This window comes from Propioniciclava sp. LT432 (genome assembly GCF_059515965.1).
This window is the reverse complement of record NZ_JCAKNE010000016.1, coordinates 56,401-113,301: the sequence shown is the minus strand read 5'-3', so window position 1 is coordinate 113,301 and position 56,901 is coordinate 56,401. Positions and strand designations below refer to the sequence as shown.

Annotated in this window: 52 protein-coding genes, 1 tRNA gene and 1 pseudogene (2 of these 54 cut by a window edge); 19 read left to right on the top strand and 35 right to left on the bottom strand. The window is 69.6% G+C overall.

Features of this window, described 5'->3' with window-relative positions:
- Positions 1–3,151, top strand: partial view of a DEAD/DEAH box helicase gene (locus AC5YDV_RS10655; protein ID WP_496192484.1) — the 3' portion only. 296 nt of this gene lie to the left of the window's left edge; the window shows 3,151 of its 3,447 coding nt (coding positions 297–3,447); its start codon lies beyond the left edge, outside the window; it ends in the stop codon at positions 3,149–3,151.
- Positions 3,152–3,293: 142 nt separating this feature from the next.
- Here the strand turns inward: AC5YDV_RS10655 and AC5YDV_RS10650 are convergent, their stop codons facing one another.
- The 6 genes from AC5YDV_RS10650 to dnaG all read right to left on the bottom strand — a co-directional run bounded on the left by AC5YDV_RS10650 (position 3,294) and on the right by dnaG (position 8,446).
- The gene (locus tag AC5YDV_RS10650) at positions 3,294–4,115 is read right to left on the bottom strand and encodes a TIGR02391 family protein (RefSeq protein WP_496192483.1); all 822 of its coding nucleotides are present in this window, start codon (positions 4,113–4,115) and stop codon (positions 3,294–3,296) included.
- A 209-nt stretch (positions 4,116–4,324) separates the two neighbouring features.
- Positions 4,325–4,768 (bottom strand): hypothetical protein, encoded by a 444-nt coding sequence (locus AC5YDV_RS10645; protein ID WP_496183029.1) that lies wholly within the window; start codon positions 4,766–4,768, stop codon positions 4,325–4,327.
- A gap of 248 nt (positions 4,769–5,016) precedes the next feature.
- Positions 5,017–5,092, bottom strand: a tRNA-Asn gene (locus AC5YDV_RS10640).
- 37 nt (positions 5,093–5,129) lie between these two features.
- Entirely contained in the window at positions 5,130–5,636 is a 507-nt protein-coding gene (locus AC5YDV_RS10635; protein WP_496183030.1) for a hypothetical protein, read from the bottom strand.
- Positions 5,637–5,655: 19 nt separating this feature from the next.
- Entirely contained in the window at positions 5,656–6,489 is an 834-nt protein-coding gene (locus tag AC5YDV_RS10630; RefSeq protein WP_496183031.1) for a sigma-70 family RNA polymerase sigma factor, read from the bottom strand.
- Between the two features lie 97 nt (positions 6,490–6,586).
- Entirely contained in the window at positions 6,587–8,446 is a 1,860-nt protein-coding gene (gene dnaG, locus AC5YDV_RS10625) for a DNA primase (protein WP_496183032.1), read from the bottom strand.
- A 91-nt stretch (positions 8,447–8,537) separates the two neighbouring features.
- Between dnaG and AC5YDV_RS10620 the strand changes: the two genes are divergently transcribed.
- Genes AC5YDV_RS10620 through AC5YDV_RS10610 form a run of 3 tightly spaced genes read left to right on the top strand, consistent with a single transcriptional unit; the run spans position 8,538 to position 10,831 of the window.
- Positions 8,538–9,260, top strand: a complete 723-nt coding sequence (locus AC5YDV_RS10620) for an ABC transporter permease (RefSeq protein ID WP_496183128.1) — start codon at positions 8,538–8,540, stop codon at positions 9,258–9,260.
- Positions 9,261–9,303: 43 nt separating this feature from the next.
- Positions 9,304–10,053: a hypothetical protein gene (locus AC5YDV_RS10615; RefSeq protein WP_496183033.1), complete on the top strand. Its 750-nt coding sequence runs from the start codon at positions 9,304–9,306 to the stop codon at positions 10,051–10,053.
- A 16-nt stretch (positions 10,054–10,069) separates the two neighbouring features.
- Positions 10,070–10,831 (top strand): hypothetical protein, encoded by a 762-nt coding sequence (locus AC5YDV_RS10610; protein WP_496183034.1) that lies wholly within the window; start codon positions 10,070–10,072, stop codon positions 10,829–10,831.
- A 2-nt stretch (positions 10,832–10,833) separates the two neighbouring features.
- Here AC5YDV_RS10610 and AC5YDV_RS10605 read toward each other — a convergent pair whose 3' ends face one another.
- Positions 10,834–11,910: an HD domain-containing protein gene (locus AC5YDV_RS10605; protein ID WP_496183129.1), complete on the bottom strand. Its 1,077-nt coding sequence runs from the start codon at positions 11,908–11,910 to the stop codon at positions 10,834–10,836.
- Between the two features lie 101 nt (positions 11,911–12,011).
- Between AC5YDV_RS10605 and AC5YDV_RS10600 the strand changes: the two genes are divergently transcribed.
- Positions 12,012–12,776 (top strand): small multi-drug export protein, encoded by a 765-nt coding sequence (locus AC5YDV_RS10600; protein ID WP_496183035.1) that lies wholly within the window; start codon positions 12,012–12,014, stop codon positions 12,774–12,776.
- A gap of 1 nt (position 12,777) precedes the next feature.
- Here the strand turns inward: AC5YDV_RS10600 and dusB are convergent, their stop codons facing one another.
- Both dusB and AC5YDV_RS10590 read right to left on the bottom strand, forming a co-directional pair.
- Positions 12,778–13,935 (bottom strand): tRNA dihydrouridine synthase DusB, encoded by a 1,158-nt coding sequence (gene dusB, locus AC5YDV_RS10595; RefSeq protein ID WP_496183036.1) that lies wholly within the window; start codon positions 13,933–13,935, stop codon positions 12,778–12,780.
- A gap of 86 nt (positions 13,936–14,021) precedes the next feature.
- On the bottom strand, positions 14,022–14,615 hold the full coding sequence (locus AC5YDV_RS10590; RefSeq protein WP_496183037.1) for a TetR/AcrR family transcriptional regulator: 594 nt from the start codon (positions 14,613–14,615) through the stop codon (positions 14,022–14,024).
- Positions 14,616–14,685: 70 nt separating this feature from the next.
- Between AC5YDV_RS10590 and AC5YDV_RS10585 the strand changes: the two genes are divergently transcribed.
- Positions 14,686–15,888: an alpha-amylase family protein gene (locus AC5YDV_RS10585; RefSeq protein ID WP_496183038.1), complete on the top strand. Its 1,203-nt coding sequence runs from the start codon at positions 14,686–14,688 to the stop codon at positions 15,886–15,888.
- A gap of 72 nt (positions 15,889–15,960) precedes the next feature.
- Here the strand turns inward: AC5YDV_RS10585 and AC5YDV_RS10580 are convergent, their stop codons facing one another.
- Positions 15,961–17,340 (bottom strand): glycine--tRNA ligase, encoded by a 1,380-nt coding sequence (locus AC5YDV_RS10580; RefSeq protein WP_496183039.1) that lies wholly within the window; start codon positions 17,338–17,340, stop codon positions 15,961–15,963.
- A 198-nt stretch (positions 17,341–17,538) separates the two neighbouring features.
- Between AC5YDV_RS10580 and AC5YDV_RS10575 the strand changes: the two genes are divergently transcribed.
- From AC5YDV_RS10575 to AC5YDV_RS10560, 4 genes are all read left to right on the top strand, one after another.
- The gene (locus tag AC5YDV_RS10575; protein WP_496183040.1) at positions 17,539–18,774 is read left to right on the top strand and encodes an ROK family transcriptional regulator; all 1,236 of its coding nucleotides are present in this window, start codon (positions 17,539–17,541) and stop codon (positions 18,772–18,774) included.
- Positions 18,775–18,861: 87 nt separating this feature from the next.
- Positions 18,862–20,424, top strand: a complete 1,563-nt coding sequence (mmsA, locus tag AC5YDV_RS10570) for a multiple monosaccharide ABC transporter ATP-binding protein (RefSeq protein ID WP_496183041.1) — start codon at positions 18,862–18,864, stop codon at positions 20,422–20,424.
- Positions 20,425–20,436: 12 nt separating this feature from the next.
- Entirely contained in the window at positions 20,437–21,729 is a 1,293-nt protein-coding gene (mmsB, locus tag AC5YDV_RS10565; protein WP_496183042.1) for a multiple monosaccharide ABC transporter permease, read from the top strand.
- A 99-nt stretch (positions 21,730–21,828) separates the two neighbouring features.
- Positions 21,829–22,962, top strand: coding sequence for a substrate-binding domain-containing protein (locus AC5YDV_RS10560; protein ID WP_496183043.1), 1,134 nt, complete (start codon positions 21,829–21,831; stop codon positions 22,960–22,962).
- A gap of 55 nt (positions 22,963–23,017) precedes the next feature.
- Here the strand turns inward: AC5YDV_RS10560 and AC5YDV_RS10555 are convergent, their stop codons facing one another.
- The 3 genes from AC5YDV_RS10555 to AC5YDV_RS10545 are packed head-to-tail and all read right to left on the bottom strand — an operon-like array spanning position 23,018 to position 24,824.
- Positions 23,018–24,004, bottom strand: coding sequence for a cation efflux transmembrane domain-containing protein (locus tag AC5YDV_RS10555; protein WP_496183044.1), 987 nt, complete (start codon positions 24,002–24,004; stop codon positions 23,018–23,020).
- Complete coding sequence (locus tag AC5YDV_RS10550) at positions 24,001–24,459, bottom strand: transporter substrate-binding domain-containing protein (protein WP_496183045.1); 459 nt, start codon at positions 24,457–24,459, stop codon at positions 24,001–24,003. Before AC5YDV_RS10550 ends, AC5YDV_RS10555 begins: the two co-directional genes overlap by 4 nt.
- Before the next feature lie 56 nt (positions 24,460–24,515).
- Positions 24,516–24,824, bottom strand: coding sequence for an antibiotic biosynthesis monooxygenase family protein (locus tag AC5YDV_RS10545; protein ID WP_496183046.1), 309 nt, complete (start codon positions 24,822–24,824; stop codon positions 24,516–24,518).
- Positions 24,825–24,881: 57 nt separating this feature from the next.
- Between AC5YDV_RS10545 and AC5YDV_RS10540 the strand changes: the two genes are divergently transcribed.
- Both AC5YDV_RS10540 and recO read left to right on the top strand, forming a co-directional pair.
- Positions 24,882–25,292 (top strand): Fur family transcriptional regulator, encoded by a 411-nt coding sequence (locus AC5YDV_RS10540; RefSeq protein WP_496183047.1) that lies wholly within the window; start codon positions 24,882–24,884, stop codon positions 25,290–25,292.
- A 7-nt stretch (positions 25,293–25,299) separates the two neighbouring features.
- A complete protein-coding gene (recO, locus tag AC5YDV_RS10535) occupies positions 25,300–26,040 on the top strand; it encodes a DNA repair protein RecO (RefSeq protein ID WP_496183048.1) in 741 nt (246 codons plus the stop codon).
- Between the two features lie 2 nt (positions 26,041–26,042).
- On the opposite strand, the gene AC5YDV_RS10530 is transcribed toward recO, so the two are convergent.
- The 4 genes from AC5YDV_RS10530 to larC are packed head-to-tail and all read right to left on the bottom strand — an operon-like array spanning position 26,043 to position 29,811.
- A complete protein-coding gene (locus AC5YDV_RS10530) occupies positions 26,043–26,897 on the bottom strand; it encodes a GerMN domain-containing protein (protein ID WP_496183049.1) in 855 nt (284 codons plus the stop codon).
- 19 nt (positions 26,898–26,916) lie between these two features.
- A complete protein-coding gene (gene larB, locus AC5YDV_RS10525; RefSeq protein ID WP_496183050.1) occupies positions 26,917–27,582 on the bottom strand; it encodes a nickel pincer cofactor biosynthesis protein LarB in 666 nt (221 codons plus the stop codon).
- Complete coding sequence (gene larE / locus AC5YDV_RS10520; RefSeq protein ID WP_496183051.1) at positions 27,575–28,423, bottom strand: ATP-dependent sacrificial sulfur transferase LarE; 849 nt, start codon at positions 28,421–28,423, stop codon at positions 27,575–27,577. The genes larB and larE overlap by 8 nt, the downstream gene beginning before the upstream one ends.
- Before the next feature lie 11 nt (positions 28,424–28,434).
- On the bottom strand, positions 28,435–29,811 hold the full coding sequence (gene larC / locus AC5YDV_RS10515; RefSeq protein WP_496183052.1) for a nickel pincer cofactor biosynthesis protein LarC: 1,377 nt from the start codon (positions 29,809–29,811) through the stop codon (positions 28,435–28,437).
- Between the two features lie 41 nt (positions 29,812–29,852).
- Between larC and AC5YDV_RS10510 the strand changes: the two genes are divergently transcribed.
- On the top strand, positions 29,853–30,641 hold the full coding sequence (locus AC5YDV_RS10510; RefSeq protein WP_496183053.1) for an isoprenyl transferase: 789 nt from the start codon (positions 29,853–29,855) through the stop codon (positions 30,639–30,641).
- A 206-nt stretch (positions 30,642–30,847) separates the two neighbouring features.
- On the opposite strand, the gene AC5YDV_RS10505 is transcribed toward AC5YDV_RS10510, so the two are convergent.
- The 4 genes from AC5YDV_RS10505 to argG all read right to left on the bottom strand — a co-directional run bounded on the left by AC5YDV_RS10505 (position 30,848) and on the right by argG (position 35,383).
- Positions 30,848–31,756 (bottom strand): universal stress protein, encoded by a 909-nt coding sequence (locus AC5YDV_RS10505; RefSeq protein ID WP_496183054.1) that lies wholly within the window; start codon positions 31,754–31,756, stop codon positions 30,848–30,850.
- Positions 31,757–31,841: 85 nt separating this feature from the next.
- On the bottom strand, positions 31,842–33,158 hold the full coding sequence (locus AC5YDV_RS10500; RefSeq protein WP_496183055.1) for an MATE family efflux transporter: 1,317 nt from the start codon (positions 33,156–33,158) through the stop codon (positions 31,842–31,844).
- The gene (locus tag AC5YDV_RS10495) at positions 33,145–33,960 is read right to left on the bottom strand and encodes a hypothetical protein (RefSeq protein ID WP_496183056.1); all 816 of its coding nucleotides are present in this window, start codon (positions 33,958–33,960) and stop codon (positions 33,145–33,147) included. Before AC5YDV_RS10495 ends, AC5YDV_RS10500 begins: the two co-directional genes overlap by 14 nt.
- Before the next feature lies 1 nt (position 33,961).
- Positions 33,962–35,383, bottom strand: coding sequence for an argininosuccinate synthase (gene argG / locus AC5YDV_RS10490; RefSeq protein ID WP_496183057.1), 1,422 nt, complete (start codon positions 35,381–35,383; stop codon positions 33,962–33,964).
- A 110-nt stretch (positions 35,384–35,493) separates the two neighbouring features.
- Between argG and AC5YDV_RS10485 the strand changes: the two genes are divergently transcribed.
- Positions 35,494–38,064: a PEP/pyruvate-binding domain-containing protein gene (locus AC5YDV_RS10485; protein ID WP_496183058.1), complete on the top strand. Its 2,571-nt coding sequence runs from the start codon at positions 35,494–35,496 to the stop codon at positions 38,062–38,064.
- Here AC5YDV_RS10485 and AC5YDV_RS10480 read toward each other — a convergent pair.
- From AC5YDV_RS10480 to AC5YDV_RS10455, 6 genes and pseudogenes are all read right to left on the bottom strand, one after another.
- Positions 38,036–39,511: an SDR family NAD(P)-dependent oxidoreductase gene (locus tag AC5YDV_RS10480; RefSeq protein WP_496183059.1), complete on the bottom strand. Its 1,476-nt coding sequence runs from the start codon at positions 39,509–39,511 to the stop codon at positions 38,036–38,038. The two genes, AC5YDV_RS10485 and AC5YDV_RS10480, sit on opposite strands and share 29 nt — an antisense overlap.
- Before the next feature lie 94 nt (positions 39,512–39,605).
- On the bottom strand, positions 39,606–40,949 hold the full coding sequence (gene gdhA / locus AC5YDV_RS10475) for an NADP-specific glutamate dehydrogenase (RefSeq protein ID WP_496183060.1): 1,344 nt from the start codon (positions 40,947–40,949) through the stop codon (positions 39,606–39,608).
- A 114-nt stretch (positions 40,950–41,063) separates the two neighbouring features.
- Positions 41,064–42,818, bottom strand: a complete 1,755-nt coding sequence (gene leuA / locus AC5YDV_RS10470) for a 2-isopropylmalate synthase (RefSeq protein WP_496183061.1) — start codon at positions 42,816–42,818, stop codon at positions 41,064–41,066.
- Between the two features lie 214 nt (positions 42,819–43,032).
- On the bottom strand, positions 43,033–44,220 hold the full coding sequence (locus AC5YDV_RS10465) for an FUSC family protein (protein ID WP_496183062.1): 1,188 nt from the start codon (positions 44,218–44,220) through the stop codon (positions 43,033–43,035).
- 40 nt (positions 44,221–44,260) lie between these two features.
- On the bottom strand, positions 44,261–45,304 hold the full coding sequence (era, locus tag AC5YDV_RS10460) for a GTPase Era (RefSeq protein WP_496183063.1): 1,044 nt from the start codon (positions 45,302–45,304) through the stop codon (positions 44,261–44,263).
- Between the two features lie 104 nt (positions 45,305–45,408).
- Positions 45,409–46,689, bottom strand: a pseudogene (locus tag AC5YDV_RS10455) (hemolysin family protein); the annotation flags it as partial.
- Between the two features lie 293 nt (positions 46,690–46,982).
- On the opposite strand from AC5YDV_RS10455, the gene AC5YDV_RS10450 reads away from it, so the two are divergent.
- Together AC5YDV_RS10450 and AC5YDV_RS10445 are read left to right on the top strand one after the other, a co-directional pair.
- Positions 46,983–47,498 (top strand): hypothetical protein, encoded by a 516-nt coding sequence (locus tag AC5YDV_RS10450; protein ID WP_496183064.1) that lies wholly within the window; start codon positions 46,983–46,985, stop codon positions 47,496–47,498.
- 326 nt (positions 47,499–47,824) lie between these two features.
- Positions 47,825–48,592 carry a hypothetical protein gene (locus AC5YDV_RS10445; protein ID WP_496183065.1) on the top strand — a complete coding sequence of 256 codons (768 nt, stop codon included), beginning with the start codon at positions 47,825–47,827 and terminating at the stop codon, positions 48,590–48,592.
- Here AC5YDV_RS10445 and ybeY read toward each other — a convergent pair.
- The 3 genes from ybeY to AC5YDV_RS10430 all read right to left on the bottom strand — a co-directional run bounded on the left by ybeY (position 48,561) and on the right by AC5YDV_RS10430 (position 50,553).
- Positions 48,561–49,013 carry an rRNA maturation RNase YbeY gene (gene ybeY, locus AC5YDV_RS10440; RefSeq protein ID WP_496183066.1) on the bottom strand — a complete coding sequence of 151 codons (453 nt, stop codon included), beginning with the start codon at positions 49,011–49,013 and terminating at the stop codon, positions 48,561–48,563. The two genes, AC5YDV_RS10445 and ybeY, sit on opposite strands and share 32 nt — an antisense overlap.
- Entirely contained in the window at positions 49,010–50,014 is a 1,005-nt protein-coding gene (locus AC5YDV_RS10435) for a PhoH family protein (protein ID WP_496183067.1), read from the bottom strand. The genes ybeY and AC5YDV_RS10435 overlap by 4 nt, the downstream gene beginning before the upstream one ends.
- Positions 50,015–50,109: 95 nt before the next feature.
- Positions 50,110–50,553, bottom strand: a complete 444-nt coding sequence (locus AC5YDV_RS10430) for a DUF5709 domain-containing protein (RefSeq protein ID WP_496183068.1) — start codon at positions 50,551–50,553, stop codon at positions 50,110–50,112.
- 71 nt (positions 50,554–50,624) lie between these two features.
- Between AC5YDV_RS10430 and AC5YDV_RS10425 the strand changes: the two genes are divergently transcribed.
- A complete protein-coding gene (locus AC5YDV_RS10425) occupies positions 50,625–51,356 on the top strand; it encodes a queuosine precursor transporter (protein ID WP_496183069.1) in 732 nt (243 codons plus the stop codon).
- On the opposite strand, the gene AC5YDV_RS10420 is transcribed toward AC5YDV_RS10425, so the two are convergent.
- From AC5YDV_RS10420 to hrcA, 5 genes are all read right to left on the bottom strand, one after another.
- Positions 51,347–52,108: a PP2C family protein-serine/threonine phosphatase gene (locus AC5YDV_RS10420; RefSeq protein ID WP_496183070.1), complete on the bottom strand. Its 762-nt coding sequence runs from the start codon at positions 52,106–52,108 to the stop codon at positions 51,347–51,349. The two genes, AC5YDV_RS10425 and AC5YDV_RS10420, sit on opposite strands and share 10 nt — an antisense overlap.
- A gap of 62 nt (positions 52,109–52,170) precedes the next feature.
- Positions 52,171–53,391, bottom strand: a complete 1,221-nt coding sequence (gene tgt / locus AC5YDV_RS10415; protein WP_496183071.1) for a tRNA guanosine(34) transglycosylase Tgt — start codon at positions 53,389–53,391, stop codon at positions 52,171–52,173.
- On the bottom strand, positions 53,388–54,134 hold the full coding sequence (locus AC5YDV_RS10410; RefSeq protein WP_496183072.1) for a 16S rRNA (uracil(1498)-N(3))-methyltransferase: 747 nt from the start codon (positions 54,132–54,134) through the stop codon (positions 53,388–53,390). The genes tgt and AC5YDV_RS10410 overlap by 4 nt, the downstream gene beginning before the upstream one ends.
- Positions 54,135–54,168: 34 nt before the next feature.
- Complete coding sequence (dnaJ, locus tag AC5YDV_RS10405; protein WP_496183073.1) at positions 54,169–55,350, bottom strand: molecular chaperone DnaJ; 1,182 nt, start codon at positions 55,348–55,350, stop codon at positions 54,169–54,171.
- Between the two features lie 20 nt (positions 55,351–55,370).
- Positions 55,371–56,393 (bottom strand): heat-inducible transcriptional repressor HrcA, encoded by a 1,023-nt coding sequence (gene hrcA / locus AC5YDV_RS10400; protein ID WP_496183130.1) that lies wholly within the window; start codon positions 56,391–56,393, stop codon positions 55,371–55,373.
- A gap of 90 nt (positions 56,394–56,483) precedes the next feature.
- On the opposite strand from hrcA, the gene AC5YDV_RS10395 reads away from it, so the two are divergent.
- Both AC5YDV_RS10395 and AC5YDV_RS10390 read left to right on the top strand, forming a co-directional pair.
- Positions 56,484–56,687, top strand: a complete 204-nt coding sequence (locus tag AC5YDV_RS10395) for a hypothetical protein (protein ID WP_496183074.1) — start codon at positions 56,484–56,486, stop codon at positions 56,685–56,687.
- 9 nt (positions 56,688–56,696) lie between these two features.
- Positions 56,697–56,901 carry the 5' portion of an MBL fold metallo-hydrolase gene (locus tag AC5YDV_RS10390; RefSeq protein WP_496192482.1) on the top strand. The gene runs 644 nt beyond the window's last position, so the window shows 205 of its 849 coding nt (coding positions 1–205); the start codon lies at positions 56,697–56,699; its stop codon lies beyond the right edge, outside the window.

Below are 56,901 nucleotides of genomic sequence, written 5' to 3'. Positions count from 1 at the left end.
TCAGCTCGCCAAGCCGGTCTCGAACGCCACTGTCCAAGGGCCGGATACCTTGTGTCTGACCATCGACCAGGGGGAGAGCGTCGAACCCGTCATTGTCGAAGCGAAGGCGAGGACGTCCAGCAGCCCGTCCCAAGTTCTGGATCCGGTTGCAGATAGCTTCGGCGGCGTCTCCGAGGAGTATTGCATCGAGGGCTGGGCCGCTGGTGTTCAGATGATGCGAGCTCATCCGGACTACCGACGTGAATTCGCTTTCACCGCCGCTCAACACCTGGGCCGGTTGACCGACCCCGACGCGGCGTTGCCGCCCCATTTGCGGCACGCTGTCGTGGTCGTGCCACAAGATCGCCTGACCCTCATGAAGATAAAGGAGCGTTGGTCCGACAGCCCACCTGTTTGTCAGCTTCATGTCGTCGTTGTCCCGGACCTCCTAGACACCATCAACGCTCTGTTCGAAGCAGCCTCACGTTTGACCTATGCGGACCTGACAAGAGGCGCGTCCATCCTGCTTGACCCTGCGAAGCCAGGAGTCGCCGGGCTTCTCAGCCCTGATGTGGCGGCCGCGTACGCTGGTGATACCCCGTTCAAGAGCGTCATCGAAGCCAGCCTCTGGTACCTCGCTGATGAAGACGGCATTGCGCTGGCTCGCGCGCGAGCGGCAGCCGGGTCATCGGTCCCGGACGTTCGAGGGCTTGCGGAACTGTTGACGGGGGCACTCAAGAAGGCACAGAGCTCCCTGAGCGGCCGGCCACTCGTGGAGTTTGCCGAGCATGCCGCATGCGTCCTGGATCTGCGAGAACCCGCCGACACGCTGCTTACCGCGATCTCAGCCGCCCCGCTGGATAACGCCACCGCCGATGCAGCTCGCCACGTGGCCGCCGCCCTGATACACAGGCTCGACCGTCATCCGCTGACCATGGTGACGGCACAGGGATCGTCGGGTGACGCCGTCCTGCACGTCGTTGCCCAGATGCGCCGTTTCGGCCGACACGCGTTCTGGCCCTCGCAAGCAGCGGCGGTCAGGGGCGGTCTGCTGGATCGGGCGCAGCGGTCGCTGGCCATCAAGATGCCCACCAGCGCCGGCAAGACTACCTTGATGCAACTCGTGGCGGCCGATGCCTTCGACCACCACCCCGACTGCGTTGTCGCTGTCTTAGCCCCGACGCGCGCCCTCGTCCGACAGTTGGCCCAAGACATGCGTAACGGATTGCCCGAGGCGATCGACGTCAGGTCGTCCCAAGGCGGGCTGGACTACGACTTGGAAACACCATCGCAAGGAGGCGTTTTCGAAGGCCCGGGGGTCGCCGTCACTACACCGGAACGACTTGATCTTGATTGGCGTCGCGCCGTCACCGGGGATGAACCCGGCATCCTCGATGACATCAAACTGCTGATCGTTGATGAGGCTCAGCACATCGATAACGGCGGCCGCGGAGCCACGTTGGAGCGTTTGATCGCGAAGGCGCTGCGACGAGAGATTCGGGTCGTCCTCCTCGCGAGCCAGTTCTCGAACGTCCATGCGATCGCCAACTGGATCAACGGCGACGCCTTGGAATCGGATTGGCGTCCGGCGTGGCTCGAGCGACACGTCTACACCCGCGGTCCAGAGGGTGCCAAGCCGACGGGCACTACTCAGGCCTACCTGTGGTCCGAAGGCGCCGACGCGTTGCCCCTGTTCCCACTCAAGTCGAGCGCGAAGACGAAGACCGACGGTTGTGTCCGAGACAGACCGTTCGAGGCGGCCGCACTCGTCAAGGCATACGCCCCGGACGGCCTCGTGGTCGCTTTCACGGAGATCAAGAGATATGCACCCAACCTGCTGGAAGCGATAACCAGCGAACTGCCAGACGACCCGACACCGCCGCCCGCTCTGCTCTCAATCGCGTCGCAGCTGCAACAAGCCCATCCCGCAGAGGCAGCAGCCCTGCGCCAAGGCGTAGGCCTGCATCACGGTGAGGTTCACCCCGAGGTTCGTCGTGCCATCGAAACCGCGGCCCGGAAGGATGGGGGCCTTCTGCGTTGCATCGTCTGCACGCCAACGCTGCTTGAAGGCGTCGATTTCCCTGCACGCACAGTCATCGCCGCTTATCCCCCTCACAACAGCCAGCGTGCTCCCGACATCGCACGACTCCGCAATCTCGAAGGCCGCGCCGGACGAGCAGGGAAGTTCACGAGCGGACGCCTCGTCGTGATGACCAGCGACTTCGCTCAGGCACGCAAGTGGCGTCGAGCTATGCGGCAAGCCCTTCCCCCGACCCACACTGCTCTGACACGGGCACTGCGCGAGCTTCAACGCCGCACCCCCGAACAGATGGAAGCCCAAGACCGCGACGTGATCGACGCACTGACGATCGAAGCGCTGGCCGAGTCAGCCGCCGTGGACGGGGACCTTCGGCGTTCGCTCGAACAAGCGCTCGAACGAACCTTCTGGTGGGCGACAACCGCGCCAGCTCCCAACGTGAGCCCCGCCTTGTCCAACGGGGCGGCCTACGCGGCCAGTCTCAGCGCTGTCGTGCCCGACGGCACGATGCGGGCGGCCATTTACCGGTCGGGACTCAAACTACGCGGATGCCTACAACTCCGAGACGCTCTCGCGGCCTACGTCGACGAGGTTACCAACGTCCTCCGCGCGACACCCCCAGATTCCGAACTGAACGACGCACTCCTTCTCCGCATGATCCGGTCCTGCATCGCGTGCCTTGAGGAGCTGAAGGATCTACGTGACTTGGACGAGGAATCGCTGAGCAACGCCCTTACGGCATGGATTGCAGGCGACGACGAAAAAGACATCACCGATCGGTATCCCGAGGTGTGGGAGAGCCTGCGTCCTGGACATCTCGACACGATGCTCCCGTGGGCTTGCACGGGAGCGCTCGAGATTGTCGCCGCACTCGCGAATGATCCCGCCCTGCGTGACGCAGGCCACGATCGGCTCGCCCCCAGCCGCATCCGGTACGGCACGTTCGATGCATCCTTGTGCTACCTCGTACGCGATGGTGCTGATCGTGTCCAGGTATCCGCCCTCGGGCGGAAGTACCTCGCCGAAGCGGCCGGAGCCGACCGATTGTTCATGCCGATGGATACGGTGGTCGCCATCGAACTCATGGAGCTAGACGCCGAGCTTAACTCGGTGAACGCCGGCAACGACGACTGACCTTGAGTTCGAGTCTTCTTACTCTCGGGCCACGTTCCTAGGGCACTGCCCGCACCTCCCCGCGACTCCCCACCGCCGCTGGAACGACCGGGTTGTGGGGAGGAATTCGTACGAACCCCCTGGGCTGTGGGATGACCCACAGTCAGGTCCTCTCGGTCCGCCGAACCTCATCGAGCCGGCGGTGGACCATTGAGACGAGGTTGAGCACTTCCAGCAGTTCGTCGTCGGTGATTGAGCGCTTCAGCCGGGGATCATGGGCCGTCGGGTTCCTGTACAGCCCGACCATGCCCTTCACCAGGTTGGCCAACCCGGACTGTTCGTCTTTCTCGGTCTGCGTGGTCAATGAGTTGATCGCGAGCCTGGGGATCCCGGTCTTTCCGAGAGCGAGTGCCTCGTCCACGAGGGCTGAGCCGTCGCCGGCCTGGCCGGTCAGGTGACGCAACCGGTCGAGGATGCTCTTAGTTGCCTCCAAACAGGCGTGGAAGTGCGCCTTCTTCAGCACCTCGATCGAGCAGTACCGGAGCACCTCGGGATGTGATTTGCGACGACGCAGCTCGTCGCGGATGGAGGTGGCGATGCGGGTGGCTTCGTCCAAGGTGCGCGACTGCGCACCTCGGGCGACCCGCCCGTCATCGAGTACCCGCAAGCCCACGAACGCCAGTCGCTCATTGAGCCGGTCCTGCCGCAGGGTTAACAGTTCGGGTCGATCGCGGTACTTGATCGGCTCCATGGCTCGCACGATGAAGGTGATGATGCGTTTGGGGTCGCCCTTGTCTGTGTTGTGCCGGTCGACGAACGCTGCGGTCAGCCGATCTCGCTTGGAAGCTGTGGGCTGGGGGTCGTTGATGCCCAGGTTCGTCAGCAAAACCCCGATCTCCTTGCCGGTGAGTCCAGTGTCTGTGTCGCCCAGTACCTCGGCGATCGATTCGTAGGTGGCCAAGCTCCACGGGCTCAACGTCGCCACTTTTCACATCCCTTCTGTTCTTCCTTCGCAGTTTGACCATAGCCAGCGCACCCGACAATCGTGATCACCAACAGTCGCACATGGGCAGTTGAGTGATGTCACGACCATCGGCAGATCCGGTATGCGTCAGTTGGCCGACGGCGAGGCGCTTTGATCCGTGCCACCCGCGGCATGGGGCCTCGTGCCAACGACCTCGGCTGTTCAGCGTGCTACGGGAGACGCTGCTCGGCGCGAGGGCGAAGATGGCTCACCCACCCAGCCATCGCCGGGCCGAGAAGGATGGCCGCCAAGTACACATAGACACCGACGAGGCCGAAAACGGGGACGACGCCCTCGCCCAAGCCCAGCAGGTACTGAGTCAGTGCCACGACCGCAACCCAGATCAGCCCACGCTGGGCGCCCTCCCCTGCCCCGCGGACCTTGACGAGCCATCCCACCAGGAACGTGAGCACCAGCATGCCCACCGCAGCCAGCGCGAACATGAGGCTGATCTGGGTCAACAGTTCCGGCGGAACGCTACCGTCCCCGGGCGCGATCTCGTAGGGGAATGGGAGCCCCAGAGCACGGCCAGCCTCGCCGGCTGCCAGCTGGACGAACTGCCCGACGAGCGCCAGGGCCACCCCGATCAGAACGTCAACCAGCACTCGCTTCATGATGGCGCCTCCCGCGGTTGGTTCCGCCTCGCATGCTACTCCGGCCACCCGCCGGCCGCGCCGCCATCGACCTCGTCGAGGGCTTCCACCCTCGGCGACGGGACTGGACCGCCGACTTTGGGCGGGGGCGGGGTCGGCCTGTCATGGTCTCGTTGTGGAGGGCGCCGAGCTCAAGCTCTTGGGGCACACGGCAAAGAAAAAGCCGCCCCGACTCGGTGCTTCACCTTGTCAGAACGGCTGTTTCTCGATGGCTCCCCCGACTGGACTCGAACCAGTAACCCTCTGATTAACAGTCAGATGCTCTGCCAATTGAGCTACAGGGGATCGCTGCGCGCGAGAAGAGACTCTAGCAAATACTTGCTCAGAACGCATATTCGGCACGGAGGCGCCCGAGCTCGGCCTCGGTGAAGGCCAGCGTCTCGGCGTCCATCACCGTGCCGCGGGCGGGGTGCGCGGTCCAGAGCACGGGAGCGGCGGCGTCCATGAGGTTGCGCCGAGCGCTGATCGTGACGATCTTGCCGGGAGCCGGGTAGAGGGACGTCTGGAACAGGAACGTCGCTTCGACCCGCTCCTTGAAAACCTCGGGGAACTGCCGAGGTTCGGGGAGCGGCACGGTCGCCTGCTGGCCCGTGGACATGACCGTCCACCGCATGGTCTTGTGCTCGTCGTCCCAGCCCCCACGCAGGATGTCGTGCCACCCCACCTCGCTGACCTGCCCGGACGCGATGCGCACGAGCCGGTCGTGCAGGGCGACGAGGTAGCCGTCATCCGTCCGGCCCCACGCCAGCAGGTGGGGACGGCGTCCGACGGCCTCGTCCAGCAGTGCTTGGGCGTCGGCGGGCAGGGCGTTGCGGGAGAAGATGCTCACACCGCCCATTGTGCCAAGCTCACGCGGCCAGCCGCGTGGCGTCTCCCGCCCGCATGAGGGCCAGGGCCTTGCGCTCGCGCCGGCGGACCGTGGACTCGCTGCGCCCGATCGCCTCGGCCAACTCGGCATGGCTGCGCGCCGGGCCGTCCAAGCCGTACAACTGGACGACGACCGCCCGGTCCAGGGGGTCGAGGCGTCCCAGCAGCTCACGAACCTCGTCGCCGTCGACGTCACTCTCGGCCGGCGGCGCGGCGTGCAGTTGGAGCCAGCGCGGGTCGTCCCGGTCGAGCGGGACCACCGGCGTGAACGACAACAACGACCGGACGACGCGCGGGGTCTCCCCCGTCGCCGCCGCGACCTCCTCGATGAGCGGCGTCCGGGCCAATGATCCGGTGAGCGCGCTCACGGCGGAGCGCGTCCGCCGCCACTGCCGCGCCCGGCGGGCCGGCAGACCGAGGGCACCCTGGTTGGTCGTGGCGGCATCGCCGACGCGCATCCGGATCACCGGGAGCGCGCAGGTGGCGAAGCCGCCGAGCTCGGGGACGAAGCGATCCACGGCCTCCATCAGCCCGATCCAGCCCTCCTGGAACAGGTCGTCCCGGGACTGCCCGGTCCGCTCAGCGATCGGCCGGACGACGTACCAGACGAGCCCGATGTTGGCCTCCACGAGGTCGGCTCTCGCACCCCGCCCGTCCTCGGCGACGCGGCGAAGTGCGTCGGCCGTGGCCCCGTCGGGTGCGGCGAGCACCCCCGAGAGGACGGCGTTCGCGGTGGTGCCTGCGTCGATGCGACGCAGGAGGGAGATCTCGTCGGTGCGGGAGAGGCGGGGCCTGGGGGTGGGTTGGATGTCCATGGATTGAGCCTCGCCCGGGACTCACCCGTCGAGAACCGGTGAGCCGGTTGCCCACAGGCAACATTCGGACAACACCGATCGCCGCCGGCGCCTTGCGTCAGCTGCCGATGGCGTGCTGCTCCAGCGTTCGGCGGTGGGTCTCCAGCTCCAGCAACTGGGCGAACATCCGGTTGTACATCGCCTGCTCGTCGACCGGATTGGTGCGCTGCAGCCTCGACTTGAGGTCGTTGATGTCGCGGACGACCCGTGCCAGGCGGAGCCGTGCCGCGTACTCCCGGGCGTACGCCCCGTTCGGCTCGGCCAGGAGCGGCTCGACGGAGAGTGCGACGACCAACTGCTTGCCGACCGGGTCGTCCACCCCGTCGACCACGGCCTGGGCGAACCCGCCCGCGTGCCGGTCGGTGGCCGACAGCACCTCGAAGACACGACGGTAGCTCGGGTGCAGGAAGTCCTCGGGTGTGACGCCGCCCCAATCCAGCGGGAACAGGTGCGGGTGCTGCACCATCACCTTCAGGACGCCTCGCTCGGTGGCGATGCGGCGATCGGCGGGGTCCGGCAGCACCATCATCGCGGTCTGGCCGGTGTCACGCGCCAGGGTGGTCGGCATCGCAGCTGGTGCGGCGGCCTCCTGCGGCACCTGCCGCTGGTTCGCCCGCTGCACCTCCGCCCGAACGGTGTCGGTGTCCATCCCGACCATGCCGGCGAGTTCGCGCAGGTACTCCGAGATGAGCGACCGGTCACGGACCGAGGCCACCAGAGGGGCCGCCGCGCGGACCGCCGCGATGCGCCCGTCCGCCCGGTCGAGGTCGAACTTCTCGAGCGTGTTCCGCATCACGTACCGGTACAGCGGGACGCGGCGGGCGACCAGCTCGCGAACCGCGGCGTCGCCGCCCTGGATGCGCAGGTCGCAAGGGTCCAGGCCCGTGGGTTCGATGGCGACGTAGGTCTGGGAGGTGAAGGCGGCGTCCGAGTTGAACACCTTCAGGGCGGCCGCCTGCCCGGCCGCGTCACCGTCGAAGGTGAAGACGACCTCGCCGGCCAGCGCGTCCGACGTCATGAGGCGGGCCAGCATGCGTGAGTGGTCGGCGCCGAAGGCGGTGCCACAGGACGCCACCGCGGTGTCGACCCCGGCGATGTGGCAGGCCATGACGTCGGTGTACCCCTCGACGACGACCGCCTGGTTCTTCTTGCCGATGTGGGTGCGGGCCAGGTCGAGCCCGTAGAGGACGTGGGACTTCTTGTAGACGAGCGTCTCGGGCGTGTTGAGGTACTTCGCCGGCATGCGGTCGTCGTCGAACAAGCGGCGCGCGCCGAAGCCGAGGGTGGAACGGCCCGCGTCCCGGATCGGCCAGACCAGGCGCCCCTGGAAGAAGTCCCACCCGGCTTCGCGGACGAGCCCGGCCTTCACGAGGTCGTCCTTGCTGAACTTCTTGCCCAGCAGGAAGTTCAGGAGGTCCCGTCCGCCGCGCGGGGCGAAACCGATGCCGAAATGTTCGGCGTGCTCGCGGGAGAACCCACGCCCGTCGAGGAAGACCCGTCCGGCCAGCGCGTCCGGGCTGGAGAGCTGCTGGGCGAAGAACTCGGCCGCCAGTTGGTTGGCCTCCAGGATGCGCATCCGCAGGCCCGGTTCGTGGCGTGGACCGCCGTCACCGTCGGTGTACCGCAGCTGGACGCCGACGCGGTCGGCCAGGAACTCCACGGCCTCGCTGAAGCCCATGTTGTTGATCTTCTGGACGAAGGAGATGACGTCGCCACCCTCGCCACACCCGAAGCAGTAGTAGAAGCCCTTGCTGGGCGTGACGCGGAAGCTCGGCGTCTTCTCGTCGTGGAAGGGGCACAGGCCGACGAGCGCTCCCCCACCGGCCGGCTTCAACTGCACGTGTGCGGTGACGACGTCGTCGATCCGGGACCGCTCGCGGACCGTCTCCAGGTCCTCGGAGTGGATCAAGCCGGCCATGGGCGCAGTGTAGTCGGCGGACGCCGGCGTCCCGGCCCCACGCTAGGGTTGGGCCGTGACCGTGAATGTGGGCTGGGAACTCGTCGTGGGGCTGGTGTTGCTCGTGGCGCTGGCGGTGGTGGCCTCGATCATCGGTCGGACGGGTCTGGCCCGCGAGCAGGTCGTGGCCGCCGTGCGCGCGGTCCTGCAGCTGGCGGCGGTGTCTCTGGTGATCGCGGCCGCGGTGCAGACCCTGTGGGGGGCGTTGGCCTTCTTGGGCCTGATGTTCGCCGTGGCCCTGTGGACGACGACCGGGCGCTCGGGCGTCCGGGCCTGCTGGCCGTGGAGCGCCCTCACCCTGCTCGCCGGCCTGGTCCCGGTGATGCTCATCGTGTTCCTCAGCGGCGCGTCCCCGTTCAACGGCATCACGCTCATCGCGCTCGGCGGCATCGTGACCGGCAACATGATGAGTGCCCACACGCTGTCCGGACGCCGCATCTTCGGCGAGCTGTCGCAGACGCAGGGCCAGTACGAGGCGGCCCTCGCCATCGGGCTGCCACGCCGCGCGGCGATCGGGCTGTTGATCGACCGGGTCGTCCCGGAGGCCCTGATCCCCAACCTCGACCAGACCCGCACCGTCGGCCTGGTCACCCTGCCGGGCGCGTTCATCGGCGTCCTGCTGGGGGGCGGCTCGCCGGTCCAGGCGGGTGCTGCCCAGGTGCTGGTGCTCGTTTCCATCATGGCCGGGCAGGCCTGCACCGTGGCCGCCATGGCCGAGCTCATCCGCCGCGGACGGATCGTGCCGGCCGACCTGCGGGACCAGCTGCATCCCTGACGGACCTAGCGTCGAGGACGGCACCTGACATAGGGTCCCGCCCATGGGCCCCCGTGGCATCGGACGCCTGGCCGCGCTGGCGCTGCTGCTGCCGCTGGCGGGCTGCTCGTTGCGCGGTGACGTGTGGTTCGAACCGGACGCCAGCGCCCGGGTGGACCTGGTGGTGGCCTACGAGTTGCGATCGACATTGGCCACCATGGGACCCTGCGACCCGCCCGTGACGCAGTCGACCCTGACCAGCGAGCCCCTCCAGGCAGCGCCCGGGTTCCGCGCGTGCCGCCTCACCGGGCGGACGCCCATCAACCTGTTCCCCCTGGACCAGTGGGGCGTCGTGGTCGTGACCGACGACCATCTCTTCCTCCGCGGCAACCGCGCGTGGTTCATCACCGAGGAGGAGCGCGTGACCGATTTCGACGTGACCCTCCACTTCCCCGGCGAGGTCGTCGCCGCCTCCCGCGGGGCCGAGGTCGTGGGCTCGACGGTGCATCTCAACGACCCCGATGCGGCCCGGAGTGACGACCTCGCCGTGACGTCGTGGACGCGACCGGGCCTGCCGGGCTGGCTCATCCCGTTCGTCGCCGGGCTGGCCTGGGGCATCGCGTGCGCCCTCGGCCTGTTGTGGTGGTACGGGTGGTTGGGGGGCGACGACGGCGTGGTGACTTCGTCTCCGGCCGACGCGCCCCTCGCGCCCGTCGCGCTCGACGCGCCCGTCTCGCCACAGGAGGCGCCCCCGCTCGCCGTGGCGGACGCACCCCCCACGCAGGACTCGAGTGTCTGGGCCCCCGGTGGGTGAGCGTCGGGGTGTTCGCATGGCGTTCGGCGCCGGCATCGCCGCGGCGACGCTGGGCCTCACCGGCTGTTCCCTGACCGGCGAGATCGTCTTCGGCCCGGACGAGACCCAGCTGGACCTCCGGGTCAGCCACCGCCCGTCCCCCGGCGAGCGCTCCCCCTGCGAGGCCGGGGGATTGCCACCCTCGATCTCCATCAGCGAGCACTCAGGAGCTGACGGACACAGCTCCTGTCGCCTCACGGGGTCCCTGCCGCGGGAGGACGGGATGGACCTGGGGGTCATCGCCCGGTCGAACGACCACCTGTTCCTCGCGGTCCCCGCCGAATTCCTGCGCGGGGACGAACTCGACTCCGTGACGCTGGACGTCACCACGGTTTTCCCCGGGGGCATGGTGCTCGCCAGTTCGACCGGCGAGGTCGGCGCAGACCGGGTGCGCTGGCACGACATGGGCACGCTGCAGGACAAGGGCATCGCGGTCACGGCGCGCATGGGAGCGGACTTCTCCTGGGTCGGGCCCGCAGCGCTGGGACTCACGGTGGGGGCGGCCTTCGTCGGTCTGGTTCGTGGACTCGCGCTGGGCCTGGTCGGGCGTGACGACCCGACCGGCCCGCCGCGCGTCCGTCGTCGCCCCCGCTGGGCGGACTTCATCGCGGCGCCGCTCCTGCCCGCCGACGACTCGCCCCCCGCACCAGGCGCGTCGACCCCCGCCGCAGCACCCCCCGCGCCTCCCCTGGCGGACACGCCCGTGGACCCGGCGGTGTGGGCTCCGGACGGACGCTGAGGTCAGGCGCCCCGTCCGATGCCCTGCGGCAGTCGGTCCGGGTCCCACCCGAGGAACTCCTCAGCCATGTCGAACGCGAACCGGTCGGTCATGCCTCCCACATAGGTGACCGCGGTCGTCACGGGGTCGACCTCCGCTGCTCCGTGGTAGTCGGACGGCATCGCCCACGGCTGTTCGCAGTAGTACTCCACCAGTCCGCGCAGCACCTCGATCACCGCATTCGACTGGGCGATGGAGTCTGGGCGCGTGTAGATCCGCTCGTAGTTGAACGCGCGCAGGGACGCCAGCGCTCCGGCCACCTCGGCGTCCATCCCCACGACGCCGGTCTCGGCCACGGTCGCGATGATCGACCGGATGAACACCGCCAACTGTTCCCGACGCGTCCGACCGGCAACCGCCGCGACCTCCTCGGGCACGTCGTCCAGCGAGACGATGCCGGCGTGCACCGCGTCCTCCAGGTCGTGCGCGCAGTAGGCGATCCGGTCGGCCCAGCTGACGAGTTCGCCCTCGATCGTCAGGGGGGCCGGACGTGACCACGAGTGGTTCCGGATGCCGTCCAGGGTCTCGACGCACAGGTTCAGGGGCAGCAGCACGACGTCCGCACCCCAGGGTCCGTGGTCGTAGCCCCCGGGGATGAAGGGGTCGAAGGCGTCCTCCGAGGCGTGCCCGCCGGGGCCGTGGCCGCAGTCGTGGCCGAGGGCCATGGCGTCCGCCAGCGCCACATTGACCCCGAGGCCACGAGCCAACGACGTCGCGACCTGGGCGACCTCGAGGGCATGGGTGAGGCGCGTGCGCTGGTGGTCCGTCGGGTAGACGACCACCTGGGTCTTGCCCGCCAACCGCCGGAAGGCGGTCGAGTGCACGATGCGGTCACGGTCCCGCTCGAAGCAGGTGCGCTCGACGTCGGGCTCCTCCTCACGCAGTCGGTTGCCGGCACCGGAACTGAACGTGGCCCCCGGGCGCAGCAGGAGGCGCTCGCGCTCCTCGCGGGCCTCGCGCCCCAAGGCGCTCGGCAAGGACAGCCGGGCACGCGAATCGGCATGGGCGCCAACGACGTCCCCCTGCGCGTGACCCGCCATGGTGCGGGCCCAGGCGAGCGTGCGGGGGTTCAGCGCGTCCGTCATGCCCCCATCTTCGCTCTCTTCCTAGAATGGAACCAACCGAGACCATGAGGATGGCCATGAGCGACCAGACACCCCAGCCCGACACTCCGCGCGCCGCCAACGGTCCGCGCGATGCCGAGGACAATCAGGCTCCGCGCCACGAAACCGAGGCCAATCCCCAGGACGGCTATGCCCCTCAGAACGGCCAGCCCCAGCACGGGGAGTCCCAGTACGGACAGCCCCAGTATGGGCAGGGGTACGGCAACCAGGCCTACGGGCAGCCCCCATCCGGGCAACAGGCCTACGGACAGCCGACGTACGGACAACAGCCTTACGGACAACAGCCCTACGGACAGCAGCCCTACGGCCAGCAGCCCGCCCCGTACGGTGGCCAGTACCAGCAATACGCTCCCTACCCCCAGGGCGGCCACCAGGAGGCGTGGCCCCAGGAACAGCCCCGGAGCAACACCCTCGGCATGGTCGGCCTCGGCATCGTCGCGGTCTGCACCGTGGTGCTCGCGATCGTCTCCTACCTCTTCGGCCAGCAGTCGGGACAGTTCGTGGTCGACTACGGCATCGACCCGGCGTCCCCCCAGACCATGGATCCCAACGACCCGGTCGTGATCGCCTTTGCCCAGAGCGTGCAGGGGTTGATGACGATCGGTACGTTCGCCACCTTGGCCGGCATCGTCGGCTGGGTCATCAGCATCGTCGCGACCGCCCGCAGGCAGGGCCGCACCTACGGCATGTGGGGCATCATCCTGGGTGTGGCCGCCCCCGTCATCGGCATGATCGCCATCGTGCTGGGCATGTGGCCGGCGATGCAGGCCATCGCCGGCTGACTCACCCTCCCGAGACGTCGGACTCGGCGGCGGAGAGGTCTTCGTCGCCGAGCGTCCGGTTGTCGAGCCACCCGTACGGCACGGTGACGCGCTCTCGGGGCGTCCCCTGCCGACCACGTGGGGTGCCCCGTTCGTGCTCGGGGTAGGTCGCGTCGGGGTCGAGTTGGGCGATCAGGTCGTCCAGTTCGGCCAAGCTCGACACCATGGCGAACGACCGGCGCAGGTCACCCCCGAGCGGGAACCCCTTGAAGTACCACGCCATGTGCTTGCGTAGGTCGGTCAGGCCCCAGCGCTCACCATGGATTCCGGCGAGCAGCACGGCGTGGCGCCGCAGCATCGCGGTGACCTCCCCGAGCTTCGGGTAGGGCTGCACCGGACGGCCGGCGAAGGCGTCCGCCAGGTCGCGGAACAGCCACGGACGCCCCAGGCAGCCGCGCCCCACGACCACGCCGGCGGCGCCCGTCTCGTCGACCATGCGCAGGGCGTCCTCACCCTCCCAGATGTCGCCGTTGCCGAGCACCGGGATGTCGACCGCGTCCACGAGCGTGGAGATGGCGTCCCACCGCGCGTTCCCGGAGTAGGACTGGGCCACCGTCCGTGCGTGCAGCGCGATGGCCGCGACCCCGGCGTCCTGCGCGATGCGCCCAGCGTCGAGGTAGGTGAGGTGGTCCTCATCGATGCCCATACGGGTCTTCACCGTCACCGGGACGCCGTGGGCGTCAGCCGCGCGCACCGTCTTGGTGAGGATCTCGGCGAGCCGGTCGGTCTTCCACGGGAGGGCGCCGCCCCCGCCCCGTCGGGTGACCTTCGGCACCGGGCAGCCCATGTTGATGTCGATGTGGTGGACGCCCAGGTCCTCACACAGGATGTGGGCGGCCCGCGCCATGACGTCGGCGTCCACGCCGTAGAGCTGGACCGAACGGATGGTCTCCCCCGGGGCGAACTTCAGCATGTCGAACGTCTTGGGGTTCTTCTCGACGATGCCGCGGCTGGTGATCATCTCGCACACGTAGAGGCCCGCACCCTGCTCGAGGCACAACTGGCGGTACGCCGGGTTCGTGATGCCCGCCATGGGTGCCAGGACGACCGGGGTCGCGACCTCGACCGTCCCCCCGGAGGGAGCGGTCAACGTCAAGGGCGCGTAGGTGGTCGTCGGCACGAGGGGCGATTCTACCGTGCTGCATTTTGTGTCGGCAGATTGCTGTGATGATGCCAGCTTCGCCGACACAAAATGCAGAACGGGGATCACCGACGCCAGTCGCCGAATGCCCCCTCCAGCGCCCCGAGCGCAGCCTCGACCAACGGGTGGCGATCGTCGTCCGGGGAACCGGCCGACGCCCACGCCTGGCCGGTCGCCTCGAGGAAGCCCAGGAACCCGGACAGGGCGAAGCGGTCCCGGGCAGCCTCCGTCGGTTGGAGCACCGACGCGAGGAACGCGCGGTCGTTCTCGCGCGCCCGCTCGCGCACCTCCGCGGCCGCGGCCGGTTCCTCGCTGGGGAGGGTGGCAGTCGGGCCGGCCGCGAGGTGGTCGAGGCGGGCGAACGCCCACGTCCGCACACGGTCACGCGCGGAGGTGTTGGGGGGCAACGAGGCGTCCGCCTCGGCCTGCCGGGACGCCAGCGCCGTGAGGTCGTCCTCCAGGACGGCGGCGTACAGGCCCTCCTTCGAGCCGAAGTAGTGGAACACGAGGGCCGCCGAACCGCCGGACGCCCGTGCCACCTCCGGCACGGCCACCTCTGCGTAGGATGCCGACGCGAACGCCTCACGGGCCGTAGCGAGGATGGCGGCCCGACGCTCCTCCGGGCCAAGGCGTCGTCTGCGAATTCGGTCGGTTGCCATGGCATTGCATCCTAGCCTTCATTGAGTTACCGTCAGCAACGTTATTGATCCTCAATCAACAAGGAGCGACATGAGCCTCGTCGACCACGCGATCTGGTACCACCTCTACCCGCTGGGAGCGCTCGGCGCACCGGTGCACGAGCGGAACGACGGGCTCACCCATCGACTCCCCGCCCTCGAGCCCTGGCTGGACCACGCCGTGACGCTCGGCTGCTCCGGACTGCTGCTGGGGCCGATCTTCTCGTCCGTCTCCCACGGCTACGACACCCTCGACCACTTCGCCATCGACCCCCGCCTGGGTGACGACGCCGACTTCGACCGACTCGTCGCCGCCTGCCGCGAGCGGGGGCTGTCGCTGATGTTGGACGGCGTGTTCAACCACGTCAGCACCCAGCACGGCCTCGTGGGTGAGGACTCCCCCATGCTGCGGCGTTCGAACGGCCACCTGTACACCTGGGAGGGCCACGACAACCTGGTCGAGCTCGACCACACCCGCGAGGACGTCGCCGACTGGATCACCGGCATCATGCTCCACTGGCTCCGTCGCGGCATCAACGGCTGGCGCCTCGACGTCGCCTATGCGGTCCCCCCGGAATTCTGGCGCAAGGTGATCGGACGTGTACGCCTCGAGTTCCCGGACGCCCTGTTCCTCGGCGAGGTCATCCACGGCGACTACGCCGCCATCGCGGACGCCGGCGCGTTCGACTCCGTCACGGCCTACGAGCTGTGGAAGGCCACCTGGAGCTCCATCAAGGACGCCAACTTCTGGGAATTGGCCCACGCACTTGAGCGCCACGACGCCTTCTCGGCCAATCACGTGCTCAACACCTTCATCGGCAACCACGACGTCGACCGGATCGCATCGCTGGTCGGCCCCACCGGAGCCGCGCTGGCGGCGTCCGTGCTGTTCACCACGCCCGGGATGCCCAGCGTGTACTACGGCGACGAGCAGGGCTTCACGGGTGTCCGCGGCACCGGGAGCCACGCGGACGACGCGGTCCGCCCTCCCCTGCCGGCCTCCCCGGCGGACCTGCTCCCGGCCGGCGCCTGGCTGCAGCAGGTGTACACGGACCTGATCGGGTTCCGGCGACGCCACGCGTGGTTGGCCCGTGCGCGGGTCACGGTCACGGCCAGGGCGAACGAGTGGATCGAGTACAGCTGCTCCAGCGGCAGCGATCGCGTCGAGGTCCGCCTCGAACTGGCGCCGGCGGCACGGGTGTCCGTGCGCGCATCGGACGGCGAGAGCTGGGAGTGGTCGGGGGGAACCCACTGACGGAGGACCCTTGGCGGCGCAACACGAAGAACGCCCCCGAGTCGGACTCGGGGGCGTTCTCGCGTCGTTCGGTCAGCAGCCGACCAGGCGTGCCGCGAGGTAGCTGACGACCTGGTCGAGCGGGATGCGCTCCTGGGACATCGAGTCGCGCTCGCGAATGGTGACCGCGTTGTCCTCGAGGGTGTCGAAGTCGATGGTCACGCAGTACGGGGTGCCGATCTCGTCCTGACGACGGTAGCGGCGTCCGATCGCCTGGGCGTCGTCGAACTCGACGTTCCAGTATTGGCGCAGTTCGCTGGCCAGTTCCTTCGCCTTCGGCGAGAGGCTCTCGTTGCGCGACAGCGGCAGGACGGCGACCTTGACGGGCGACAGGCGCGGGTCGAGCCTGAGCACGGTGCGGGTGTCGGTGCCGCCCTTGGCGTTGGGCACCTCCTCCTCGGTGTAGGCCTCGACGAGGAACGCCATGAGGGAGCGGGTCAGGCCGGCCGCTGGCTCGATGACGTAGGGCAGGTACCGCTCGTTCTTGGCCTGGTCGAAGTAGGACAGGTCCTGCCCCGAGTGCTCGGTGTGGGTGCCGAGGTCGAAGTTGGTCCGATTCGCGATGCCCTCGAGCTCGCCCCAGCCGTCACCTCCGGTGAATCCGAAGTCGTACTCGATGTCGGTTGTGCCCTTGGAGTAGTGGGACAGCTTCTCCTGGGGGTGCTCGTAGAGGCGCAGGTGCTCCGGGTCGATGCCCAGACCCACGTACCAGTCGAAGCGCTCCTTGATCCAGTGCTGGTGCCACTCCTCGTCCGTGCCCGGCTCGACGAAGAACTCCATCTCCATCTGCTCGAACTCGCGGGTGCGGAAGATGAAGTTGCCGGGGGTGATCTCGTTGCGGAAGCTCTTGCCGACCTGGCCGATGCCGAAGGGCACCTTCATGCGCGAGGTCTGCTGCACGTTGCTGAAGTTGATGAAGATGCCCTGCGCCGTCTCGGGGCGCAGATAGTGCAGCCCGGAGTCGTCCTTGATGACGCCGAGGTGGGTCTCCAGCATCATGTTGAAGTCGCGGGGCTCGGTGAACTGTCCGAGGTTGCCGCACTCAGGGCAGTTGATCTCCTCCAGGCCGGACGGCTTGCGGCCCTTCTTGAACTCGAACGCCTCTTCGAGCTGGTCGGCTCGGAACCTCTTGTGGCAGCTGAGGCACTCGGTGAGCGGGTCGGAGAACACGCCCACGTGCCCCGAGGCGATCCAGACCTGCTTGGGCAGGATGATCGACGAGTCGATCCCCACGACGTCGGGCCGACCCTGGACGACGGCCTTCCACCACTGGCGCTTGATGTTCTCCTTGAGCTCCACGCCGTAGGGGCCGTAGTCCCACGCCGCCCGCGTACCGCCGTAGATCTCGCCACACGGGTACACGAAGCCGCGACGCTTCGTGAGGCTGATGACATTGTCGAGCTTGCTGGCCATGCGACCTGGTGCCTCCTTGTCGGCGGGGGGTGCCCGGCCGGCATCCCCACTGCCGGGTCACCCTATCCGCCCCTGGCGACACCCGGAGAGAGTGCTCGCACCGGCGACCCCTCACGGGGCCACGGCCGCAGGCACCGGGGTGCTGACACCAGTGACGAAATGTTCACCTCTCGAACACAAAAGTGCTTTGATGACGCCATGAGGGTGCTGTCGACGACGAATTCCACACCGGAGGAGCCCGGACCGGGCTCGCAATCCTCACTGCGCCAGGCCAACACGACCCGCATCATCCAAGCGCTGCTCGACTCCGGGCCGATGACGCAGGCGCAGGTGGCCCGCCAGACGAACCTCGCCCCGTCGACCGTCTCGGGCATCGTGCGCGAGCTCAGCGAGTCGGGCCTGGTGCGCGTGGAGGACGAGCACGGTGGACGCCGTGGCCGCCTGGTGACGCTGGTCGATGACGGACGCGTCGTGGTGGGCCTGGACGTCGGGCACCGGCACATCACGGTCGCCGTCGCCGACCTGAGCCTCGACGTGTTCGCCTCGCGCTACGCACCCCTGGACCCTCCCCACACCTCCGAGTCGGTCCTGGCGTGCGCGCGGGCCATGCTCGACGAGATTCTCACCGAACTGGGCCGGACGATCGAATCCGTCGTGGCCGCGGGGCTCTCCGTGCCGGCGCCCCTCGACCTGGAGGGCCGCCTGCTCGGTTCGCGGGCGATCCTGCCCGGCTGGGCCGACCGTGACCTCGCTGCGGCCGCGCGCGACGTGTTCGGCTTCGAGGTGCACGTGATCAACGATGCCAACGCAGGCGCGCTCGCAGAGGCCCGATACGGTGCAGGACAAGGGGCGACGAGCTTGGTCTACCTGAAGCTCGGGGGAGGCGTCGGCGCCGGCATCGTCATCAACGGCGAGCTCTACCGGGGCGCCACGGGAGTGGCCGGGGAGATCGGGCACACCATGGTGGACGAGCGGGGTGACTTCTGTCGGTGCGGCAACCGGGGCTGCCTCGAGACCATCGCGGGCAGCAGTCACCTCATCGAGGCCGTCCAGCCGGCCAACCCCGAGGTCGACACCGTCGCGAAGCTCATCGAGGGGGCGCGGGCCGGGAGCCCGGCCTGCGTCCGGGTGCTGGCGGACGCCGGGGCCGCCGTCGGGATCGCTGTGGCCAACCTCTGCAGCATCTTGAACCCCGAGGTGATCGTGGTCGGAGGAGAGCTGTCGACGGCCGGTGACCTCCTGCTGGAGCCGCTTCGCGACTCGGTCCAGCGCCACGGGGTGGCCGACGCCGTGAACCAGCTGCGCATCGTCCCGGCCGCCCTGGGTCCGGCAACGCACAGACCGGGGGCTCTCGTCGTGGCCCTGGACGCGGCCAAGGGCCAACTTCATAACGATGTGGACACAGCGACCCGGTTGCGTGTTGCCGCCAAGTAATGAACTCAACGATGATGGTGGGCGGCGGTATGCCGGACCCACCACAGTGGCGGGTTCCGGTGTCGGTCGAAGGAGACCAGGACGAGGATGAGTGACGACCAGTACGTGCTCGAGATGCGCGACATCAGCAAGAGCTTCCCCGGCGTGAAGGCGCTGGACGGAGTGACCCTGAAGGTGCGTCGCGGTGAGATCCATGCCATCTGCGGCGAGAACGGCGCCGGCAAGTCGACCCTGATGAAGGTCCTGTCGGGCCTCTACCCCCACGGCACCTATGAGGGCGACATCTACTACGAGGGCGAGCTGTGCCAGTTCCGCAGCATCAGCGACTCCGAGCGCAAGGGCATCGTCATCATCCACCAGGAGCTCGCCCTCATCCCGACGCTGTCGATCACCGAGAACCTGTTCCTCGGCAACGAGCAGACCAAGCGCGGCGCCATCGACTGGACGGCCGCGCGCCAGCGGGCCCGCGAGCTGATGGACCACGTCGGCCTGAAGGCCGACCCGGACGAGTTGATCCGCAACATCGGCGTCGGCAAGCAGCAACTGGTGGAGATCGCCAAGGCGGCCGCCAAGGACGTCAAGCTGCTCATCCTGGACGAGCCCACCGCCGCCCTCAACGAGAACGACTCCGCGCATCTGCTCGGCCTCATCGAGGAACTGCGGGACCGGGGCATCACCTCGATCATGATCTCTCACAAGCTGAACGAGATCGCCGCCATCGCCGACAGCATCACCATCATCCGCGACGGCCGCAGCGTCGAGACCTTCGACATCGCGAAGGACGAGCACGTCGACGAGGACCGCATCATCCGCGGCATGGTCGGCCGTCCCCTCGACCACCGTTACCCGGACCACACCCCGAAGATCGGCGAGGTGCTGTTCGAGGTGCGCGACTGGACGGTCCAGCACCCGGTCGTGACCGAACGCCTGGTCTGCAAGGGGTCGACGTTCGAGGTCCACGCCGGCGAGATCGTCGGGTTCGCCGGCCTGATGGGCGCCGGCCGCACCGAGCTCGCGCGCTCGCTGTTCGGGCGCTCGTACGGCATCTGGCTCGGCGGACACATGTTCCTGAGGGGCAAGGAGATCGCCCCCAAGAACGTCGCCGACGCCATCGACGCCGGCATCGCCTACGTCACCGAGGACCGCAAGGCGCTGGGGCTCAACCTGCTCGACGACATCAAGACCACCATCACCTCGGCCAAGCTCGGCAAGATCTCCAAGCTGGGCGTGTACGACCCCAACGCCGAGGTGGACGCCGCGGAGCGCTATCGCCGCGACCTCCGCATCAAGACCCCGTCGGTCAACGCGGGCGTCAACACCCTGTCGGGGGGCAACCAGCAAAAGGTCGTGCTCGGGAAGTGGCTCTTCCCCGACCCCGACGTGCTGATCCTCGACGAGCCCACCCGGGGCATCGACGTGGGCGCGAAGTACGAGATCTACCAGATCATCAACCGCTTGGCCGACGCCGGGCGCGCGGTGGTCGTCATCTCCTCGGAACTGCCGGAACTCCTCGGCATCTGCGACCGGATCTACACGATCTGTGAGGGCGCGGTCACCGGCGTGCAGGACGCGCGGACGGCCACGCAGGAGAGCCTCATGCGCGACATGACCACCCGTGTGGCACCCAAGAATCGGCCCCTGGCCTCGTAAAGGAAGCAACTGATGGACGCACTCAAGAAGTTGTTCGGCGGCGACCTGCGCCAGTTCGGCATGCTCATCACGCTCGTGTTGATGATCGGCTTCTTCCAGATATTCACGGGCGGCCTCGTGCTGACACCGACGAACATGATGAACCTGCTGAACGGCAACAGCTACATCCTGATCATGGCCATCGGCATGGTGCTGGTGATCATCGCCGGCCACATCGACCTGTCGGTCGGGTCCGTGGCCGCCGTGGTCGGCATCGTGGTGGCCATCGCCATGCGCGACTTCGGGGTGCCGTGGTGGGCCGCGATCGTGCTCGGCTTGGTGCTCGGGGCCGTGATCGGTGCGTGGAACGGCTTCTGGATGGCCTACGTCGGCATCCCGGGCTTCATCGTCACGCTCGCCGGCATGATGCTGTTCCGCGGCCTCAACCAGTACATCGGCAAGTCGAACACGGTGCCGGTGCCGGAGGAGTTCCAGTTCATCGGCGGCGGATACCTGCCCGAGGTCGGCCCGGGCACGCCGTTCAACAACCTCACCGTGCTGCTGGGCATCCTCGCCATCGCCGCGCTCGCCTACGGGAGCCTGCGGCAGCGCGCTGACCTGGTCCGCATCAAGGCGGATGCCCCACCGATGTGGGTCACCGTGACGCGCATCGTCGGCCTGGCCCTCGTGCTCGGCTACATCACCTGGCTGTACGCGACCGGACGCCCGGGCACCAGCTTCCCCGTGGCCGGCCTGATCCTGGTCGCCCTGGTCATCCTGTACTCGTTCCTGAGCCAGCGCACCATCATCGGACGCCACGTCTACGCCATCGGCGGCAACCGCCACGCGGCCGAACTCTCCGGCGTGAAGAGCCGCCGGGTGTACTTCCTGGTCATGGCGAACATGTCCGTGCTGTCCGCCTTGGCCGGCATGATGTTCGTCGGCCGCTCCACGGCGTCCGGCCCGTTCGACGGTGTGGGCTGGGAGCTGGACGCCATCGCCGCCGTCTTCATCGGCGGTGCGGCGGTCTCCGGCGGTGTCGGGACCGTCGTCGGGTCGATGATCGGGGGCCTGGTCATGGCCGTCCTCAACAACGGCCTGCAGCTCATGGGCATCGGCGCCGACGCCACCCAGATGATCAAGGGCATGGTCCTGCTCCTCGCGGTGGCCGTCGACGTGCTCAACAAGGCCCAGGGTCGCCCGTCGATCCTCGGTTACCTCATGCCCAAGAAGGCGGCACCCTCCGAGGGTCCGACGCAGGGACCCGTTCAGCCCGACACCCAGGGGTCGGTCGACGAGCAGGCCTCCGTCTCCCCGTCCGCCTAGAACCCCGTGCTTCCCCAGACATCCATGAACCAACCCCGGCCGCCGGCCGCAGGTGGAAACAACCGCCCCGAGGCGGGAACGAAAGTGAGGATTTCGATGATGAAGTTCGCCAAGGTAGCGATGGCTGTCACGGCCGCCGGCGCTCTCGCGCTGACCGGCTGTGGCTCCGGTCGCACCGCAGAGCCGGCCGGGGGCACCACGGCCGGGGGCGCCGGCACGGCCAGTGCCGCACCCCAGGGCGGCGCCGGCTTCGCCAAGGACGCCCTGATCGGCGTCTCCCTCCCGCAGAAGACGTCCGAGAACTGGGTGCTCGCCGAGCAGTTGTTCAACGATGGCCTCAAGGATGCCGGTTTCAAGGCCGACGTGCAGTTCGCCAACAATGGCCCCTCCGAGCAGCAGAACCAGATCCAGGCGATGGTGACCAAGGGTGCCAAGGTGGTCGTCATCGGCGCCGTCGACGGGTCGCAGCTGGGCAACCAGGCCAAGGCCGCCAAGGACTCCGGGGCGACGGTCATCGCCTACGACCGCCTCCTGACCAACACCCCGAGCGTCGACTACTACGTCGCGTTCGACAACTTCAAGGTCGGCCAGCTGCAGGGCCAGGCGCTGCTGAAGGGCCTCGCGGCCGAGAAGGGTTCCGGCCCGTGGAACATCGAGCTGCTCGCCGGGTCGCCCGACGACTCCAACGCCAAGGTCTTCTTCAACGGCGCGATGGACGTGCTGAAGCCGAAGATCGATGACGGCACCCTCAAGGTCGTCTCCGGGCAGACCACGTTCGAGCAGGCCGTCACCCAGGGGTGGAAGGCCGAGAACGCGCAGAAGCGCATGGACACCATCCTGTCGGCCAACTACTCGGGCAGCACGGAACTGCACGGCATCCTGTCCCCGAACGACACCCTGGCCCGCGCGGCGCTGACGGCCGTCAAGGCCGCGGGCAAGCCGCAGCCGGTCGTCACCGGTCAGGACTCCGAGGTCGAGTCGATCAAGCTGATCATGAGCGGTGGCCAGTACTCGACCATCTACAAGGACACCCGCAAGCTGGTGGAACAGACGATCAAGATGGTCGGACAGCTCCAGCAGGGCAAGAAGGCCGACGTCAACGACGAGAAGCAGTACAACAACGGCGTTAAGGTCGTGCCGTCGTACCTGCTCGAGCCCGTGATCGTCACGAAGGAGAACGCGGTCGCCACCTACAAGGACGACCCCATCCTCGGCAAGGTCGTCAACGGCTGATCCCAACCACCAACGCGTGCCGGGTCCCTCGGGGCCCGGCACGCGCGCGTCCGGGCTAGTCGTCGGCGTGCGCGGGGTGGCGGCGCACGTGCTCCGGGATGGTGGCGACGGGCACGACGACCACGTCGTCCAGCTTCCAGTCCAGTTCACGGATCCGGGCACGAAGGTCCTCCAGCGCGTCCAGCGACACGGGCTCGGACGGTACGACGAAGACCTCGGCGTGGAACACGTGCCCCTGGTCGCGGACCCGGCAGGCGGCGTCCACCACCCAGGACGTCGCCCTCGCGGCCTCGAGCGCACCGCCGACCACGGGGTGCTCCTCCTTGTCGTCGTAGGTCCGGGCTTCGCCGTCCATGAGGTCGCGCAGGGCGTTGCGGACGTTCTTCACCCCGTCCTTGATGATGCTGGTGGCGATGAGGAGAGCGGCCACGGCGTCCGCCCACCACCACCCGATGCCGATGCCGAGGATGCCGACGATGGCGGCGCCCGCGGTCCGCCAGTCCGCGGAGTTCATGTCGGAGTCGGCGAACAGCACCTTGTCGTGCAGCGTCTCCGCCAGCGGCTTCTTGAGGTGTCCCAGGATGACCGGTCCGACGCCGGTGTAGACCATGGCGGCGATCATCAGCCAGCCGGCCCAGATCGTCTGGCCGAACAGGTGGTAGGTGCCGATCGGCGGGTGTTCCGCCCTCAGCAGGCCCCAGGCGGAGTCCACCGCCATGAACGCCCCCATCGCCAGCAGCGACACGGCCGAGGCCAGGTGGGCCGAGCCGATGGCGCGGTGGTGGCCGTAGGGGTGGTCCGGCGACGGGGAGCGGCTGATCTGGGTCAACGACACCAGGAACACGATGGGCGGGATGAGGGACAGCAGGTCCTCCACCCACGCGACCTTCATGGCCTGGCTCGACCCCATGACGGCGAAGACGAGCACGACGCAGGTCGCCAGGTAGACGATGCTGACCCATTCCAGGCGACGGGCCCGACGGAGGGCGTCCTGCTGCTCGGACGGCAGTTCGGTCATGCCGAACGTGGTGGGGGCGCTCATGCGCGTCCGTCCACGTGCGCCTCGAGAGCGGCGAGCATGGCGTTCTCCCCCAGGGGTACGGCCATCACCTGCCTGACCTTCTCGCCTCGCTCCTCGCGGGTGGCGTAGGGCCGCGTGAGGGCGACCTTGGTGGACCACGGGCTCTTGTCGGACAACCCACCCACGATGAGGTCGAGTTCGCCCTCCTCCATCGCCTTCACGAGCTCCTCCTCGCCGCCCGGGTACCACGCGACGCGGGCACCGAGGCTTTCGGCGAAGGAGGTGGCGAGGTCAGCCTCGGGCCCGCTCACGCGGTCCCCGGCGACGACGACCCGTCCCTCGCTGGGCGACGCCCCCACCCTCAGGACGCCGTCCGTGCGGACCCGTTCGAGGGTCCCGTCGGGGTCGCGCGGGATCTCCGAGCACCCCGTCAGGACGAGGGCCACCAGCATCAGCGCGACGATGAACCTTCTCACTGTGGACTCCACCGGCGCCACGCTACGTCAGCGCGCGGCCGGAGGACAGTCTCCCCTCAGCGTGTGCGCGGGACGTTGTCCCCGACCTCGGCGGGCGCGTCGTAGGCGGACGGCTCGTCGATGGCCTCGCTCATCAACGTGACCAGGACCATCTTCGCCTCGTAGCCGTTGTACGCCCGCCGATAGGAGCCGACGTTCTCCCACGTGGTCTGGATGGCCCACAGGTCGGGTTCGTCGAGGTTGCGGACCAGGTCGGCGGACCGGTTGCCGGGCCGCAGGCGGAAGAAGGCGGTGGCGGCCTCGGCCCGCTCCACGAAGGAGGCCTCGGACTCCTGCGGGACCCGGAACCGGCTGAACGCGAGCATGCGACTCATCGTAGTGACCCACGGGTAGGCTGGACCGGACGAGGAGGAACCACGAGGATGACCACGACACCCCAGCGCCGGACCCGGCAGCGCACCCAGATCGCCGAGGTCCTGGGCGAACTGGAGGAGTTTCGGACGGCTCAGGACATCCACGAGTTGCTGCGCCACCGCGGGGACTCCGTCGGGTTGGCGACCGTGTACCGCACGCTGCAGGGCATGGCCGACGCGGGCGAGGTCGATGTCGTGCGCCTCCCGGACGGGCAGGCGTCCTATCGCGCGTGCGGCCAGGCCACCCACGACCACCACCACCACCTGATCTGCCGGTCATGCGGCCGGACGGTCGAGGTCGAGTTCCCCGGGGTGGAGGACTTCATCAGCAAGCTGGCCAGACAGCACGGCTTCACGGACGTGGACCACTCCATCGAACTGCACGGGCTGTGTGCCGACTGCGCGGCCGTGGAGGCTTGAGACCGCCGTGCCCACCTACCGTGACGAGGGGGTCGTCCTCCGCACCCACAAGCTGGGCGAGGCCGACCGCATCATCACGGTGCTCTCCCGCCGGCACGGCAAGGTCCGGGCGGTGGCCCGCGGCGTCCGGCGCACGTCGAGCAAGTTCGGCGCACGGCTGGAGCCGTTCAGCCACGTCGACCTCCAGTTCGCCACTGGGCGGACGCTGGACGTGATCACCGAGGCGGTGACGCTGCACGCGTGGTCTGAGCCGCTGTGCACCGACTACCCGCGCTACACAGTGGGTCAGGTCATGTTGGAGACCGCCGACCGGCTGGTCAGCATCGAGAACGAACCGTCCCTGCCGCAGTACCAGTTGCTGGCCGGAGCGCTCCACGCCCTGTGCGCCGGGACGTCCGACGGACCGCGTCCCTCGACGCTCATCATGGACTCCTACCTGCTGCGCGCGGTGGCCACGGCCGGGTTCGCCCCCAGCCTCGACAGCTGCGCCACCTGTGGCACCCCGGGACCGCACGTGGCCTTCTCCCCCTCGGCCGGCGGCTTGGTGTGCCCCCGTTGCCGCCCGCCCGCGACCCCCCAGGTGCGTCCCGAGACGCTCCGCCTGCTGTCTGCGCTCATCTCCGGTGACTGGCCCGGCACCCGGGACGCCGACGACCAGACGCAACGCCAGGCGTCCGGCCTGATCGCCGCGTTCGTCACCTGGCACCTGGAGCGCAGCCTGCGCACCATCGACCACGTGGCGCGCTGAGGTCAGGGCTCGACGACGAACGTCCGGGTGTCGGTGTCGGGGCGATAGCCCTCACCGTCGCCGAGGGCCTCGCCGGTGACCGCGACCTTGTAGGTGCCCGGCAGCAGGTCCACCTGGAACGAGTAGGGCGCGAACGGGGTGGTCCCCTCGGGCGTCACCCGGCCCTCGGCGATGGTCGCACCCGCGGCGTCCCGGACGACCCACACGACCGTGCCGTCGGCGAACGCGGCGTCCCCTTGGATCGTCACGGGCGAACGGAGCTTGTCGCCCTCCGTCGGGGAGTCGATCGACACGTGGACGCGGACCCCCAAGGGGTCCTCGCGTCCCCGCGGCGTGTCCCAGCGGGTCACGCCCCACAGGTCTCCCGGCGGCTCCCCCTCGATCGTGAGCGAGACCAGCGTGTCCTCCCCAACCTGTTCGGTGACCGTCCAGACGAGCTGGTCGACGGCAGCCAGCGCCCGTTCCGAGCCGAACTTGCTGCTGCGGAGTGCCTCGGCCGACAGGTCCACGGTCGTGACGTGGCCGGACGTGGTGACCGAGAGCACGCGGGTGTCCTCGGACCAGCCGCTGCGGTAGTCCGGGTCCAGGGCGCCCTGGATCATCAGCTCGAGGGCGCCGCGCACAGGGTCGGCCTTCGGCACCAGCCGTCGCTCCCGCCCCAGCCTCAGCCCGTTGCTGGACTCCCGCGGGTGGTAGACGAGGACGGGCTCCAGGGGGACGGGAGGCGGGTCGGTCGTGACCACCGTCGGGCTCGGGACGGGACTCGTGTCGCCGCCGTCCGGCGGGACCAGGGCACACCCGGACAGCGTGAGCACAGCGACGAGGCCCGTTGCTGCGAGGCGGACGGCGCTGCGCATGGGTCCTCCCGGGGTCGGGTCAGGCTCGGGGCGCCGCGATCTGGGCGGCGAGATGTCCCCCACCGTAGCCGTTGTCGATGTTGACCACACCCACCCCGGGGGCGCAGGCGTTGAGCATCGTGAGCAGCGGGGCGAGGCCACCGAACGCCGCCCCGTACCCGACCGAGGTGGGAACGGCCACGACCGGGCAGGACACCAGTCCCGCGATGAGGCCGGGGAGCGCGCCGTCCATGCCGGCCACGACGACGATCGCGCCGGCCTGCCGGAACAGGTCGACCTTGCCCAGGGTGCGGTGGACGCCCGCGATCCCGACGTCGACGACGAGTTCGGCGCGGCGGCCGAGGTGGCGCGCGGTGAGCAGCGCCTCCCGCGCGACCGGCAGGTCGGACGTCCCCGCGCAGGCGACCACGACGAGTTCCCCGGTCGGCTCGGGCATCCGCGGCGGCCACACCAGCAAGCGTGCGACCGGGTCGTGGAAGGCGTCCGGCAGCGCGTCCAGGATCGCGGTGGCGCGCTCGTCATCGGCCCGGGTGAAGATCGTCACCACGTCGGGGCGCTCACCCACGCGCTGGGCTATCGCCCAGCACTGGCCCGGCGACTTGCCCTCGCAGTAGACGGCCTCGGGGAAGCCGCCACGCCGCACGGAGCGGTCCAGGTCGAGGTCGGCGATGTCGTCGTCAGGCATGGCGCAGCACCTGCAGCGTGAAGGCGCCGGACTGCAGCCCGGCGAGGTCGAGCGTGACGTACGGGAAGCCGGCTTCGCGGACGTCGGCGAGGACCGCCTCGCGGACCCCCTCGTCGGCGAAGCGGGCGAGGTCGGCGACGGGCACCTCGATCCGCGCGATGTCGCCATGGTGCCGGACGCGGGCGTCCCCGAAACCATGGCGGCGCAACGCCGACTCGGCGTCGTCGACCTGACGCAGCTTCTCGGGGGTGACCTCCTGCCCGTGCGGGATCCGGGAGGCCAAGCAGGGTGCAGCGGGCTTGTCCGCCACGGACAGGCCGAGGGCCCGTGCCAGGGCACGCACCCGCGGCTTGGTCAGCCCTGCGTCGGCCAGCGGCCGCAGCACGGCGTGGTCGGTCGCAGCGCGCGCCCCCGGGCGGTCGATGCGGACGGCGTCGTCGGCGTTCTCGCCGTAGGCGACCGCCTCGAGGTCGAGCTCGGTGACCAGCCGCTGGTCGATGACGGTGAACATCTCGTCCTTGCAGTGGAAACACCGGTCGGCGCCGTTGGCGCGGTAGGCCGGGTTCTCGTCCTCATGGGTCTCGAACTCGACCAGTTCGGCCCCCATCTCCGCCGCGGTCGCCCGCGCGAGCGCCAACTCGTCGGCGGCCAGGGACGACGACACCGCCAGCAGCCCGACCGCGTTCGCGCGGCCCAGCGCGGCGGTGGCGACCGCCAGCAGGACGGCTGAGTCGACACCCCCCGAATAGGCGACACCGAGGCGTCCGGAATCCGGCAGGCGCTCGGCCACCGCGAGCGCGTCGGCGCGCTCGGCGTCCGGCAGGTCGGCGAAGACAGTCACGGTTCCGGAGTCTAGTCCCGTGCCCGGACGCGCTCACCCGCGACCAGTCCGGACGCCACCGCCGCGGCCTGGGCGCGTGCGGCCACCTCGGACTCGGTGCGACCCACCGCGCGCGCAACCTCGGCGACGGAGGTGAACTCCGGCGTGGCATGCAGGACGTAGCCGTCCCGGGACCCCACCTTCACTGCGACCCGATGGCCCAGCACATCCACGTCCACCCAGGTGCGCTCCAGGACGGTGCGCGCGACGGTGGATCCCCGGACGCCCAGCGTCGTGGTGTGCAGCAACAGCACGTCGACCACGGGGTCGTGGTGCTCGGCGTCCGTGAGCGCACACACCGTGAACGCCGGGCGCCCCTTCTTCATCTGGATCGGGACCAGCCACGCGTCGACCGCGCCGGCGGCCAACAGGGCGTCCAACACGCCGGGCCACAACCGGGGGTCCTGGTCGTCCACGTTGGCGCGCAGTTCGGTGAGTTCCGTGGCCGGTCGGTCCGTTCGTGGGGTGCGGGCAGTGGGACCAGCGCCAGGCTGGTCAGCCCCGACAGCCGTCCTGTCGCCCAGCAGGACCCGGACGACGTTGGGCCACCCGGCCACCTCCTTGCCGCCTGCGCCGACGCCGACGGCGGAGACGGTCATTCCGGGCAGGGGTTCGCAGGCCTCCGCCAGTGCACGGATGATCGCCATCCCGGTCGGGGTGGCCAGCTCCCCGACCGTGTTCGGCGTCGTGGTCCTCGCCGGGGAGTCGTGGTGGGAGTGACCGTGCTCGTGGGAGTGGTCGTGCCCGTGGTCGTGACCGTGGTCGTGGTCATGCTCGTGGTCGTTCCCCTGATCCCCCATCGGCGTCGGGTCGACACGCCAGCCGATGCACAACTCCGCCACCGCCGGGACCGGCACGGGGATGTCCCCGTGGGCGGCGCGGACGCGGCCCGAGCCCAAGCGGACCGGCGACGCGGACACCGACGTCACGCCCAGGGTGCGCAGCGCCTCGCAGGTGCCGACGACGTCGGCGATCGAGTCCAGCGCCCCCACCTCGTGGAAGTGCACCGCGTCGGGATCGACACCATGGACGTGGGCCTCGGCGTCCGCCAAGCGGCCGAAGGCCGACAGGGCCCACGCCCGCGTCCGGTCGGCCAGAGGCGCTTCGGCGAGGACCGAACGGATCGACGCCCACGTCCGGTGCGGCGGGTCGTCGACGAGCACGCGCACCCTCTCCTTGGTCGCCCGTTGGCCGCCCCGGGTGGCGGTTTCGCTCTGCAACAGGACCGATCCGGGAGCCACCGCGTCGATCGCGGCCTGGACGGCGTCGCGGTCCGCCCCCGCGTCGAGGAGGGCTCCGAGGAGCATGTCACCGGCGACCCCGGCGGAGATGTCGAACCACGCGTGCATGACTGCCATTGTGGCCGACCCCGTGGTACTAGGGTCGCGATGTGAGCCCGATCCCGCCGAGACCGCACCCCAGCGGAGCACGCCCGCCCGCGATCCCCAAGAAGTTCGTCCCCAAACACGTGGCCATCGTCATGGACGGCAATGGCCGCTGGGCCAAGCAGCGCAACCTTCCGCGCACGGATGGCCATGCCCGCGGCGAGGCGTCCCTCCTGGACGTCCTGCACGGCGCGGTCGAGATCGGCGTCAAGTACGTCAGCGCCTACGCGTTCTCCACCGAGAACTGGAAGCGCTCCCCCGACGAGGTGAGCTGGCTGATGGGCTTCAACCGTGACGTCATCCACCGCCGCCGCGACGAACTCAACGACCTCGGCGTGCGGATCGTCTGGGCCGGACGCGAGCCCCGGCTGTGGAAGTCGGTGATCAACGAACTCCGGGCAGCCGAGCAGCTGAGCCGGAACAACACGACGCTCACCCTGCAGTTCTGCGTCAACTACGGCGGACGCGCCGAGATCGTGGACGCCGTCCGAGCCCTCGCCGCCGACGCGCGGGCCGGCCGCGTCGACCCCGACCGGATCAGCGAGAAGTCGATCAGCGCCCGCCTGTACGCCCCCGATGTTCCGGACGTCGACCTGTTCGTCCGATCGTCCGGCGAGCAGCGCACGAGCAACTTCCTGCTGTGGCAGTCGGCGTACGCCGAGATGGTGTTCCTCGACCGGCTGTGGCCCGACTTCGACCGACGCGACCTGTGGCACGCCATCGAGCTGTACGCCCAGCGCGACCGCCGCTACGGCGGGGCCGTCCCGAACGAGGTGACTCCGCCCGCGCGGTGACGACCGGGTGGCATCCGGTTCCTGCCCTCTCCAGGCCCGCGTAGCGCCATCTGGACCACATTCCGTTCGGGCACCCCAGACGCCTCGCGGCATCACCCCTCGTCAGCAGGCTTTGGTCGTGTGCTCGAAGGCGCTCATGTGGTCCAGATGGCGCTACCTCGCGCGAGGGCGCCCGCACCAAGAGGTGCGGGCGCCCTCGACGAGGTTCACTTCCCTTCGGGAGCCCGCGTCACGATGACCGGGCTCTCGGCCTCGCGCAGGACCTCCTTGGAGGTGGAGCCGAGCAACAGGCCCGTGAAGCCGCCCAGGCCACGCGAACCGAGGACGAGCAGGCTGGCACCGATCGACGCCTCGACCAGGGCCGCGGAGGGGCGTCCCTCGATGACCCGCACGTCGATGTCCAGATCGGGGTGCGACTCGCGTACGGGCTGCACGAAAACGTCGACGCCGTCCCTCAGCGTCTCGATCGGCGGCAGGGTCTGCAGCGCGGTGACGCCCATGGGCCCCATCATCCACGGCGCGATGTCCCACGCGTGGACCACGCGCAACTGGACGCCCCGGGCCTGGGCCTCGTCGGCGGCGAGCCGCAGCGCGGCGTCGGCCTCCGGGGAGTCGTCCACGCCCACGACGACCGGACCACCCGGGGTGGCGATGCCGTGGTCGGTGATGACCGCGACCGGACCGTGTGCGTGCGCCACGACGGCGTCAGCCGTGCCACCGAGCGCCCGCACCTTCATCGGCGCATGCTCACCCCGTGCACCGACGACCACCATCGCGGCCGTCTTGGACGCCTGGGCCAGCACGTACGAGGCGACCCCGACGACGACCTTCACCTCGACGTCGACCTCGGGATGCTTCTCCAGAACCTGCTGCTTGAGGGCTGCGAGCTTGTCCTCGGCCATCTCGTTGAGGCGGTTGGGCCAGTCCCCGGTCATCAACGCGTCGAACATGCGACTGCGCCGCGGAATGGGTACCTCGGGGATCGACATCACGATCAGGAGGGGCTGCTTGAGCAACGCGGCACGCTCGGCCGCCCAATCGACGGCCACGCCGGCTCGACTCGACAAGTCGGTTCCGACAACGATCTTTCCTTGGGCATCCAACGAGCTGTCCATGGCCTCCTCCTCGACGAATGACCACCCATCGCGACATGTCGGTGGGTTTCAATCAACCCTACCCCAAGGCATTTCCGCTCGTGGGTCAGACGCCGAGTCGCACCCAGGCGTGCCCGCGCGTCCGCAGATGCAGGACGACCCCGCGGGCGAGCAGCCACACCCCGTAGGCGGCCCACAACCAGACGAGCCCCGCGTCGGTCGCCCGAATCGCCAGGGCCAAGGGCGCGTAGACGGCCGTCGTCAGCAGGCCGGCCAGGGCGAGGAAACGGGCATCGCCCGCGCCGATCAGGACGCCGTCCAACTGGAAGGCGACCGCGCCGATCGGGGCGAGGGCCGCGAGGACGAGGAGGGCCGCACCCGCGGCGTCCCGCACCGCGGGATCGGGGCTGAACAGCTCCGCCAGTGGTCCCCGCGCGACCACGACGAGCAGCCCGATCAGCACACCGAAGCCGACGCCCCACGCCAGCACCCGACCGAGCACCCCCCGCGCGCCGGCCTCATCGCCGGCGCCCAGGCGCAGTCCGACCATGGCTTGGGCCGCGATCGCGAAGGCGTCGAGGGCGAAGGCCACCGTCGACCACACGGTGGCGACGACCTGGTGAGCCGCGAGGGATGCCGTCCCCAGACTGGCGGCCGTGAGCGTGGTCAACACCAGCGCCGCCTGCAGCGCCGCGTTCCGGACGACGAGCCACGACCCGAGCCGGGCCGCGGCCAGGACGCCCGCGGGCGCGAAGCCGAGCCGGACGCCCTCACGACGCGCAGCGCGCAGCACCATTCCGCCCATGATCGAGGCCCCCACCCACTGCGACAGCACCGTGCCCAGGGCCGCCCCAACGATGCCGAGGCCGAAGCCGTAGACCAGCGTGACGTTCAAACCGATGTTGAGCAGGTTGATGGTGACGACCACGAGCAGGGGGGTCCGGGTGTCCTGGAGTCCCCGCAGCACGCCGGTCGCCGCGAGCATCAACAACTGGGCGGGCAGGCCGAACGCCACCACGCCCAGGTAGGACGCCCCGAGCGCGGTCGGCTCGGGCGCCGCGCCGTACAGCGAGAGCAGCCATCCCGCACCCGGGACGAGGAGGATCGCCACCGCCAGCCCGATCAGGACCCCGAGCACCATCCCGTCGATACCGCCGGCCAGTGCCCCGGCCCGATCGCCGGCCCCCAGCCGTCGCGAGACCGTCGCCGTGGTGCCGTAGGCGAGGAACACCGAGAGCCCGACCACCAGCGTCACCACACTGGACGCCAGCGTCAGCCCGCCCAGGTGCGGCGTGCCGAGGTGCCCGATGATCCAGGTGTCCGCGAGCACCAGCAGCGGCTCGGCGATGAGGGTCGCCAAGGCGGGCACCGCGAGGGAGAGGATCTCCCGGTCCAGCGATTGTCCGCGCTCAGGCTCGGCCACGCAGCCACTCCAGCGAAGCCTCGGCCCAGGCGGGTGTCGCATCGGCCTGGCTGGCGAGGACGAGGGCGGCCAAGTGGCCGAGCGGCTCGTCCAGGTCGGCGGCCCGCCCGTCCCAGCGGACGCCGCGGGCCGCGGCCAGCCGCGCGTACTCCTCCCGGAAGGCGGTGGCAGCGGCGTCCGACAGCGCCACGGTGACGTTGCGGACGTCGCTGGCTCGCAGCCCCGCCCCCATCAGGTGGAGGTCGGACATCAACACCGCGGAGCCGTCCCAGGCGACGGCGAGGTTGGTGTACCAGAAGTCGTTGTGGGTCAGCGTCCGCGGCAGGTCGGCGAGCACCCGCCGCCACTCGGGCAGGCGGTCCTGCGCCCAGGCGACCTGCAGGGCGAGTTCCGGCCAGCGTGCAGCGACCGCGGCCAGGCCGTCGGCGTCCACGACGTCGAGCTCGGTCCACAGCCCCGCGAGGGCGGCGTCCGGCACGGACTCCCCCGCCGCGTGCAGTTCGTCGTACCACCGAGCCACCATCCGCGCGACGTCCGGGTCGAAGAGGTCGTCCGGCGTCCCGGGGCGATAGCCGGCGTCCACGGGGTCGGCCAGCACGAGCCAGTCGCTGCCGGCGCCCAGCACCGGCAGCGTCGGGACGCCCAGCAGCTCCAACAACTGGTGGTTGGCGATCTCGCGCGCCAGCCGGGGTTCGGCGTAGCGCTTCACGAGGACCGGGTCGTCCCCGACGTGGCCCCGCACGACCAGCATGCCGTCGTCGTCGGAGACCACGTCGCCCCAGACGACGTCACCCAGGTCCACGTCAGTCGGTGCCGGCTTCCATGCCGGAGACGAACTGGGCGTCGTCGATCGCCTCGGGCGCGCCCTCGGCGCCGGCGGTGATCGCGGCGGCCTCACCCGTGCGGAGTTCGCCGACCAGCTCCGAGATCGCGCCCCCGACCAGGCCCAGCTGCGAGTACTGCTCAAGCCTGGTGCGGGTGTCAGCGATGTCGAGGTTGCGCATGGTCAGCTGGCCGATGCGGTCGACGGGGCCGAACGCGGCGTCCTCGACGCGCTCCATCGACAGCTTCTCGGGGTGGTACGACAGTGCGGGGCCGGTCGTGTCGACGATCGTGTAGTCCCAGCCTCGGCGCAGGCGCAGGGTGACCTCGCCGCTGATGGCCGAGGCGACCCACTGCTGCAGCGAGGTGCGCAGCATGAGCGACTGCGGGTCCAGCCAGCGACCCTCGTAGAGCAGACGGCCGAGCTTGCGGCCCTCGTTGTGGTAGCTCGCGACCGTGTCCTCGTTGTGGATGGCGTTGACGAGTCGCTCATACGCGATGTGCAGCAGCGCCATGCCGGGCGCCTCGTAGATGCCGCGGCTCTTGGCCTCGATGATGCGGTTCTCGATCTGGTCGGACATGCCCAGGCCGTGGCGTCCGCCGATCTTGTTGGCCTCGTCGACCAGGGCGACCGCATCCGGGAAGGTGCGACCGTTGATGCGGACTGGCATGCCCTGCTGGAACGCGACGGACACCTCCTCGGTGGCGATCTGGACGTCCTCGCGGTAGTGGGCCACGCCCATGATCGGCTCCACGATGTCCATGCCGGTGCCGAGGTACTCCAGCTTCTTGGCCTCGTGGGTGGCGCCCCAGATGTTCGCGTCGGTGGAGTACGCCTTCTCCTGGGAGTCGCGGTAGGGCAGCTTGCGCTCGGACAACCAGGCGCTCATCTCGTCACGCCCGCCCAGCTCGTTGACGAAGTCCTCGTCCAGCCACGGCTTGTAGATGCGCAGCTGCGGGTTGGCCAGGAGTCCGTAACGGTAGAACCGCTCGATGTCGTTGCCCTTGTAGGTGGACCCGTCGCCCCACACGTGGACGTCGTCCTCGCGCATCGCACGGACCAGCATGGTGCCGGTCACGGCGCGGCCCAAGGGCGTGGTGTTGAAGTACGGGACGCCGGCGTTGCGGATGTGGAAGGCACCGCACATCAGCGCGACCAGGCCCTCGTTGACCAGTTCCGCCTTGCAGTCCACCAGGCGTGCGCCCTCGGCACCGTACTGGGCGGCGCGCCCCGGCACCGACGCGATGTCCGGCTCGTCGTACTGCCCGATGTCGGCGGTGTAGGTGTACGGGATCGCGCCCTTCTCGCGCATCCACGCGACGGCGACCGACGTGTCGAGACCACCGGAGAAGGCCAGACCGACCTTCTCCCCCACCGGGAGCTTCATGAGGACCTTGGACATGGGGTCGATCCTATCGGGCGCGGGACCCTCCCCGGCTCTGGCCGGCGGGGCCGGACGCCGGCGTCACGCATGGCGGGCGCGCGGGTCGACCGGCGGGCTACGGTTCCCCCATGAAGTCCACTCGGGTCAGCACGGGCATCGGAGGCCTGGACGCCGCCATCGACAGCCTTCGCATCGGTGACAACGTGGTGTGGCACTGCGACGACATGGACGACTTCGGGCGCGTGCTGGGGCCGTACGTGGAGGGCGCCCGCCGCGAGGGACGAGACCTGGTGTACGTCCGTTTCGCCGACCACCCTCCGCTGCTGAGCGGCCCGGACGTGCAGGTGCACCGACTTGACCCCACCGAGGGGTTCGAGCCCTTCGCGGTCGCCGTCCATGACCTGATCTGGCGCGCCGGGCCGCTCGCCTTCTACGTGTTCGACTCGCTGGCCTCGCTGCTGGACGCCTGGCATTCGGACCTGCTCCTGACCAGCTTCTTCAAGGTCACCTGCCCGGTGCTGTACGACATGGACACCGTCGCGTACTTCCCGCTGTTGCGCGACGAGGTCAGCGCCGCCACCGTCGCCGGCATCCGGGAGACCACGCAGGTGCTGTTCGACCTCCAGGTGGTGGGCACCGACACGTACGTCCACCCGCTCAAGGTCGAGGGACGCAGCTCGGCGACCATGTTCTTCCCGCACCGCATCGCGGGTGAGGTCGCGATCCCGGTGACGTCGTCGGCGAACTCGGCGCGCCTCGCATCCACCCGCGGACGGATGCGGCGGCGTCCGGACCACTGGACTCGCTTGGTCGACGACGCCTTCGAAGCGCTGGACGGGGGCTTCGCCGAGCAACGGGACGCCCACGCCGTGCTCGCCGACGCGCTGCTGGGCCGCGACGACGGCCGGATGGCCGGTCTGGCACGTCGTCACCTCACCCTCGACGACCTGCTCGTCATGGCGACCCGCCTGGTCGGGACGGGGCACATCGGAGGCAAGGCGGTCGGCATGCTGACCGCACGCGCGATCCTGTTGGACGACATCGACGGACGGTTCGCGGAGCACCTCGAACCGCACGACTCCTTCTACATCGGCGCCGACGTCTTCTACCACTACCTGGTCAGCAACGGCTGGTGGGAGCACCGCCTCGAGCAGAGCCACCCCGAGATGTTCCTCTCGGCCGGCGCCGCCCTGCACGACCTGATGCCGACGGGACGGTTCCCGGTGTCCATCCGCGAGCAGTTGCTCGACATGCTCGAGCACTTCGGGCAGGCACCGATCATCGTCCGCTCCTCCTCGCTGCTCGAGGACAACTTCGGCAACGCCTTCGCCGGCAAGTACGACAGTTTCTTCCTCACCAACCAGGGCTCGCCGGAGGAGAGGCTCCACGCCCTCCTGGACGCCGTGCGTGCCGTCTATGCCTCGGCGATGAGCGAGGAGGCCCTCCGCTACCGGGTGACCCGCAACCTCGCCGAGGCCGACGAACAGATGGCGATCCTGGTCCAGCGGGTGTCGGGCGACCACCATGGTCACTGGTTCTTCCCGCACGCGGCGGGTGTGGCGAACTCGTCGAACCTCTACACGTGGGACGCCGACGTCGACGCGGACGCCGGCATGCTGCGCCTGGTTCTGGGGCTGGGCACCCGCGCCGTCGACCGGACCACCAGCGACCACGCCCGCATCGTCGCGCTCGCCGACCCGCTGAACGCCCACCTGTCCGACCCCGAGGACCTCTCGGCGTTCAGCCAGCGCCGCGTGGACGTCCTCGACCTCACCGAGGCGGCCAAGCGGGCCGTCCCGCTCGCGGACCTGGTCGAGATGGACATCGGAGCCGACTGGTCGCTGTTCACCAGCCCCGACACGGCCGTCCTGCGCGCCATGGCGGAACGGGGGCGCGAGCTCATGTCGAAGCCGGTCGTCGCCGACTTCCACGGGCTGCTCGGCGAGACGTCGTTCCCCGCCCTGATGCGCGAGGCCCTGGCGACGCTGTCGCTGGCCTACGACTACCCGGTCGACGTGGAGTTCACCGTCAACGTGATGAAGGGCGACCCGAAGGTCGGCATCGTCCAGTGCCGCCCTCTCCAGACGCGCGGTCCGGGCCAACCGGTCGCGCTCCCCGAGGTGGTGGACGAGGCCGGGGTGCTGTTCTCCTCCTCGGGAGAGTTCATGGGCGGGAACGTCTGCCTTCTCCTGGAGTGGGTGGTCATGGTGCGCGCCCGGCCGTACCTCCAACTCGGATCACCGAAGCGGCACGCGGTGGCCCGACTCGTCGGCCAGGTGAACCGGGCCCTCAGGGACTCCTCCTTCATGCTCCTGGGGCCGGGTCGCTGGGGGACGACGACCGAGGCGCTCGGCGTGCCGGTGAGGTTCGCCGAGATCAACCACGCGAACGTCCTGGTCGAGGCCACGGACGCCACCGGGAACTTCCGCCCGGACCTCTCCTACGGGTCGCACTTCTTCCAGGACCTCGTGGAGACCGGCATCTTCTACGCCGCCGTCTTCGACGAGCGCCCGGGCGTCATCTTCCACCCCGACATCGTCCCCGCTCGCCCGAACGCCCTGTTCGACCTCGTCCCCGAGGCCGACGCCGACCTGGCGGACGTCGTGCACGTCGCCCACTTCGACGACCTGTGCCTGTGGTCGGACATCCTCACCCAGCGCGTCCTGTGCGTCACCACGGGTGCGGTCGGTAGTCCTTGAGGAACACGCCGTACAGGTCCTCGCCCGCCTCGCCGCGCACGATCGGGTCGTAGACCCGGGCGGCGCCGTCCACGAGGTCGAGCGGTGCGTGCCAGCCGTCGGCGGCGATGTCGAGCTTGGTCTGGTGGGGGCGCTCGTCGGTGATCCACCCCGTGTCGACGGCCGTCATGAGGATGCGGTCCGTCTCGAACATCTCGGACGCCGACGTCCGGGTCAGCATGTTGAGGGCCGCCTTCGCCATGTTGGTGTGCGGGTGGCCGGGCCCCTTGTAGCGGCGGGAGAACTGGCCCTCCATCGCCGAGACGTTGACGACGTAGGCGCGTCGGGCGCCGCGCTCGACGGCCGCGCGCAGGGACGGTCGCAGCCGGCTGACGAGGAGGAACGGCGCGACCTGGTTGCAGAGTTGGACCTCGAGCATCTCCAAGGCGTCCACTTCGTCGACGCGTGCCGTCCACGAGTTCGTCGGGGCCAGGTCCGGCAGGAGGCCGCCGGCGTCGATGGCGGTCCCCGCGCGGTAGGCGGCCAGGGACGCCGAGCCGGCGCTGAGCGCCACCGTGGCGACGTCGACGGCACGGTCGAGCGCGTGGGGGTGCTCGCCGTCGCGGAGGGTGCCGGCCAGCGCGGCGGGGTGCGCCTCGCTGATGCGGTCGAAGGTGATCATGCGGGGGACCGGCCCCCCGTCGAGGGGCACCTGCTCCCCCGCGACCAGGTGGCTGTAGGCGCCGGGCGAGCGCCGCACGGTCTGGCAGGCATTGTTGACCAGGATGTCCAACGGCCCGCCGGCGGCGACCTCGTCGGCCAGCGCCAGGACCTGGGTGGGGTCGCGCAGGTCGATGCCGACGATCGTCAGCCGGTCCAGCCAGTCGGGGGCATCGGCCAGCGCGGCGAAGCGGCGGGCGGCGTCGTGGGGGAACCGGGTGGTGATGGTCAGGTCGGCGCCGTCGCGCAGCAGGCGCAGCGCGATGTGCAGCCCGATCTTGGCGCGTCCGCCGGTCAGGAGCGCACGGCGTCCGGTCAGGTCGGTGCCCTGGTCGCGCTTGGCGTGGGACGCCGCGGCGCAGTCCGGGCACAGCCAGTGGTGGAACGCGTCGACCTGGGTGTAGGTGGCGTGGCAGATGTAGCAGCCGCGCGGGGTGTGCAGGTGCCCGGCGATCGCACCGCGTGCGCGAGAGGCGAGGGGGATGCCGCGCGTCTCGTCGTCGATCCTCAGCGGGTTGCCGGTGGCCGTCGACTCGAGGACGGCCCGGTCGTGGGCCTGGAGCGGAGCCTTGGCCGCTGCCTTGGCGTCCGCTCGGCGCTGCTTGCGGATGAGCTTGTGCAGCCGGCCGGACGCCCGCTGCACCGACACGAGGTCGGGGTGGTCCTCGGGCAGGTGGTGGAGCATGCCGAGCACCCGCAGGGTGGTTGCGAGGTCGTCTGGATCGATGTGCTCGTCGGGCTCCGTCACGGCGTCCGATCGTACCCGCCGGCGCCGACCTCATCGCGCTGGGCCCACGATGCCCGCCCCGGTCGTGTGCGAACCGGGGCGGGCATGGCAGGGCTCAGACGACGCCGAGGGCCATCATCGCGTCGGCGACGCGCGTGAAGCCCGCGATGTTCGCACCGAGGACGTAGTCGCCGGGCTTGCCGTACTCCTCGGCGGTGTCGGCGCAGCGCTCGTGGATGCCGACCATGATCTCCTGCAGGCGGGCCTCGGTGTGCTCGAAGCTCCAGGAGTCGCGCGAGGCGTTCTGCTGCATCTCGAGGGCGGAGGTGGCGACGCCGCCGGCGTTGGCCGCCTTGCCCGGGGCGAACCGGACGCCCGCCTCCCTGAAGGCGCGGATCGCGTCCGGGGTGGTGGGCATGTTGGCGCCCTCGGCGACCAGCTTGCAGCCGTTCTTGATGAGCGCGCGGGCACCGCCGATCGACAGCTCGTTCTGGGTGGCGCAGGGCAGCGCGATGTCACAGGGGACGTCCCAGATCTGGCCGTTGTCGACGAAGCGGGCCGTGGGGTTCGCGTCGACGTACTCGCTGATGCGGCCGCGACGCACCTCCTTGAGATCCTGCATCTGGGCCAGGTCGATGCCGTTCTCGTCGACGATGTAGCCGCTGGAGTCGGACATGGCCACGACGGTGGCGCCGAGCTGCTGCGCCTTCTCCAGGGCGTAGATGGCGACGTTGCCCGAACCGGACACGACGACCTTCTTGCCCTCGAAGGTCTCCCCGGTCAGCTTCAGCATCTCGTCGGCGAAGAAGACCGTGCCGTAGCCCGTCGCCTCGGTGCGCGCGCGGGAGCCGCCCCAGGTGAGGCCCTTGCCGGTGAGGACGCCGGACTCGTACCGTCCGGTCATGCGCTTGTACTGGCCGAACATGTAGCCGATCTCGCGTCCGCCGACGCCGATGTCACCGGCGGGGACGTCGATGTCGTGGCCGATGTGGCCGCTCAGCTCGGTCATGAAGGCCTGGCAGAAGCGCATGATCTCGTTGTCGGACTTGCCCTTCGGGTCGAAGTCCGAGCCGCCCTTGGCGCCGCCGATGGGCATGCCGGTCAGGGCGTTCTTGAAGATCTGCTCGAAGCCGAGGAACTTGATGATGCCGAGGTAGACGCTCGGGTGGAAGCGCAGGCCACCCTTGTACGGGCCGAGCGCGGAGTTGAACTGGACGCGGAAGCCGCGGTTCGTCCTCACGCGACCCTTGTCGTCCTGCCAGTTCACCTTGAAGATGATCTGACGGTTGGGCTCGCACACGCGGGGGATGATGCCGTACTCGACGTACTCGGGCCGCTTCTTGACGACCGGGTCGAGCGACTCCAGCACTTCCCGAACTGCCTGGTGGAACTCCGCCTCGCCGGGGTTGCGGCGGACGACGATGTCGAATTCCTCCTGCAGGGTGGGGCTGAGCTCCATGGTGGTTCTCCTTCGATGTCGTGCAGGCGCCCGGGCGACGGCCCGAGCTACTGAAGTCTAGGGACGCCCCGCCGCTGACGACGGGACGTCCCAAGGATGGAACACGGCCGGAACTCAGTCCTCGCGGTCCGAACGGTTGATCGCGCTCACGACGGCGTGCATGGACGCGGTCACGATCGAGCTGTGCCGGCCCACGCCCCACAGGACGCGGGTGTCGTCACCGCTCCCGACCTCGACCTCCACGTAGGCCGCGGCCAGCGCGTCCCCGCCCTCGCTGAGGGCGTGCTCGGAGTAGTCCAGCACGCGGACTCCGAAGCCGGCCAGGACGAGGGCGTCCACGAACGCCGACAGCGGGCCGTTGCCCTCGCCGGTCACGGTCTTCTCGCGGCCTTCGCGGCGCAGGACGGCCTCGACGGCGTACGTGCCGTTGTCGGCGGACGACTTGTAGGAGACCATCTCGATCGGGGTCAGGTCGCCGAAGTACTCCTCCTCGAAGATCGCCCAGATCTGGTCGGGGGTGACCTCGGTGCCGGAGGCGTCCGTGTGGCGCTGGACCACCCGGCTGAACTCGATCTGCAGGCGGCGCGGCAGGTCCATCTTGTGTTCGTTCTTCATGATGTAGGCCATGCCGCCCTTGCCGGACTGGCTGTTGACCCGGATGACGGCCTCGTAGGTGCGGCCGACGTCGTGCGGGTCGATCGGCAGGTAGGGGGCCTCCCAGTCGACCTCGTGGATGCCCTTGCCCTGGGCCTGGGCCTTCATCTCCAGGGCCTCCAGACCCTTCTTGATGGCGTCCTGGTGCGAGCCCGAGAAGGCCGTGTAGACGAGGTCGCCCGCGTACGGGTGGCGGGGGTGGACGGGCAGGCCGGTGCAGTACTCGACCGTGCGGCGGATCTCGTCCATGTCGGAGAAGTCGACCTTGGGGTCGATGCCCTGGCTGAAGAGGTTCATGCCCAAGGTGACCAGGTCGACGTTGCCGGTGCGCTCGCCGTGGCCGAACAGGCACCCCTCGACGCGGTCCGCGCCGGCCATCATGCCCAGTTCGGACGCCGCGACGGCGGTGCCGCGGTCGTTGTGGGGGTGCAGGGAGATCGCGACGTACTCGCGGTTGTTGATGTGCCGGCCGAAGTACTCGATCTGGTCGGCGTACGTGTTCGGCGTGCTCATCTCGACCGTGGCCGGCAGGTTGAAGATGATCTCCCGGTCGGGGCCGGGCTGCCAGACGTCGGCGACGGCGTTGCAGACCTCGACGGCGAAGTCCGTCGGGGTCTGGGTGAAGATCTCGGGCGAGTACTGGTAGCCGAACTCGACATCACCCAGGAACTGCTCGGCGTACTTCATGACCATCTCGGTGCCGCGCGTCGCCATGGCGATGGTCTGCTTCTCGTCGATGCCGAACACGACGCGACGGAACAGCTCGGCCGTGGCGTTGTACATGTGGATGTTGGCCCGCTTCACGCCGACCAGCGACTCGGCGGTGCGCGAGATGAGGTCCTCGCGCGCCTGGGTCAGCACGGAGATCTGGACGTCGTCGGGGATCCGGTCCTCGGTGACCAGACGGCGGACGAAGTCGAAGTCGGTCTGGGAGGCGGACGGGAAGCCCACCTCGATCTCCTTGTAGCCCATGCCGACCAGCAGCTCGAACATCTTGAGCTTGCGGGAGACGGTCATCGGGTCGATCAGGGCCTGGTTGCCGTCGCGCAGGTCGGTGGAGAGCCAGCGCGGGGCCTGGGTGATCTTCTTGCTCGGCCAGGTGCGGTCGGGTACGTCGACCGGCTGGAAGGCGGTGTAGCGGTGGAACGGCATGGGGCTGGGCTGCTGGACCGGCGCTCCGGACTGGACGCGGGTACCGAAGGGGTTGGTGGTCATCGTTCTTCCTCAGGTCAAGGGCAAGGATGGGGATGCCAGGCGCATGGGAACTCTCCGCAACGAGGAAGCCCGACCGGCTCGACCTGCCCGACGTGGGGTGAGGAGCCCTAGGCCTCGCTGCGGCGACCAAGAAGCAGGATCGCCCAAGCCATGTGAGCAACCCTACACCCCGACCAAACCTCGCCCGTGGCGTCCGACACGCGGACGCCGCGGCTCACGCCCACAGGGGCGAGGCGTCGTCGTCGCTGGCCGGGGCGTCCAGGTCCGGCTCACTGAACGGACGCCCCCACGTGTCGGTGAGCGCATCCCGGGCCTGGTCGCGGGAGAGTCCGGTCATCTGCAGCAGGTCGACGATGACGGCGCGCACGAGCGACATCAGGGCGACCGGACGCCAGTCGGCCCCCTCGACCTCCGAGGGCGCCGCGCGTCCCGCGATGTCGATCAGCAGGGCACGGGCCCGCTCAGGCCGCTGCCAGTGGCCCACCGCACCCGCGAGCGCGTGGACCGCGGTGGAGATGTCGAGCAGCATCGACCCGATCTCGGGCATGGAGCCCACTTCCTCCGCCATGGCCTGCCCTTGTCGGGCCAGCATGTAGGACGCCCGCTGCGACCGCTGCATCAGTCGGAACAGCCGGCCCAGTTCGGCCACGTCGAGCCGGTGCCGCCAGAGGCTGGGGTTCAGGGCCACGACGCCACGGGCGGTGGCCAGGGTCTCCTCCCAGGAGAGCACCACCTCGGCGAGCACGTGGCGCTGGGCGTGGGCGTCCCTGAGCAGGTCCGCGTCACCCGACCGCAACCCCCGGCCGACGAGGTTCAGGAGGGTGGCGTACTCGCTCAGCGCCGATCGTGCGTAGCGGCGCGGGCGTGAACTGGGATGGCGGGGCAGCACGACGGCGACGACGAACGCGATGCCTGCCCCGACCAGGGCGTCGATCCAGCGGCCCGTGACGCCGCCCAGGGTCGCCTCCCACCAGGACATCGAGATGATGACGACCGCGTTCACCCCCGCCTGGATGGTGGTGAGGTCCCCACGGTCGAGGAAGCGCCCGGCCAGGGCCGCGACGAAGAGCGTCACCCCGATCTGCCACCAGCCGACCTGAAGGACAGTGGCCATCGCCTCACCGATGAGGACGCCGACGGTGGCGCCGACACCCAACTCGGCCACCTTGCGCGGCACGCGGTCGGCCTTGAAGCCCAGGCACACCCACGCCGCGATGGGGGCGAACAGGGGGTTGGTCCGCCCGAAGAGGTACTCGGCGACGAAGTAGGCGACGGCGGCACCGAGGGCCGCCTGGAGGATCGGGACGAGCGAGCCGCGGACCCGGCGTCCGCCCAGGCGCACCTGGGCCGCGACGGCGACGCCGGCCCGACGCAGGCCGAACCGCTTCTCGCCCGGGGCCACCGGCCTCCCACTCGTCACCATGGCATGACGGCGGCGGACGTCAGAAGCCGAGCCGGTTGAGGTGCTTGGGGTCCCGCTGCCAGTCCGACAGGACCTTGACGTGCAGCGACAGGTGGACCGGCATGCCGAGCAACTCGCGTGCCTGCAGGCGGGCGTCCTGCCCGACCTGCTTGAGTCGCTCGCCGCGGTGGCCGATGAGGATGCCCTTCTGCGACTCCCGCTCGACGACGATGCTGGCGAAGATGTCCATGAGGGGCTTGTCCTCGGGACGGTCCTCACGGAGCTTCATCTCGTCGATGACGACGGCGATGGAGTGCGGCAGCTCGTCGCTGACACCCTCCAGTGCCGCCTCGCGGATGAATTCCGCGATGCGGGTCTCGTCCGGCTCGTCGGTGACCTCGCCCTCGGGGAACAGCGGCGGACCGGGCGGCAGGTGGGACATCAGCTCGTCCACGACGATCTGGACCTGGTCGCCGGTGAGGGCGCTGACCGGGACGATGCTCTCCCAGCGGATGCCGAGCTCCTCCTCCAAGGAGGCGATCTTCATCAGGTGCTGGGCGATGCGCTCCCGGCTGACCAGGTCGGTCTTGGTGGCGAGCGCCACCAACTTCGGACGCCGGGGCAGCGCGGCGATCTCCTTGAGGAGGTACTCGTCGCCGGGACCGATGCGTTGGCTGCAGGGCAGGCACACGCCGATCACGTCGACCGTGGACCACGTTTCGTACACGAGATCGTTGAGTCGCTCCCCGAGCAGGGTGCGGGGGCGGTGCAGGCCGGGGGTGTCGACGAGGACGAGCTGGGCGTCGTCCGTGGTGAGGACGCCCCGGATGATGCGGCGGGTCGTCTGCGGCTTGGACGATGTGATCGCGATCTTCTCCCCCACGATCGCGTTCGTCAGGGTCGACTTGCCGGCGTTGGGACGCCCGACGAAGCAGGCGAAGCCCGACCGGTGGCCCTTCTTGAACGGGATCGGGCCGGGAGCGGGCGCACCGGCCTGCCGGAGCAGCGCGAGCTCGGCGGCATCCAGGCCCTCGATGTCGAGGCTCTCGCTGTCGAAACCCTCATCGGGTCGTTCGTCCGTCATGCGTCCTCCTTCGGGGGCGTGGCCGGGGAGCGCACGTCGAGGCGGCGGCGTCCGGATTCCTTGCTTGAAGCGGCCGCCAGCTCGACCATCCTGTCGACGGCGACCTCCGAGTCGGCGGACTCGTCGATGAGCCCGGCCACCACCGTCTGGATGGCGTGGCGGCGTCCGGAGGCGCGCTCGGCGACGAGTTCGATGCCCTCCCAGACGACGACCGACCCCGGGATCGGGATTCTGTTGAGCTCCTTGGCCATGAGGCCCAGCACGGTGTCGACGTCGTCGTCGTCGACCCGCATCCCGAAGAGCTCGCCGAGTTCGTCCACCGGGAGGCGGCTCGAGACGCGGAAGCGACCGTCGGCCAACCGGACGTACGGGGGGATCTCCTCGTCGTACTCGTCCACGATCTCACCGACGATCTCCTCCAGGATGTCCTCGATGGTCGCGAGGCCGGCGGTGCCACCGAATTCGTCGACCACGATCACGACATGGCTCCGGGTGAGTTGCATGTCCTTGAGGAGCGCGTCGATCGGCTTGGAGTCGGGACAGAACGTCGGCGGCCGCATCAGCGTCTCCACCGTCTCGGAGCTCTGGGAGTTGGGGTTGTCGTAGCTGCGGCGGATGAGGTCCTTGAGGTAGAGGATGCCGAGCACGTCGTCCACGTCGTCACCGACGACCGGGATGCGCGAGAAACCCGAGCGCAGGGCCAGCGACAGGCCCTGCCGCAAGGTCTTGCCGGCCTCGATCCAGACCATCTCGGTGCGCGGGACCATGACCTCCTTGACGATGGTGTCGCCGAGTTCGAACACCTGGTGGATCATGCGGCGCTCGCCGGCCTCGATCAGGTCGGACGCCTCGGCCATGTCGACCAGCTCGCGGAGTTCCGCCTCCGAGGTGAAGGGGCCGTCGGTGAAGCCCTTGCCGGGCGTGACGAGGTTGCCGATGATGATCAGCAGTTGCGGGATGGGACCGATCACCGTGGTGAGGATCGAGATGAGTCCGACGGAACGCAGGGCGATGGGGTCCGCGTGCTGGCGCCCCAGCGTGCGGGCGGCGACGCCGAGCAGTACGAAGGAGACGATCGTCATGGGCAGGACCGTCCACAGGAGGCGCTGCCACAGGGCGTCGAACCGTCCGAACACCACCACGCCGACGAGCACGATCCCGGAGATCTCGAACACCATGCGCAGGAACAGGGCGGTGTTGAGGTAGGGCGCCGGATCCTGCATCACCTGCAGCAGCCGGTGCGCGTTGCGTGCACCGTCCTTGACGTGCCCCTCCGCGCGTGACTTGCTGTACGACTGCAGTGCACTCTCGATCGTGGTTACGAACCCCGCGATGAGGACGCAGGCGAGGGCGATCCCGAGCAGGATCCACTCAGTTTCTGTCAAGGCTTGTGTTCACGACTCCTCGTAGGCGACGGCGTCAGTCTAGCGGGGCCCGCCTTCCCCCCGCCGAGGGCCCGCCTTCCCCCCGCCGAGGGCTCGGGTTCCCCCCGCCGAGGGCTCGGGTTCCGCCCGCCGACGGCTCGGGTTCCGCCCGCCGACGGCTCGGGTTCCGCCCGCCGAGGGCTCGGGTTCCGCCCGCCGCGCACCTGGTCGTGGCCCTCATTCGTGACGCCACCGTCGCTACGAATCACCCGCTTGTTCGAATAATGTCGGACCCGCCCCGTAGCGTTTGGTGCATGGCAGAACTGGTGCTCAGCAGCGCGGCGGATGCGGCGGCGGCGCTCGACCATGCCAACAACCACGTGCGCGCCGGCGAGGTCGCGATCGCGCTGGCCATCGCGGCCCTGTGCGACCTGCATGGTGTCGACGAGGCGAAGCTCATCCAGGGCGCCCAGCGCTGGGTCCCTGGCGGCGGTGACGGTACGCCGATGATCGGCGAGTTCATCGCCGGCGAGATCGGCGGCCTCCTCGGGGTGGGCCCCGGTGCCGCCTTCGACCGCATCGCCCTGGTGCTCAACCTGCGCCACCGCCATCCCACCCTGTGGCACCACTTCGTCGAGGGCTCCATCCGGTGGTGGGACGCCGCGCGTGGCCCGCGCGGCGCACCAGGCGGGTCTGGACGCCGCGGCCTGCGAGCGCCTCGACCGCCTGTGCGCGACGGCGCTGGCCCTCCAGCCGTGGGCGCGCATCCGTGGCCAGCTCGACCGGTGGATCATCCTCGCCGACCCCGCCCGGGCCGCCGAACGCGATGATGCCGCCGCCCAGCGCAGGCACGTCACCGTCGGCAGCATCGAGGACGGTCACGTCGGGCTGTGGGGCCAACTCGACGTCGCCGATGGCATGGCGCTGGATGCTGCCCTGGACGGGATCGCGGATTCGCTCGAGATCGACCCGACAAGAACCATCGCCGCGCCTCCGCCCTCGGCGTGCTGGCCAGATCCGCGCTCGGCCAGCAGCCCCTCCCCTCCGACTTGGACGCCCCTCCCCCGACCGCTCCCGGCACGACCGGCACCGGCGTTGGCGGGCAGGTCGAACTCGTCATCCGCGCGACCAGCACCGACATCACGACCCCGACGGTGTGGTCGACATCGATCGCTGGGGCAGCATCCTCACGGAACGGCTCCACCACCTTCTCGTCGGCAGCCGCATCAGCATCCGGCCCGTCATCATCGCCGGCGACCCGAGCGCCGGGGGCGACGTGCCCGCCACCGACAGCCACCACGTCCCTGAACGCATGCTCGTGGCCCTTCAAGCCCGCAACCCCGTCGACGTGTTCCCCCACGGCACGCGGCCCGCACCCCGCTGCGACACCGACCACACGGGGCGCTTCGACCACGACGACCGCATCGGTCAGGGGCAGACCAAACTGGGCAACCTCGGGCCCCTGTCGCGCTTCACCCACCGACTGAAGACCCACGGCGGCTGGACGCTTGAGCAGCCCACCTCGGGTTCCTTTCGTTGGCGGTCACCGCTGGGCTACGAGTACGCCGTCACCGCGGCCGGGACGATCCTCATCGGCCGACCACCACCCCGAGAACACGCGTGGTGGCACCGGGAACCCCCCGACCACGACCCGTTGGATGACGTGGTCCCGCCCGACCCGGGCAGCCGGGCCGGGGCGCCCCCTCGATCCCGGCGCACGTCAAACGCCACTCCCCTTCACCGACCCCGAAGCGCACGCGGCCTGACAGTGACAATGAGGGGTGGGGGCACGCAGGCTCTGGGGCTGCGGCCACCGACGCGAACCCGCTCCCCGAACAAGGGGGCGGGCAAGCGGCATGCCGGCACCCGCTCAGGCGAGCACCCGTCCCCGCTCAGGCGCGGGAGGCGTCCCAAGCGGCGATGATGCGGTCGTTGAGGCTGAACATCACCTGGTGGTCCTCGGGTTCGGCATGGTCGAAGCCGAGCAGGTGCAGCAGCCCGTGGACGAGGAGGTAGTCGGCCTCCGACTCCGGCGTCCGGCCGTTCTCGGCGGCCTGGGCGGCGGTGACGGTCGGGCAGAGCACGATGTCCCCGAGCAGCCCCAGCGGCGGCTCTTCGTCGTCGGCCGGCGGGCGCAACTCGTCCATCGGGAAGCTGAGGACGTCCGTGGGGCCCGGCAGGTCCATGAAGCGCAAGTGGTAGTCGGCCATGGTCTTCTCGTCGACCAGCAGGATCGACAACTCGGCCTGCGGATGGATGCGGAGCTCCTCCATGGCGAACAGGGCGAGCTGGACGAGGCGCTTCTCGTCGACCTCGACGCCGGACTCGTTGTTGAGGTCGATCATGGGCGATCCTTCCGGGGACGGTGCAGCGGCTGGGGCTGCGTGGCGTCGTAGCGGTCGTACGCCGCGACGATCCGGCCCACGAGGCGGTGCCGGACGACGTCGTGGTTGGTGAGCTGGCAGAACGCGATGTCCTCCACGCCGTCCAGGATCGACGGAACCTCGCGCAGACCCGACTTCATGCCGCCGGGGAGGTCGACCTGGGTGACGTCGCCCGTGACGACGATCTTGGAGTTGAAGCCCAGGCGGGTCAGGAACATCTTCATCTGCTCCATGGAGGTGTTCTGCGCCTCGTCCAGGATGATGAACGCGTCGTTGAGCGTTCGCCCTCGCATGTACGCCAGCGGGGCCACCTCGATGGTGCCCGCCGTGAGCAGCTTCGGAACCGACTCCGGGTCGACCATGTCGTGCAGCGCGTCGTAGAGGGGACGCAGGTAGGGGTCGATCTTGTCGTTCAGGGTGCCCGGGAGGAAGCCCAGTCGCTCCCCCGCCTCGATCGCGGGCCGGGTCAGGATGATCCGGTTGACCTCCTTGGCCTGCAGGGCCTGGACCGCCTTCGCCATCGCAAGGTAAGTCTTGCCCGTGCCGGCGGGCCCGATGCCGAACACGACGGTGTGTGCGTCGATCGCGTCCACGTAGCGCTTCTGGTTGAGCGTCTTCGGACGAATGGTCCGGCCCCGCGTGGACAGGATGTTCTGGGTGAGCACCTCGGCGGGGTGCAGTTCACCGGCCTCGCCGGTCATGCCCACGATCCGCTCGACGGCGTCGTCGGTGAGGCCCTGCCCCGTACGGACGATCGTCACCATCTCGGTCAGCACCTCGGCCCCGTGGGTGACCGCCTGCGGCGTCCCCGTCAGCGTGACCTCATTGCCGCGGACGTGCACGTCGGCGTCCAGCGTGCGCTCCAGGATGCGGAGGAAGCCGTCACGGGGCCCCACGATGTTGACCATGGGGATGGACGTCGGGATCGTCACCCGCCGGATCGCCGTGGGACTCGTGTGCATGTGCTCGGTCGACAGGGTCGTGCCTCCAGTGTGGGGACGGCCGCGTCACGACCGCCGAATGTTCCCGCCAGTGTACGCGGTGGCACCCATCGGGGTCACTCGACCTCGTCGTCGTCCTCGGGCTCGATGATGTGCATCGCCGCCTCCTCGGCGGACGCCGCTCCGCCGTCGATGCCCACCGATGAGGCCACCAGCTCATGGGTGCTGTCGGCACCGGGGACGCCACCGTTGGCATCGACCAGGCGTCCGGCGCGCGCCGAGCCGACCTCGCGGGACTCACCGTCGGGGTTCCACGGGGAGTCGTCCGGGGCCGCGGCCTCGGGCTCCTCCTGCGCCACGCGCATCTCGAGTGTTTCCCCTTGGCGCATCTCCTCAGCCGTGTTGCCGAAGCCCTGTGCGGGCGACCAGTGGTCGGGGGCGATGTACCCCTCGTCCAACACGTCAGCGACGCCGCGGTCGATGAGCGTGTCCGACTCCTGGAGCTGCTCCAGGTTGTCCTCACCCTCGGAGGACTGGTCCGTGATCTCGATCTCGCTCATGCACTGATCCTGCCACTTGCGGTTCGCCGGCGCGAGGGAACGCCACGCGAGGGCCGATAACATCACTGCTCGTGACCCGATCAGATCTCCGGCGTGACGCGATCCCGGCCCATGCGACCGGGGGTCGCGGCAACTACGACGTCGTCGTCGCCGTGTTCGTCGCCCTGCTGATCATCTCCAACATCGGGGCGACCAAGCTCATCGAGTTCGGCCCCTCGCTGGAGGTGGGCGGGTTCCCCGTCCTGCCGGTCATCACCGACGGCGGCGCGTTCCTGTTCCCCCTGACGTACGTGTTGGGAGACGTCCTCGCCGAGGTCTACGGCCTCCGACGCGCGCGACGGGCCATCGCCGTGGGGTTCCTCATGTCGGCGGTCATGAGCCTGACGTTCCTGGTCGTGGGGGCCGCACCGCCGGCGTCCGACTGGCCGAACCAGGAGGCCTGGGTGACGGTCCTCGGCTTCGTGCCCCGGATCGTCGTGGCCAGCCTGCTGGGGTACCTCGCCGGACAGCTGCTGAACGCGTGGGTGTTGGTGCGCCTCAAGCGCCGCTTCGGCGAGCGGAGCCTCTGGGTGCGCCTGGTCACCTCGACGGTCGTCGGCGAGCTCGTGGACACCCTGATCTTCTGCACGGTCGCCTTCGGCCCGCTGGGCGAGTTCATGGGGGGCGGCTCGATCCCGCTCCCGCAACTGGTCAACTACATCGTGGTCGGATTCGTGTACAAGGTCCTCGTCGAGGTGCTCCTGCTACCGGTCACCTACCGGGTGATCGCGACGGTGAAGCGCCGGGAGCCCGACTACTCCTGATCCCGCCCCGGCCCGTCGTGCACGTCGTGCCCCTGGTGCACGTCGAGGACGATCGCGGTGACGTTGTCCCGCCCGCCGGCCTCGATCGCGGCGGCCACCAGGGCCGCGGCCGCGGCGTCCGAGTCGGGCTCCGCCGCCAGGATCGCCGCGATCTCCGCGTCCGTGACCTCACCGCTGAGGCCGTCCGAGCAGACCAGGAAGCGCTCGCCCGCGACCTGCGGGAGCAACCACAGGTCAACCAGGAGGGTCTCGGGCTGGCCCAAGCTGCGGGTGACGATGTTCCGGGAGCGATGGGTGCGGGCCTGCTCGGCGGTGATGACGCCCTCGAGCAGGAGTGCCTCGGCCTCGCTGTGGTCGACCGTCGCGCGCGCGAGCACGCCGTCCGCCCACCGGTAGACCCGACTGTCGCCCACGTTGAAGACGGCCCAGTGGCCGGCGCCGGCCACCATGACTTGCGCCAGGCCCGTCACGGTGCTGCCCATGCCGCGCGCCTCGGGATGCTCGTCACCATGGTCGCGGATGCGCTCGTTGACGGCCTGCAGCGTCGCGACGACGTCGGCGGGACGGAGGTCGGACCGGGAGTCCAAGGGCCTGAGTGCCTCGACCACGAGGGCGCTGGCGACGTCACCGGCCGCGTGCCCGCCCATGCCGTCGGCCACCGCCCACAGGCGTTGCCCCACCAGGATGCTGTCCTCGTTGTGGCGGCGCACGCGCCCCACGTCGCTGCGATGGCCGCTCGTGACGGTCAGCATGGGCTCGCGTCCTCCCCGCGCCACGGATGTGGCTACGGCGGCCATCGTAGTGCCGAAGCGGGTCAGCGCCGGGCGTAGAAGCGACCGAGGAACGCGGTCCTGAAGTCGTCGAACCGTCCCCGTTCGATCGAGGACCGGATGTCGTCGACCAGCCTCACCGTGAACCGCTCGTTGTGGATCGTGGCCAACGTCGCGGCCAACATCTCCTTGGCCTTGAACAGGTGGTGCAGGTAGGCGCGGGAGTAGTGGGTGCACGTGTAACAGTCGCAGCCGTCCTCGATCGGCCCGAGGTGACGACGGTTGGCGGCGGTCAGCAGGTTGTAGCGGCCGTCCGCCGTGTAGACCGCCGAATTGCGCGCCACTCGCGAGGGGTTGACGCAGTCGAAGGTGTCGGCACCGTTCTCCACGGCTGCGAAGAAGTCGTCCGGCTCCGAGATCCCGAGCAGGTGACGCGGCTTGTCGAACGGTAGTTCGTCGGCGACCCAGCCGACGATGGTGCCCAGGTTCTCCTTTTCCAGGGCCCCGCCGATGCCGAAGCCGTCGAAGCGTTGGCCGTCGACCTCGAGGTCGGCCAGGCCGCGGGCGGCGTGCCCCCGCAGGTCCTCGTACTGGGCGCCCTGCACGACCCCGAACAGGGCTTGGTAGGGCTTGCCGACCCGGGACTCGGTCAGCTCCCGGTGGGCGGCGAGGCAGCGGGCCGCCCAGCGGTGGGTCCGCGCGACGGAGTCCTCCTGGTAGGCGCGCGTGTTCTTGAGCGTGGTCAGCTCGTCGAACGCGAACATGATGTCCGCCCCGAGCTCGTGCTGGACGCGCATGCTGATCTCCGGCGTGAAGCGGTGCAGGTCCCCGTTGAGGTGGCTCTTGAACGTGACCCCGTCCTCGTCGACGTGGGCGAGGCGCTCCTTGCCCTCGGCGATCACGTCGTCGTCGGCGACCCCCGTGGCGTCCATCGCGAGCACCTTGCGGAACCCGACCCCCAGCGACATCACTTGGAAGCCACCCGAATCGGTGAAGGTGGGGCCGCGCCAGTTCATGAACCGACCGAGCCCCCCGGCCTCGTCGATCAGGTCGGATCCGGGCTGCAGGTAGAGGTGGTAGGCGTTGGCGAGCACGGCCTGGGCGCCCAGGTCGGCCACGTGCTCGGGCGTCACCGCCTTGACGGTGGCCTTCGTGCCCACGGCGATGAAGGCGGGCGTGGCGATGTCGCCGTGCGGCGTGCTGATGACGCCCGTGCGGCCGCGACCGTTGGGCAGGGTCGCGCCGCTGGAGAAGCCGAAGCTCACTTGGCCTTGCTGACGCGCTGCTGGAAGGCCTGCAGCTGCGCGAGCGCGACGACGCCGGCGGTCGACGTGCGCAGGACGCCGTCGCTGACCAGCAGCGGATGCGCCCCCGCCGCGACGAAGTCCGCCACCTCCTCGTCGGTGAGGCCCCCCTCCGGGCCGATGATGATGAGGACGTCGCCCTCGGTCGGCAGGTCGAAGTGGCGCAGGGTGAGCTCCGCGGACTCGTGCAGCACGAAGGCGGCCGACATCTCGGGGATCAGCTCCAGCAGCTCGGACGTGCGCATCGCGGAGGTGACGATCGGGACGCGCAGGCGACGGCTCTGCTTGGTCGACTCGCGGGCCGTCGTCCGCCAGCGGCCCAGCTGGCGTTCCTGTCGGTCGTGCGTCCACCGGACGACCGAGCGGCTGGACTGCCAGGGGATGATCCGGTCGACACCGATCTCGGTCAGCATCTCGACGGCCAGTTCGGAGCGGTCGCCCTTCGCCAGCGCCTGGACGGCGTGGTACCGGATCGACGGAATGCCCGCGGTGCGGACCTCCGCCACCTCCAGGGCCACCGAGGCCTTGTCGACGGCCACCACCGGTCCGCGCACGCCGGTGCCGGCGCCGTCCGACACCGTGATGACCTCCCCCACGCGGATGCGGCGGACGGTGGCCGCGTGGCGGCCCTCGTCCCCGCTGATGGTCACAGTGTCCCCGACCTGGGGTGAGTGCAGGTCGGACAGGAACATGGCTTCGGTCATGACTCCTCGGCTCGGTCGTCGCTTCGGGTGTGGGTCACTCGGTGAAGGCGTCCTTCAACTTGCTGAAGAACCCCTTGTGCGACTGACCGCGTGACACCGTGGCCTCCGGACGCGTCTCGCCCCGCGCCTCTGCCAACTTGCGGAGGAGGTCGCGCTGCGAGTCGTCCAGCGCCTGCGGCGTCTGCACCAACAGCGTAACGCCGAGGTCGCCCCGTCCGGCGCCACGCAGGCGCGGCACGCCGCGGCCCGGGATGACGAGACGCGTCCCCGACTGGGTACCGACGGGCACGTCGAGCTTCACGCGGGACTCCTCGGGGAGCGTCCCCTCGACGTCCGCCTCGAGCGTCTCGATCCACACTTCGGTGCCGAGCGCCGCCGCGGTCATGGGCAGACGCGCCACCATCTCCAGGTTGTCGCCGTCCCGCCTGAACACCTCGTGCGGGAGCACCGACAGTTCCACGTACAGGTCGCCGGACGGGCCGCCGCCCGGACCGACCTCGCCCTGGGAGTCCAGGTGGACCCGGTTGCCGGTGCCCACGCCGGCCGGGATCTTCACGTTGATCGTGCGCGTGGACCGGACGCGGCCCTCACCGGAGCACTCGCCACAGGGATGCTCGATGACCGTGCCGTAGCCGCGGCAGGTCGGACAGGGCTGGACGGTCCGGATGTCACCCAGGAACGAGCGCTGCACGGTCTGGACGTCGCCGGCGCCGTGGCAGGTGGAGCAGGTCACCGGCTCGGTGCCGTCCGCCGCGCCCCGGCCGGAACACGTCGGGCAGATGACCGCCGTGTCGACGCGGATCGGCTTGGTCACGCCGAAGGCCGCCTCGGCGAGGGTCAGGCTGAGCCGGACGAGGGCGTCCTGCCCCTTGCGGACGCGGCTGCGCGGGCCGCGCGCACCCTGGGCACCGAACATGGCGTCGAACAGGCCGCCGACGTCGAACCCTTGGGCCCCCCCGGGGAACCCGCCGAAGCCGCCCGGTCCGAAGCCGCCGGCGCCGCCTCGCATGGGGTCGCCGCCCAGGTCGTACATCTGGCGCTTCTTGTCGTCGCTGAGGACGGCGTAGGCCTCGCCGATCTCCTTGAACTTCTCGGCCGAGCCAGGGTCGTCCGCCACGTCGGGGTGGTACTTCATCGCCAGCTTGCGGTAAGCCTTCTTGATCTGGTCGGCCGTGGCGTCCCGGGGCACGCCCAGGACCTCGTAGTAGTCGCTCAACTCATTCCTTCGTGTGCGGTTCAGCCTTCAGCGAGGAATCGACCCACGTAACGTGCGACAGCGCGCACGGATGCGATGGCCGAGGGGTAGTCCATGCGCGTGGGACCCAGGATGCCGAGGGTGGCCCACACGCGTTCGTCCGAACCGTAGCCGGACGCCACGACGGACGTCGACCGGAGCGGTTCGTAGGGGTTCTCGCGCCCGATCCGGACGGTGACGTCCGCCGTCGAGGTCGCCTCGCCGAGCAGGTGCAGCAGCACCACCTGCTCCTCGAGTGCCTCGAGCACGGGCTTCACCGTGGTCTCGAACTGGTCACCGAAGCGGGTGAGGTTCGGGACGCCGGCGACGGCCACACGGGCCCCGGGGTCGCCGGAGACGATGTCCAACATCGCCGCCGCCACGGTCGTGGCCAGGGCGGACGCCGAGGGTGGCACCTGGTCGGCGAACGTCGCCAGCCGCTCGACCGCCTCGCGGGCGTTGGCGCCGATGAGGAGGTCACCGAGCCGGCGACGGACGAGCGTGAGGTCCTCGTCGCCGTCCCCGTCCGGCGGGAGCGGGACGAGGCGTTGCTCGACGGTGCCGGTGGCCGAGACGCACATGACCAGACCACGGTCGGGGCCGAGGCGGAGGACCTCGACGTGCCGGATCACCAAGGACGACAGCGCCGGGTACTGGACGATGGCCACCTGGCGGGTGATCTGGGCCAGCAGCTGGACCGTCCGGCGGACGACGTCGTCGACGTCGACCGCACCCGCCATGAACGCGGTGATCGCGCGCTTCTCGCTGGTCGACAGCGGCTTGACGGTGGAGAGCCTGTCCACGAACAGCCGATAGCCCTTGTCGGTCGGGATGCGCCCCGCCGACGTGTGGGGCTGGGTGATGTAGCCCTCCTCCTCGAGCACCGCCATGTCGTTGCGGACCGTGGCGGGCGAGACGTTGAGGTTGTGCCGCTCCACGAGGGCACGTGAGCCGACGGGTTCCTGGCTGGAGACGTAGTCCGTGACGATCGCGCGCAGGACCTCCAGCTTGCGGTCGTCCAGCACACCCATCACCTCCTTGGCACTCACCACCTCAGAGTGCCAGTCTACGCCATGCCCACGACCGGGCCGGAACGGCCCGTGCACACTGGAGCCATGTCGGACTTCTTCACGCTGTTCCAGCCGGGCCTGGCCCACTTCAAGCGCTGGAAGGACGCCGAGAAGCGGTTGTTCGTCGACACCACCAAGGCCGGCCGCGGACGCCAGCCGGACGACCTGGACTCGGGCTCGATCACCATCGAGGTGGAGCGCCGTCCCGGGCCCGAGGAGGGGGACGGGACCGAGGAGGAGCACCGGTAGGGTGGCCAGGTGGAGTTCAGCCTGTCGGAGTTCAAGCCCATTGCCGACCGCGTGTACGTGGCGGTCGCCGAACCGGACTCGGTCAACATCGGCCTCGTCGTCGGCACCACCGGCGCCCTGGTCATCGACACCGGCAGTTCCCCCGACCAGGGGCGCGCGATCCTTGCGGCCGCTCGGGCGCTGGCCGGCGACGTCCCCGTCACCCACGTGCTGG

Bases quoted from the DNA above. Each gene is read 5' to 3' on its own strand.
- AC5YDV_RS10485 (WP_496183058.1), top strand. From the start codon at position 35,494: ATGAAGTCCACTCGGGTCAGCACGGGCATCGGAGGCCTGGACGCCGCC.
- AC5YDV_RS10645 (WP_496183029.1), bottom strand. From the start codon at position 4,768: ATGAAGCGAGTGCTGGTTGACGTTCTGATCGGGGTGGCCCTGGCGCTC.
- AC5YDV_RS10585 (WP_496183038.1), top strand. From the start codon at position 14,686: ATGAGCCTCGTCGACCACGCGATCTGGTACCACCTCTACCCGCTGGGA.
- AC5YDV_RS10505 (WP_496183054.1), bottom strand. From the start codon at position 31,756: ATGGACAGCTCGTTGGATGCCCAAGGAAAGATCGTTGTCGGAACCGAC.
- AC5YDV_RS10610 (WP_496183034.1), top strand. From the start codon at position 10,070: ATGGCGTTCGGCGCCGGCATCGCCGCGGCGACGCTGGGCCTCACCGGC.
- AC5YDV_RS10435 (WP_496183067.1), bottom strand. From the start codon at position 50,014: ATGCACACGAGTCCCACGGCGATCCGGCGGGTGACGATCCCGACGTCC.
- AC5YDV_RS10600 (WP_496183035.1), top strand. From the start codon at position 12,012: ATGAGCGACCAGACACCCCAGCCCGACACTCCGCGCGCCGCCAACGGT.
- AC5YDV_RS10430 (WP_496183068.1), bottom strand. From the start codon at position 50,553: ATGAGCGAGATCGAGATCACGGACCAGTCCTCCGAGGGTGAGGACAAC.
- ybeY (WP_496183066.1), bottom strand. From the start codon at position 49,013: ATGATCGACCTCAACAACGAGTCCGGCGTCGAGGTCGACGAGAAGCGC.
- mmsB (WP_496183042.1), top strand. From the start codon at position 20,437: ATGGACGCACTCAAGAAGTTGTTCGGCGGCGACCTGCGCCAGTTCGGC.
- AC5YDV_RS10530 (WP_496183049.1), bottom strand. From the start codon at position 26,897: ATGCGCAGCGCCGTCCGCCTCGCAGCAACGGGCCTCGTCGCTGTGCTC.
- mmsA (WP_496183041.1), top strand. From the start codon at position 18,862: ATGAGTGACGACCAGTACGTGCTCGAGATGCGCGACATCAGCAAGAGC.
- AC5YDV_RS10580 (WP_496183039.1), bottom strand. From the start codon at position 17,340: ATGGCCAGCAAGCTCGACAATGTCATCAGCCTCACGAAGCGTCGCGGC.
- AC5YDV_RS10555 (WP_496183044.1), bottom strand. From the start codon at position 24,004: ATGAGCGCCCCCACCACGTTCGGCATGACCGAACTGCCGTCCGAGCAG.
- AC5YDV_RS10560 (WP_496183043.1), top strand. From the start codon at position 21,829: ATGAAGTTCGCCAAGGTAGCGATGGCTGTCACGGCCGCCGGCGCTCTC.
- AC5YDV_RS10420 (WP_496183070.1), bottom strand. From the start codon at position 52,108: ATGCTGACCGTCACGAGCGGCCATCGCAGCGACGTGGGGCGCGTGCGC.
- AC5YDV_RS10575 (WP_496183040.1), top strand. From the start codon at position 17,539: ATGAGGGTGCTGTCGACGACGAATTCCACACCGGAGGAGCCCGGACCG.
- AC5YDV_RS10450 (WP_496183064.1), top strand. From the start codon at position 46,983: ATGGCAGAACTGGTGCTCAGCAGCGCGGCGGATGCGGCGGCGGCGCTC.
- AC5YDV_RS10615 (WP_496183033.1), top strand. From the start codon at position 9,304: ATGGGCCCCCGTGGCATCGGACGCCTGGCCGCGCTGGCGCTGCTGCTG.
- AC5YDV_RS10630 (WP_496183031.1), bottom strand. From the start codon at position 6,489: ATGGACATCCAACCCACCCCCAGGCCCCGCCTCTCCCGCACCGACGAG.
- leuA (WP_496183061.1), bottom strand. From the start codon at position 42,818: ATGACCACCAACCCCTTCGGTACCCGCGTCCAGTCCGGAGCGCCGGTC.
- larC (WP_496183052.1), bottom strand. From the start codon at position 29,811: ATGCACGCGTGGTTCGACATCTCCGCCGGGGTCGCCGGTGACATGCTC.
- gdhA (WP_496183060.1), bottom strand. From the start codon at position 40,949: ATGGAGCTCAGCCCCACCCTGCAGGAGGAATTCGACATCGTCGTCCGC.
- AC5YDV_RS10395 (WP_496183074.1), top strand. From the start codon at position 56,484: ATGTCGGACTTCTTCACGCTGTTCCAGCCGGGCCTGGCCCACTTCAAG.
- AC5YDV_RS10545 (WP_496183046.1), bottom strand. From the start codon at position 24,824: ATGCTCGCGTTCAGCCGGTTCCGGGTCCCGCAGGAGTCCGAGGCCTCC.
- AC5YDV_RS10590 (WP_496183037.1), bottom strand. From the start codon at position 14,615: ATGGCAACCGACCGAATTCGCAGACGACGCCTTGGCCCGGAGGAGCGT.
- larB (WP_496183050.1), bottom strand. From the start codon at position 27,582: ATGCCTGACGACGACATCGCCGACCTCGACCTGGACCGCTCCGTGCGG.
- era (WP_496183063.1), bottom strand. From the start codon at position 45,304: ATGACGGACGAACGACCCGATGAGGGTTTCGACAGCGAGAGCCTCGAC.
- dnaG (WP_496183032.1), bottom strand. From the start codon at position 8,446: ATGGCCGGCTTGATCCACTCCGAGGACCTGGAGACGGTCCGCGAGCGG.
- AC5YDV_RS10410 (WP_496183072.1), bottom strand. From the start codon at position 54,134: ATGACCGAAGCCATGTTCCTGTCCGACCTGCACTCACCCCAGGTCGGG.
- AC5YDV_RS10605 (WP_496183129.1), bottom strand. From the start codon at position 11,910: ATGGCGGGTCACGCGCAGGGGGACGTCGTTGGCGCCCATGCCGATTCG.
- AC5YDV_RS10540 (WP_496183047.1), top strand. From the start codon at position 24,882: ATGACCACGACACCCCAGCGCCGGACCCGGCAGCGCACCCAGATCGCC.
- argG (WP_496183057.1), bottom strand. From the start codon at position 35,383: ATGTCCAAGGTCCTCATGAAGCTCCCGGTGGGGGAGAAGGTCGGTCTG.